Origin of the sequence: Streptomyces endocoffeicus, from assembly GCF_016741935.1 — a bacterium.
In the GTDB taxonomy this organism is placed as follows: Bacteria; Actinomycetota; Actinomycetes; order Streptomycetales; family Streptomycetaceae; genus Streptomyces; species Streptomyces endocoffeicus.
Window position 1 is genome coordinate 1 of the sequence record NZ_JAERRG010000001.1, and the last position, 56,726, is coordinate 56,726.

General features: G+C 68.2%; 57 protein-coding genes and 3 pseudogenes (1 of these 60 running past the window's edge). 30 read left to right on the plus strand and 30 right to left on the minus strand.

All coding sequences use genetic code 11. The annotated features are described in order from the left end of the window. Positions 1–473 (plus strand): amino acid permease (locus JK364_RS00005; protein ID WP_201846185.1); only part of this gene is annotated, 473 nt, incomplete at its 5' end. A 103-nt stretch (positions 474–576) separates the two neighbouring features. Here the strand turns inward: JK364_RS00005 and JK364_RS00010 are convergent. Then, positions 577–1,350 carry an IclR family transcriptional regulator gene (locus JK364_RS00010; protein ID WP_201846187.1) on the minus strand — a complete coding sequence of 258 codons (774 nt, stop codon included), beginning with the start codon at positions 1,348–1,350 and terminating at the stop codon, positions 577–579. 81 nt (positions 1,351–1,431) lie between these two features. On the opposite strand from JK364_RS00010, the gene JK364_RS00015 reads away from it, so the two are divergent. The 9 genes and pseudogenes from JK364_RS00015 to JK364_RS54920 all read left to right on the plus strand — a co-directional run bounded on the left by JK364_RS00015 (position 1,432) and on the right by JK364_RS54920 (position 9,707). Beyond that, positions 1,432–2,439, plus strand: coding sequence for an AraC family transcriptional regulator (locus JK364_RS00015; RefSeq protein WP_201846189.1), 1,008 nt, complete (start codon positions 1,432–1,434; stop codon positions 2,437–2,439). A gap of 83 nt (positions 2,440–2,522) precedes the next feature. Continuing rightward, entirely contained in the window at positions 2,523–3,569 is a 1,047-nt protein-coding gene (locus JK364_RS00020; RefSeq protein ID WP_201846192.1) for a carbon-nitrogen hydrolase family protein, read from the plus strand. Beyond that, entirely contained in the window at positions 3,566–4,687 is a 1,122-nt protein-coding gene (locus JK364_RS00025; protein WP_201846194.1) for a cupin domain-containing protein, read from the plus strand. The genes JK364_RS00020 and JK364_RS00025 overlap by 4 nt, the downstream gene beginning before the upstream one ends. A 28-nt stretch (positions 4,688–4,715) precedes the next feature. Further along, a complete protein-coding gene (locus JK364_RS00030; RefSeq protein ID WP_201846202.1) occupies positions 4,716–5,663 on the plus strand; it encodes a fumarylacetoacetate hydrolase family protein in 948 nt (315 codons plus the stop codon). After that, positions 5,660–6,260, plus strand: a pseudogene (locus JK364_RS58570) (maleate cis-trans isomerase family protein). The gene JK364_RS00030 and the pseudogene JK364_RS58570 overlap by 4 nt, the downstream one beginning before the upstream one ends. Before the next feature lie 115 nt (positions 6,261–6,375). After that, the gene (locus tag JK364_RS00040) at positions 6,376–7,308 is read left to right on the plus strand and encodes a tryptophan 2,3-dioxygenase (RefSeq protein WP_201846204.1); all 933 of its coding nucleotides are present in this window, start codon (positions 6,376–6,378) and stop codon (positions 7,306–7,308) included. A gap of 208 nt (positions 7,309–7,516) precedes the next feature. Continuing rightward, positions 7,517–8,353, plus strand: a complete 837-nt coding sequence (locus tag JK364_RS00045) for an alpha/beta hydrolase family protein (RefSeq protein WP_230991230.1) — start codon at positions 7,517–7,519, stop codon at positions 8,351–8,353. Positions 8,354–8,541: 188 nt separating this feature from the next. After that, a pseudogene (locus tag JK364_RS57965) lies at positions 8,542–8,886 on the plus strand (transposase domain-containing protein); the annotation flags it as partial. Between the two features lie 563 nt (positions 8,887–9,449). Next, the gene (locus tag JK364_RS54920; RefSeq protein ID WP_230991231.1) at positions 9,450–9,707 is read left to right on the plus strand and encodes a hypothetical protein; all 258 of its coding nucleotides are present in this window, start codon (positions 9,450–9,452) and stop codon (positions 9,705–9,707) included. A gap of 299 nt (positions 9,708–10,006) precedes the next feature. Here JK364_RS54920 and JK364_RS00055 read toward each other — a convergent pair whose 3' ends face one another. The 7 genes from JK364_RS00055 to JK364_RS00085 form a co-directional block, all read right to left on the minus strand. Further along, complete coding sequence (locus tag JK364_RS00055) at positions 10,007–10,987, minus strand: NAD(P)H-dependent flavin oxidoreductase (RefSeq protein ID WP_201846212.1); 981 nt, start codon at positions 10,985–10,987, stop codon at positions 10,007–10,009. After that, on the minus strand, positions 10,984–12,561 hold the full coding sequence (locus JK364_RS00060) for an AMP-binding protein (protein ID WP_201846214.1): 1,578 nt from the start codon (positions 12,559–12,561) through the stop codon (positions 10,984–10,986). Before JK364_RS00060 ends, JK364_RS00055 begins: the two co-directional genes overlap by 4 nt. Then, positions 12,552–13,325: an enoyl-CoA hydratase/isomerase family protein gene (locus JK364_RS00065; RefSeq protein ID WP_201846216.1), complete on the minus strand. Its 774-nt coding sequence runs from the start codon at positions 13,323–13,325 to the stop codon at positions 12,552–12,554. Before JK364_RS00065 ends, JK364_RS00060 begins: the two co-directional genes overlap by 10 nt. Before the next feature lie 2 nt (positions 13,326–13,327). After that, positions 13,328–14,515 (minus strand): CaiB/BaiF CoA transferase family protein, encoded by a 1,188-nt coding sequence (locus tag JK364_RS00070; RefSeq protein WP_201848760.1) that lies wholly within the window; start codon positions 14,513–14,515, stop codon positions 13,328–13,330. A 2-nt stretch (positions 14,516–14,517) separates the two neighbouring features. After that, positions 14,518–15,246, minus strand: a complete 729-nt coding sequence (locus JK364_RS00075) for an enoyl-CoA hydratase/isomerase family protein (protein ID WP_201846218.1) — start codon at positions 15,244–15,246, stop codon at positions 14,518–14,520. Next, positions 15,239–16,186, minus strand: a complete 948-nt coding sequence (locus tag JK364_RS00080; protein WP_201846220.1) for a hydroxymethylglutaryl-CoA lyase — start codon at positions 16,184–16,186, stop codon at positions 15,239–15,241. Before JK364_RS00080 ends, JK364_RS00075 begins: the two co-directional genes overlap by 8 nt. Before the next feature lie 156 nt (positions 16,187–16,342). Then, a complete protein-coding gene (locus JK364_RS00085) occupies positions 16,343–16,783 on the minus strand; it encodes a MarR family winged helix-turn-helix transcriptional regulator (protein WP_230991232.1) in 441 nt (146 codons plus the stop codon). 200 nt (positions 16,784–16,983) lie between these two features. On the opposite strand from JK364_RS00085, the gene JK364_RS00090 reads away from it, so the two are divergent. The 8 genes from JK364_RS00090 (at position 16,984) to JK364_RS00125 (ending at position 26,286) form a co-directional block, all read left to right on the plus strand. Further along, positions 16,984–18,441, plus strand: a complete 1,458-nt coding sequence (locus JK364_RS00090; protein WP_201846224.1) for an NAD-dependent succinate-semialdehyde dehydrogenase — start codon at positions 16,984–16,986, stop codon at positions 18,439–18,441. 32 nt (positions 18,442–18,473) lie between these two features. Continuing rightward, positions 18,474–19,748: an aminotransferase family protein gene (locus JK364_RS00095; RefSeq protein WP_201846226.1), complete on the plus strand. Its 1,275-nt coding sequence runs from the start codon at positions 18,474–18,476 to the stop codon at positions 19,746–19,748. A 70-nt stretch (positions 19,749–19,818) separates the two neighbouring features. Next, positions 19,819–20,838: an extracellular solute-binding protein gene (locus JK364_RS00100; RefSeq protein ID WP_443732256.1), complete on the plus strand. Its 1,020-nt coding sequence runs from the start codon at positions 19,819–19,821 to the stop codon at positions 20,836–20,838. A 7-nt stretch (positions 20,839–20,845) separates the two neighbouring features. Further along, positions 20,846–21,730: an ABC transporter permease gene (locus JK364_RS00105; protein WP_201846230.1), complete on the plus strand. Its 885-nt coding sequence runs from the start codon at positions 20,846–20,848 to the stop codon at positions 21,728–21,730. Positions 21,731–21,782: 52 nt separating this feature from the next. Then, on the plus strand, positions 21,783–22,535 hold the full coding sequence (locus tag JK364_RS00110; protein ID WP_201846232.1) for an ABC transporter permease: 753 nt from the start codon (positions 21,783–21,785) through the stop codon (positions 22,533–22,535). A 3-nt stretch (positions 22,536–22,538) separates the two neighbouring features. Continuing rightward, on the plus strand, positions 22,539–23,624 hold the full coding sequence (locus JK364_RS00115; RefSeq protein WP_201846234.1) for an ABC transporter ATP-binding protein: 1,086 nt from the start codon (positions 22,539–22,541) through the stop codon (positions 23,622–23,624). A gap of 30 nt (positions 23,625–23,654) precedes the next feature. Continuing rightward, positions 23,655–25,313, plus strand: a complete 1,659-nt coding sequence (locus JK364_RS00120) for an amidohydrolase (RefSeq protein WP_201846235.1) — start codon at positions 23,655–23,657, stop codon at positions 25,311–25,313. A 220-nt stretch (positions 25,314–25,533) separates the two neighbouring features. Continuing rightward, entirely contained in the window at positions 25,534–26,286 is a 753-nt protein-coding gene (locus JK364_RS00125) for an amidase family protein (RefSeq protein WP_201846236.1), read from the plus strand. An 86-nt stretch (positions 26,287–26,372) separates the two neighbouring features. Here JK364_RS00125 and JK364_RS00130 read toward each other — a convergent pair whose 3' ends face one another. Next, the gene (locus tag JK364_RS00130) at positions 26,373–27,251 is read right to left on the minus strand and encodes a LysR family transcriptional regulator (protein WP_201846237.1); all 879 of its coding nucleotides are present in this window, start codon (positions 27,249–27,251) and stop codon (positions 26,373–26,375) included. Between the two features lie 70 nt (positions 27,252–27,321). Between JK364_RS00130 and JK364_RS00135 the strand changes: the two genes are divergently transcribed. From JK364_RS00135 to JK364_RS00145, 3 genes are read left to right on the plus strand one after another with little or no spacing between them, the layout of a single operon-like run. Continuing rightward, entirely contained in the window at positions 27,322–28,503 is a 1,182-nt protein-coding gene (locus tag JK364_RS00135) for a thiolase family protein (RefSeq protein ID WP_201846238.1), read from the plus strand. Further along, positions 28,500–29,168 carry a 3-oxoacid CoA-transferase subunit A gene (locus JK364_RS00140; RefSeq protein ID WP_201846239.1) on the plus strand — a complete coding sequence of 223 codons (669 nt, stop codon included), beginning with the start codon at positions 28,500–28,502 and terminating at the stop codon, positions 29,166–29,168. Before JK364_RS00135 ends, JK364_RS00140 begins: the two co-directional genes overlap by 4 nt. Further along, entirely contained in the window at positions 29,165–29,833 is a 669-nt protein-coding gene (locus JK364_RS00145) for a 3-oxoacid CoA-transferase subunit B (RefSeq protein ID WP_201846240.1), read from the plus strand. The genes JK364_RS00140 and JK364_RS00145 overlap by 4 nt, the downstream gene beginning before the upstream one ends. Before the next feature lie 194 nt (positions 29,834–30,027). On the opposite strand, the pseudogene JK364_RS00150 reads toward JK364_RS00145, so the two are convergent. After that, positions 30,028–30,668: pseudogene (locus tag JK364_RS00150) on the minus strand (transposase family protein); the annotation flags it as partial. Here JK364_RS00150 and JK364_RS00155 point away from each other — a divergent pair. Next, entirely contained in the window at positions 30,618–30,920 is a 303-nt protein-coding gene (locus tag JK364_RS00155; protein WP_201846242.1) for a hypothetical protein, read from the plus strand. The pseudogene JK364_RS00150 and the gene JK364_RS00155 sit on opposite strands and share 51 nt — an antisense overlap. A 255-nt stretch (positions 30,921–31,175) precedes the next feature. Here the strand turns inward: JK364_RS00155 and JK364_RS00160 are convergent, their stop codons facing one another. From JK364_RS00160 to JK364_RS00200, 9 genes are all read right to left on the minus strand, one after another. Further along, complete coding sequence (locus tag JK364_RS00160; RefSeq protein WP_201846244.1) at positions 31,176–32,573, minus strand: FAD-binding protein; 1,398 nt, start codon at positions 32,571–32,573, stop codon at positions 31,176–31,178. 77 nt (positions 32,574–32,650) lie between these two features. Further along, on the minus strand, positions 32,651–33,451 hold the full coding sequence (locus tag JK364_RS00165) for a cyclase family protein (RefSeq protein ID WP_307841108.1): 801 nt from the start codon (positions 33,449–33,451) through the stop codon (positions 32,651–32,653). 47 nt (positions 33,452–33,498) lie between these two features. Beyond that, entirely contained in the window at positions 33,499–33,909 is a 411-nt protein-coding gene (locus tag JK364_RS00170; RefSeq protein ID WP_201846248.1) for a RidA family protein, read from the minus strand. A gap of 216 nt (positions 33,910–34,125) precedes the next feature. Next, the gene (locus JK364_RS00175; RefSeq protein ID WP_201846250.1) at positions 34,126–35,541 is read right to left on the minus strand and encodes an MFS transporter; all 1,416 of its coding nucleotides are present in this window, start codon (positions 35,539–35,541) and stop codon (positions 34,126–34,128) included. A 38-nt stretch (positions 35,542–35,579) separates the two neighbouring features. Next, the gene (locus JK364_RS00180; protein WP_201846252.1) at positions 35,580–36,293 is read right to left on the minus strand and encodes an alpha/beta fold hydrolase; all 714 of its coding nucleotides are present in this window, start codon (positions 36,291–36,293) and stop codon (positions 35,580–35,582) included. After that, a complete protein-coding gene (locus tag JK364_RS00185) occupies positions 36,290–37,156 on the minus strand; it encodes an alpha/beta fold hydrolase (RefSeq protein ID WP_201846254.1) in 867 nt (288 codons plus the stop codon). Before JK364_RS00185 ends, JK364_RS00180 begins: the two co-directional genes overlap by 4 nt. After that, positions 37,149–38,009, minus strand: coding sequence for an LLM class F420-dependent oxidoreductase (locus JK364_RS00190; protein ID WP_307841109.1), 861 nt, complete (start codon positions 38,007–38,009; stop codon positions 37,149–37,151). The genes JK364_RS00185 and JK364_RS00190 overlap by 8 nt, the downstream gene beginning before the upstream one ends. A gap of 212 nt (positions 38,010–38,221) precedes the next feature. Next, a complete protein-coding gene (locus JK364_RS00195; RefSeq protein WP_201846256.1) occupies positions 38,222–39,139 on the minus strand; it encodes a fumarylacetoacetate hydrolase family protein in 918 nt (305 codons plus the stop codon). A gap of 105 nt (positions 39,140–39,244) precedes the next feature. Next, entirely contained in the window at positions 39,245–39,718 is a 474-nt protein-coding gene (locus tag JK364_RS00200) for a cytochrome P450 (RefSeq protein WP_201846258.1), read from the minus strand. 142 nt (positions 39,719–39,860) lie between these two features. Between JK364_RS00200 and JK364_RS00205 the strand changes: the two genes are divergently transcribed. After that, positions 39,861–40,118 carry a hypothetical protein gene (locus JK364_RS00205; RefSeq protein WP_201846260.1) on the plus strand — a complete coding sequence of 86 codons (258 nt, stop codon included), beginning with the start codon at positions 39,861–39,863 and terminating at the stop codon, positions 40,116–40,118. 136 nt (positions 40,119–40,254) lie between these two features. Here the strand turns inward: JK364_RS00205 and JK364_RS00210 are convergent, their stop codons facing one another. Next, the gene (locus JK364_RS00210; protein ID WP_201846261.1) at positions 40,255–41,385 is read right to left on the minus strand and encodes a PucR family transcriptional regulator; all 1,131 of its coding nucleotides are present in this window, start codon (positions 41,383–41,385) and stop codon (positions 40,255–40,257) included. Between the two features lie 175 nt (positions 41,386–41,560). On the opposite strand from JK364_RS00210, the gene JK364_RS56830 reads away from it, so the two are divergent. Next, complete coding sequence (locus JK364_RS56830) at positions 41,561–41,692, plus strand: hypothetical protein (RefSeq protein ID WP_269146164.1); 132 nt, start codon at positions 41,561–41,563, stop codon at positions 41,690–41,692. A 559-nt stretch (positions 41,693–42,251) separates the two neighbouring features. On the opposite strand, the gene JK364_RS00215 is transcribed toward JK364_RS56830, so the two are convergent. The 6 genes from JK364_RS00215 to JK364_RS00235 all read right to left on the minus strand — a co-directional run bounded on the left by JK364_RS00215 (position 42,252) and on the right by JK364_RS00235 (position 47,211). Continuing rightward, a complete protein-coding gene (locus JK364_RS00215; protein WP_307841110.1) occupies positions 42,252–43,259 on the minus strand; it encodes a TolB-like translocation protein in 1,008 nt (335 codons plus the stop codon). A 4-nt stretch (positions 43,260–43,263) separates the two neighbouring features. After that, complete coding sequence (locus tag JK364_RS00220; protein ID WP_201849003.1) at positions 43,264–43,659, minus strand: hypothetical protein; 396 nt, start codon at positions 43,657–43,659, stop codon at positions 43,264–43,266. A gap of 335 nt (positions 43,660–43,994) precedes the next feature. After that, positions 43,995–44,969 (minus strand): NADP-dependent oxidoreductase, encoded by a 975-nt coding sequence (locus JK364_RS00225; protein WP_201846265.1) that lies wholly within the window; start codon positions 44,967–44,969, stop codon positions 43,995–43,997. Between the two features lie 566 nt (positions 44,970–45,535). Then, positions 45,536–45,820 (minus strand): hypothetical protein, encoded by a 285-nt coding sequence (locus tag JK364_RS54925; protein ID WP_230991235.1) that lies wholly within the window; start codon positions 45,818–45,820, stop codon positions 45,536–45,538. A gap of 2 nt (positions 45,821–45,822) precedes the next feature. Next, a complete protein-coding gene (locus JK364_RS57970) occupies positions 45,823–45,972 on the minus strand; it encodes a MoaF-related domain-containing protein (protein WP_372461917.1) in 150 nt (49 codons plus the stop codon). Between the two features lie 576 nt (positions 45,973–46,548). Further along, complete coding sequence (locus JK364_RS00235; RefSeq protein ID WP_201846268.1) at positions 46,549–47,211, minus strand: hydrolase; 663 nt, start codon at positions 47,209–47,211, stop codon at positions 46,549–46,551. A gap of 612 nt (positions 47,212–47,823) precedes the next feature. On the opposite strand from JK364_RS00235, the gene JK364_RS00240 reads away from it, so the two are divergent. The 3 genes from JK364_RS00240 (at position 47,824) to JK364_RS00250 (ending at position 51,080) form a co-directional block, all read left to right on the plus strand. Then, entirely contained in the window at positions 47,824–48,753 is a 930-nt protein-coding gene (locus JK364_RS00240) for a LysR substrate-binding domain-containing protein (protein ID WP_201846270.1), read from the plus strand. 296 nt (positions 48,754–49,049) lie between these two features. Continuing rightward, positions 49,050–50,192, plus strand: a complete 1,143-nt coding sequence (locus tag JK364_RS00245) for a PP2C family protein-serine/threonine phosphatase (RefSeq protein WP_230991236.1) — start codon at positions 49,050–49,052, stop codon at positions 50,190–50,192. A gap of 555 nt (positions 50,193–50,747) precedes the next feature. Beyond that, entirely contained in the window at positions 50,748–51,080 is a 333-nt protein-coding gene (locus JK364_RS00250) for an FCD domain-containing protein (protein WP_201846272.1), read from the plus strand. An 83-nt stretch (positions 51,081–51,163) separates the two neighbouring features. Here the strand turns inward: JK364_RS00250 and JK364_RS00255 are convergent, their stop codons facing one another. Then, positions 51,164–51,769, minus strand: a complete 606-nt coding sequence (locus tag JK364_RS00255; protein ID WP_201846274.1) for a TetR/AcrR family transcriptional regulator — start codon at positions 51,767–51,769, stop codon at positions 51,164–51,166. Between the two features lie 123 nt (positions 51,770–51,892). Here JK364_RS00255 and JK364_RS00260 point away from each other — a divergent pair, with 123 nt between their 5' ends. Then, a complete protein-coding gene (locus JK364_RS00260) occupies positions 51,893–52,351 on the plus strand; it encodes a cupin domain-containing protein (protein ID WP_201846276.1) in 459 nt (152 codons plus the stop codon). Between the two features lie 47 nt (positions 52,352–52,398). Next, a complete protein-coding gene (locus tag JK364_RS00265) occupies positions 52,399–53,208 on the plus strand; it encodes an alpha/beta fold hydrolase (protein ID WP_201846278.1) in 810 nt (269 codons plus the stop codon). 24 nt (positions 53,209–53,232) lie between these two features. Here the strand turns inward: JK364_RS00265 and JK364_RS00270 are convergent, their stop codons facing one another. Continuing rightward, entirely contained in the window at positions 53,233–53,385 is a 153-nt protein-coding gene (locus JK364_RS00270; RefSeq protein WP_201849005.1) for a hypothetical protein, read from the minus strand. Positions 53,386–53,797: 412 nt separating this feature from the next. Between JK364_RS00270 and JK364_RS00275 the strand changes: the two genes are divergently transcribed. Continuing rightward, positions 53,798–55,384, plus strand: a complete 1,587-nt coding sequence (locus tag JK364_RS00275; RefSeq protein WP_201846280.1) for a GMC family oxidoreductase — start codon at positions 53,798–53,800, stop codon at positions 55,382–55,384. A gap of 301 nt (positions 55,385–55,685) precedes the next feature. On the opposite strand, the gene JK364_RS00280 is transcribed toward JK364_RS00275, so the two are convergent. Together JK364_RS00280 and JK364_RS00285 are read right to left on the minus strand one after the other, a co-directional pair. Then, positions 55,686–56,303: an HAD-IA family hydrolase gene (locus tag JK364_RS00280; RefSeq protein WP_201846282.1), complete on the minus strand. Its 618-nt coding sequence runs from the start codon at positions 56,301–56,303 to the stop codon at positions 55,686–55,688. A 32-nt stretch (positions 56,304–56,335) separates the two neighbouring features. Next, a protein-coding gene (locus tag JK364_RS00285) for an LLM class flavin-dependent oxidoreductase (protein WP_201846284.1) crosses the window boundary here: on the minus strand, positions 56,336–56,726 show its end. The gene runs 602 nt beyond the window's last position; the window shows 391 of its 993 coding nt (coding positions 603–993); the start codon falls outside the window, past its right edge; its stop codon occupies positions 56,336–56,338.

Here is a 56,726-nt window from a genome sequence, read left to right on the forward strand (position 1 = left end):
ATGCCAACTTGTACGCCAGCGGCCGGATGCTGCACTCCCTCGGCAGCGACGGCTACGCCTCCCGTGCGCTGGCGGTGACGACCGGCCGCGGCGTGCCACGGAGGGCAGTCGTTGTCTCCGCGCTCGGTGTCCTGGCTGTCACCGCACTGGCCGCGGCGCGCGGAAACCGTCTGTTCTCACTTCTCCTCGCGCTCGGCACCTTCGGGGTGATCGCGGTCTGGATCATCATCCTGTGTACCCTGCTCGCCTTCCGCAGGGACGGTCAGAGGCCACCGTCCACACTGCGTCTGCCGGGGGGCAAGATCACTCCGCTGCTGGGCATCGCCGCACTCCTGTCGATCTGCGCGACCGGCATCCACGTGTCCGACATGCGCTTGGCCTGCTACGTCGGTTTCCCTGCCCTCCTGCTCCTCGCCGGCGCCCATCGTGTGCTGGCCCGCGTACGGTCGGCGTCCCGCTCCCATTCCGGTTAGGCCCTCTGCCCTCGTGGCCCGGACATCGTCCTCCGGGCCACCACAGCACGAAGGCGTCTGTGGGCCGGTGACCGGCCCGGGCTCACGGCGGGTGGCACGGCCATCACCGTGGCGAGCCGAGCTCTGCCTCCACCGCGCGAGCCGCTTCCATCAGTGCCTCGCCCGCTTCCTGCCTGCGCTCCGGCCCCAGCCGGTGAGCCGGTGCCGACACGGCCAGCGCGGCGATCGCCCTTCCCGCGAGGTCATGCACGGCAACGCCCACCGCGTGCAGACCCGTTTCACTGCCCTCCAGATTGACCGCGTACCCTCGGGCCCTCACCTGCGCCAGTTCCTGCTCCAGCGCTTCGAAATCACCCGGTGTCTGGCCGGTGAGCTTCACCAGACCGCGAGGGTAGAGTGAACGCAGCTCCCCAGGCGTCAGTTCCGCCAGATATGCCTTGCCGCCCGACACGGCGTACGCCGGCATTCTGGCGCCTGTGCGCAGGCCTCCTTTGAGTGCCCGTTCGGCCTCGATCCCGTCGACGAACACCACATCCGGCCCCTGGAAGACCTGGGCGCTGGTCGTCTCGCCCAGCTTCGCGCACAACTTCACCAGTTGGGGCCGCAAGAGGCTGGCCAGGTCCGGGCTGCGCGTCAGAGCGTGGGCAAGGTCGACCAGCGCCTTGCCCGGGTGATAGGCGCGCGTGCGCCCATCTTGCACGGCGAGTCCGCGTCCGCAGAGCGTTGTCAGCAAACGGTGAGCCGTGGAGCGCGCCACGCCCAGCCGACGGGCCACGTCTGCCACTCTCACCTCGGAGGTCTCCTGGAACATCAGGAGGATCTGCAGCGCATTGTCCACCGATGTCAGGCCGTGGGCCCCCGTGTCATTGTTCCGCATAGAGGAATTGTTTCACGAATATGTTCCCCCCATCGGTACAGGTTCCTACTCTTCTCGAAGAGAAGAAACCTGGGAGACATCATGCACACCATCGGACGTTCACTGGCCGCCGGAATCGACTGGCGCCGCCACACCGTGCTGCGCTCCAGAGACCAGGACGAGATCGTGACGGGGGTGGGCCAGGTGCTCCGCCCGCACAGCCTGCGCTCTGTGGACGCCTTCGAGACGTCTTGTCTGCTGCAGCAGGTGAGCATCGGCAAGGTCTCGGCGGTCCGTCTCCGCTATGGCCGCCGCGTCGTCGTCGACTCCGAGCCGCTGCGTATCTGTTATCTGGTCAGTCTGCCTCTGACGGGGAACGCGATCTACCAGCACGGACGCGAAACCACCACGGCGACCCCGAGGACCGCCACCGTGCTCAGCCCTGACCAGCCCTTCCGTATCACCATGGACGGTGACTACGACCAGCTGATCGTGCGCATCGACCGGCGCGTCATGGAACGCGTCCGGGATGCCCGGGCCGGAGGACCTGACGACGAGCCCCTGCAGTTCAGACTCGCCTTCAACACCGGCTCCGCCCAGTGGGCGGTGTGGGCCGCAGCGGCGCAGGCCCTGCTGAGCAGCGAGGACTTCCTTACTCAGGTACGACATTCGCCCCGGATGGGTGTCTACCTGGAGCACCTGCTGGCCGCGTCGCTGTTGGAGGCACAGCCCAGCACCGCCGCCGAGCCTCCCGCCGAGGCCGCTGCGCCGCTGTATGTGCGCAGGGCCGAGGAGTACATCCACACACATCTCGCGGAACCGATCACTGTCACCGACATCGCCGATCACGCGCGGGTCGGGACCCGCAGTCTCTATGCCGGCTTCAAGCAGCACCGTGAAGTGTCGCCGATGGCGCTGGTCCGCCGGATGCGGTTGGAGCGTGTGCGGCACGAACTGCTGGCGGCCGATGCCGGCTCGGTGACGGTGACCGAGATTGCGTTCCGCTGGGGTTTCGGACATCTGGGAGAGTTCTCGGCGGCGTACCGCCAGCGATTCGGTGAGATCCCATCCGCCACGCTGGCCCAAGCGGTCAACGACACGCCACAGTAGGGCGTGAAGCGGGCTGCACGCATCCGATGTCGAGCCGCGCTGAGACGATAGAGGAAGGTGGCTGCCGTTCCTAGATTGACGGCATGGCACCTGCCTCTCACCCTCCCAACGGACCGCTTATCGACGTCCGTAACCCGGCCCGCTTCACCGCCGCCGCGGTACAGGCGGCCCCGGCCTTCCTCGACACCGCCGCGACCGTCGACAAGGCGGTCGGGCTGATCGCCGAAGCCGCGCGCAATGGCGCCTCGCTCGTCGTCTTCCCTGAAGTGTTCGTGCCCGGTTACCCGTACTGGAACTGGACGATGACTCCGGTACAGGGATCAACCTGGTATGAGCGGCTCTACCAGTCCGCCGTCGACATCCCCGGCCCCGAGGTGGACACGCTGCGGGACGCCGCCCGCACCCACGGCGTCGTGCTCGTCATCGGCGTCAACGAGCGCGGGGGCCACAGCCTCGGCACGCTGTACAACTCGCTCGTCGTCATCGGCCCCGAGGGCGACCTTCTGGGTGTGCACCGCAAGCTCGTCCCCACCTGGGCCGAGAAACTCACCTGGACCGGCGGCGACGCCAGCACCCTGCGCGTCCACTCCACCCCCATCGGCCCCCTCGGGGCGCTGGCCTGCGGCGAGAACACCAATACCCTGGCCCGCTTCGCGCTGCTCGCCCAGGGAGAGCTGATCCACGCGGCCAATTACATCGCCCTTCCGGTGGCGCCCGCCGACTACGACATGGCCGAGGCCATCGCGGTGCGTACGGCAGCCCACAGCTTTGAGGGCAAGGTGTTCTCCGTCGTATCCTGTTCGGCGCTCTCGCCGGAGATCGTGGAGACCGTTGCGGGCGATGACGAGGAGACACGCAAGCTGTTCGCCCGCCCCCGCAGTGCACTGTCGGGGATCTTCGGACCCGACGGCCGGCCGGTAAGCGAGCCGCTCGTCGACGACGAGGGCATCGTCTACGGCGAGATCGACCTTGCGCGCTGCATCCAGCCCAAGCAGATGCATGACATCACCGGGCACTACAACCGGTTCGACATCTTCCGCCTCCACGTCGACAACCGCCCACAGCCGCCCGTCTCCTTCGCCGCGGAGTTCCCTTCCCGCCCCACACCGTCTCAGGGGGACGATGTATGACCACCTCGTACGACGACGCCCAGATCGGACGCGCACGCGTCACCGAGACCCCCGAACTCGCCGCCTACTACAAGGAGCTCGAGGAACTGGAGGCCGGTGCACTGTGGACCGTCGCCAACGACATCGAGCCGTGGTACCCGCAGCCGCGGTCCGTGCCGACCCACTGGTCCTACGCCAAGCTGCGGCCTCTCGTCCACAAGGCGCTGCCCCTGGTGGACGCCGACGATGCCGGACGCCGGGTTGTCATGCTCACCAACCCGGGCCGGCGAGACATCAGTGCCGCCGTAGGACTGCTGTACACCGGGCTGCAGATCATGGGGCCCGGTGAGGCCATGACCGCACACCGACACCAGGCGGCGGCACTCCGCTTCGTGCTCGAAGGGACGGGCGCCTGGACCATCGTCGACGGGCAGAAACTCGAGGTCGGACCTCGCGACTTCGCCATCACCCCCAATGGCACATGGCATGAGCACGGCAACGAGTCGCCCGACACCCCGTGCATCTGGCAGGATGGCCTGGATATCCCCCTGGTCAACGCGCTCGACGCGCCCTTCTACGAGGTCCATCCCAACCTGCACCAGGCGCCCGGCAGGACCGTCAACTCCTCGCTGCTCACCTACGGCGCCCATCTGCTTCCCTACGGGACCGAAGGCTGGACCAAGCCGTACTCCCCGCTCTTCGCATACCCCTGGGAGCCGACCTACGAGTCCCTCCTGAACCTTGCCAAAGCAAGCGAAGGCTCACCGTACGACGGCGTGATCATGGAGTACACCAATCCGCTCACCGGCGGCTCGGTGATGCCGACGATGAGCGCGCACATCCAGCTCCTGCGCCCGGACCAGCCCACTCGGGCCCACCGCCACACCGGCTCGGTCATCTACACCGTCGCCAAGGGGCATGGCTACTCAGTCATCGACGGATGCCGCTACGACTGGGCGGAAGGCGACATCTTCTGCGTGCCGTCCTGGTCATGGCACCAGCACGCCAACATGGCCGCCTCCGACGACGCCGTCCTGTTCTCCTTCAACGACTTTCCCGTGATGCGCGCTCTCGCCTTCCACCGCGAAGAGGCATACACGGACAACGACGGCCGGCAGCCGTCGGTCCAGCCCTCCTGATCCCGGTTTGCCTGACACTGGAGCACCGATGCGTTTTCTCACCTTCTCCGAACCCCACTCCGCACCCCGGCTCGGCGCCGAAATCGGCGACCAGATCATTGACCTCACCACGCTGTCGGCGGCGGAAGGCGTCAGCCTGCCCGGCAGCCTCCTTGACCTGATCCGCTCGGGCACATCGGGCACTGCCGCCGTCACAGCCCTGCTCGCGGCGCACACCCCCCAGACGCTTCAGCGCTACACCCGGGCCCACGCGGACGTGACCCTGCACGCGCCCTTCCGCCCCGGCAAGATCATCGGTGTCGGCCTCAACTACCGCAAGCACGTGGAGGAGTCCAGCCGCAGCCTCGACACAGACAGCGACCTTCCGCCGCGGCCGGTCCTGTTCAGCAAGCCCAGCACCGCCGTCACCGGGCCGGGCAGCCCTATCCTGCACGACAGCCGTCTCACGTCCCAGCTCGACTGGGAATGCGAACTCGCCGTCGTCATCGGCCGCACCGCCCGCAACATAGCCGAGGACGATGCCTGGGACTACATCTTCGGCTACAGCGTCGTCAACGACATCAGCGCCCGTGACCAGCGCCGATCCGGCCAGTGGTTCTTCTCGAAGGGCCAGGACAGCTACGCCCCCTTCGGCCCGGTCCTCGTCACCCGGGACGAAATCACCCAGCCCATGGAACTGGAGCTGTCCCTGCGGGTGAACGGCGCGCTCAAGCAGAACTCCAACACCCGATACATGCTCTTCCCCATCCCGCAGCTCATCGCCGACATCACTTCCGGCGTGACACTCGAGCCGGGCGACGTGATCGCGACCGGCTCCCCTGACGGCGTCGGGGCCGGCCTCACCCCGCCGCAGTTCCTCCGGCCCGGCGACCTGGTCGAGGCCACGATCCAATCCATCGGCACACTGGCCAACCCAGTCGCAGACGCCAACAGCCCCGCCGACAGCGCGACGCTGCTCGAAGGGGCCACCCAATGAGCCACACCTACCGCGTCGGGCAGATCGTTCCCAGCTCCAACGTCACCATGGAGACAGAAATCCCCGCGATCCTGCGGGCCCGCCAAACCATCGAACCGGAACGCTTCACCTTCCACTCCAGCCGGATGCGGATGACCCACGTCACCCCTGAACAGCTAAAGGCGATGGACACCGACTCCGACCGCTGCGCCGTGGAACTTTCCGACGCCCATGTGGACGTCCTCAGCTACGCCTGCCTCGTGGCGATCATGAGTATGGGCCTCGGCTACCACCGCGCCTCCGAACATCGACTACGAGGCCCTGGAAATCCCGGACAACCTCGACGTCGCCGCGCACGACCCGAAGCTGCTGCCCGGCATCGCCAGGCGCCTGGACTACACCCAGGCCGACGCCGTCGTCCTGTCCGCCTGCGTACAGATGCCCTCCCTCAGCGCCATAGAGGAGGCCGAACAACTCCTGGGTCGCCCCGTGGTCTCCTCCGCCGTCTGCACCGCACACCAGATACTGCGCTCCCTCGACCTGCGCGCCGTGGCCCCGGGCGCCGGCCACCTCCTGTCCGGCACATACGCAGACAGCGCGCTGCCCTCCAACGCCTGAGGGCGGCCACCAGCAAAGCTCCGATGGCTCTGGGCCGGATCGAACCGGTCGCCAGCCGTCACGCCCAAGCTGCAGTAACGCAGGTTGCCGACACACTCTGACCTGGAAGTACCTCATGCACCGCACCCACATCACGCCACAAATCCGTTCCGAAGCCCTCGAGCTGTCGCTGCTCCGCGACATCCCGACGGCAGACAAGTCCTCCCGCAAAGAGATGGTCGCGCACACATCGGGTGAGCCGATCACCAGCTTCGAGGGCACGAGCAACCCCTACGTCGACTACCACCGAAACGATGTGCTGCTGAGCCTTCAGCACATGCGCAGCGACGGCGCAGACGAGATGACCTTCATCGTCGAAACCCAGGTCACCGAACTCCTGCTGAAAGCCACGCACTTTGAGCTCGCGAACGTGGTCCATTCGGTGCGCAACGACGACGTACGCGCCGCGCTCGTCCGCCTGCCGCGCGTCACCCTGCTGATCGAGCAGATCCGCGACACCTGGCAGGTCCTGTCCACCATCACACCGCACGGATTCAGCGAGTTCCGTGACCACCTCGGGATCTCGTCCGGCCAGCAGTCGTACATGTATCGCCACGTCGAGCTCATCCTCGGCAACAAGAACGCGACACTTGCTCGCGCCCACGAGAACAACCCCGACGTCTGGCCGGCCCTCGAAGCGGCGCTGAACGGACCGAGCTTGTGGGACGAGGTGACCGAGCTGCTCAAGCGCCGAGGTCACCTCACCGACTCCGACGGCTACGACCAGGACTATGCCGCTCCCTACGAGGAGCGGCCGGAAGTCCGGCGCGCCTGGCGCGAGATCTACCAGCAGGCTGACATCGACGACGATCTGTACCTGCTCGGCGAGGCGCTCATCACCGTTGCCACGGCGTTCACCCAATACCGGTGGAACCACTTCATCGGAGTGCAGCGCATCCTCGGGCTGAAACCGGGATCAGGCGGCTCGGCAGGAGTTGGGTGGCTACGAGGCATCACAGAGCACCGATTCTTCCCAGAGCTGTGGACGATCCGGACCGGCCTCGGCTGAGGACAACCGAGAAATCGCGCCGGTGCGCTGGTCCGCCGAGCGCACAGCAGCGGTTGAATCCTCCGGCATCTGGTCACCACACCAGGTCGCACCCCCTGCCCGCGACCCGGATCCCTCCGTGAGACCCCCGGCGCCGTCTCCTGTCCTGCCGGCGACTTCTCGGGAGGCCCTACGTCATACGGCCCTTTCAGCACACAGCGGAGAACGAATGAAAACCTCCTCAGCCGGCCAGGACGGTGAGGGCGCAGCACTCGAATCCTGGCCGCCCGAGCGGCACGCCTACGGCACGGATCCCGCGCAGTACGGCGAGCTCTACCGGCCTGTGGGACGTCCGCGGGGCGTGGCCGTAGTCATCCACGGTGGATTCTGGAGGGCAAAGTACACGGCCCTACTCGGCCGGCCGCTGGCCCGCGATCTTGCCGAGCACGGCTGGGCTGCATGGAACCTCGAGTATCGACGAGTCGGCAACGGCGGAGGACATCTCACGACCCTGGACGACGTGTCGGCTGGGATTGACCACCTTGCCGTCCTTGAGAACCTGGATTTGTCCACGGTGGTCACCATCGGGCACTCCGCCGGCGGACACCTCGCGACGTTCGCCGCTGGACGGCAGCGCTACCAGCGCTGGTCGACCAGCAAGGTGTCAGTCACCGCGGTCATTGCGCAAGCCGCCGTAATGGACCTTGTTGCGGCCCGACGAGCCGCGCTTGGCAACGGCGCCGTAGACAACTATGTCGGGGGACCCGATGTGCCGATCAATGTTGAGACGGACCCGTACCAGCAAATCCCGCTGCCCGTTCCTGTGTGGTGCATCCACGGCTGGGGCGACCATGAGGTGCCGGTCGCCCAATCTCTTAGCTACGTGCAACAAGCTCGCGGCCAAGGGGCCCGGGCGAACCTTGTGGCCCTTGACGGCGACCACTTCACGGTGGTCGACCCAGATTCCGTAGCGTGGGCCGTCACCCGCCAGCTCCTGGACTCTCTGAGTACTGTTCCGAACGACCAATCGCACCTCGCTGGACCCGCAGGGGAACACATCAGATAGTCCGGCGCTGCGCTTACCAAAAAGCCCATCCGAGCTGGTGGGAGCAATGCCGGTGAGTTAGCTCACTTCTGGTGATGTGTCGGCGGGAGCCGGGACAGGGCAACGGAGTTCCCGGTGGACAGAAGATCGACCAAGATCCGACTGTCCACGAGGGAACTCCGTTGGGTGCTCAGCGTGCCATCGTCCGCATGCCGTCTGCCATCGCTGAGAGCGGGTCGGTCCCGTTGAACGGGCAGGTGGCACCACGGGAGAAGCGACTTGGCGAGCGCATTCGGCTCGGCGTGTTGACCGAGGAGATCCGTCCTGAGCTGGTGGACGAGGTCGTGGAGTTGACCGGCTGCGGCGAGCGTCGCCGACGGTTGCTGCCGGCCCGGGCGGTGGTCTACTTCGTCCTCGCGTTGTGCCTGTTCAGCAGTTCCGATAGTGCCGGGCCACCGGGATACCGGTCGGTTCTGCGCACGTTGACGCAGAAGCTGCCCACCAGCTCGGCGTTGACCCGCGCCGCAGCGGCTGGGCGACAAACCGCTGCAGGCGCTGTTCGAGCGGCGGTGCGGCACGCCGGCCACGGCCCTCACTCCGGGGGCGTTCGCCTTCGGGCTGCGGCTGGCCGCCTGGGACGGCACCGCGCTGGACGTCCCCGAGACACCGGCGAACGCGGCCGAGTTCGGCTTCACCGGCAGGGGAAGTGTCAACCAGAGCGGGCGAGCACAGGCTCGCGCGCCGGCTGCTGGCCTCCCTGCGACCGGACATGCTGCTGCCGGCCGACCGCAACTTCTGCGGATACGAGCTGTGGGGCCCGGCCCGCGCCACCGGCGCCCACCTGGCCTGGCGGATCCCATCAAGAAGCCGCCCAAGAACGCCTTCGAGGTCAGAAAAAAACGGGACCAGCCCCGCACTCCCAGCAACGTCAGCAACACGCTCAAAGTCACCAAACATCCCACCTGACCTGCACCGATGCTCTAACTCACCGGCATTGCAGGTCAACGGCACCCAGCCAGCACGGCGCGGTCGCGGTTGTGCTTCAGCGCGGCGAACGGGGCTTCCCTCCGCCGACGTCTGGACATGGGCGGCCTGTCGTGGGTCGACCACCACCCGGATGGAAATCCCACCCCCAGATGAACCGAGTCCGGATCTGGAAGGCTCTGGGCACCTGGACCATCCTCGGACGGAACAGCTGCCGGACCGGCTGCGCACGGTCGGGCCTGACTGGCATCCGCTGCTCCTGCGGCTGCATGAGCAGCTCCTGGCCATTGACCCGGGCTATGAGGTGGACGACTTGAAGGAAAATCTGGGCGCAATCCTCAACCGTCTGCGAGTTCTGCGGCGCACCTGGACATCGCAGAAGGCGAGGTGACGCGATGGAGGGCTGGAGCAAAGCAGTCTGCAACAACTGCCACCGAGCCTGGTCCCAACACACCGTGCTGATCATCAACGGCTCCGTGCGCCACCGGGAAAGCGGACAGACTGATGACCTGCGCTGTCGTTGCCGGTACCAGGTGATCGCTATCGGGCAGGCGAAGCGACCTGGGGCATCAGGCCGCATACGCGGCTCCCTGTGAGGTGCAGGGGCCGTGCCGGAGCCGTTCGACCCGCCTTCCACTCACCTTGCGGCTGACCCGCTGACCATGAAGGCCACGGGCCAGGCTGAAACGATCAGTCCATAACCACACGGACTTGGCCCTTGGCACGAGGCAGTGCGGCAAGGGTTGCGAGGTATTCGTTGGCGATTTTGTGGATGATCTCGCGAGCGGGCAGGATCTCGTCGATCAGGCCAACCGACTGGCCGGCTTCGACCTTGCCATCCGCGACATCTCCGTCGAAGGCGGCCATCTTCAGAGTGGACGTGGTGAACTGCGTCCGCCGCTGGTCGAGGTCGGCGCCGGTGTTCTCCAATGCGGCCATCCGCTCGGTGAAGTCATTGGCCAGCGCGCGGATCATCCCTAGCTCTCGCCCTACGGTTCGGGTGTCCTCGACACCAGCGCCCAGCACAAGGTCCTTGTACGCCGGGTGCAGATTCGCCTCGGTACTGGCCATGAACCGGGTGCCGAACTGCGCTGCCCCTGCGCCGAGCGCGAGGGCGGCCGCCAGGCCCTGGCCGTCGGCGAAGCCGCCGGAGGCGATGACCGGTATCGCGGGCACAGCCCGTACGACGGCGCGCAGCATAACCAGGGTGGAAACCATCGAGGCGGGCGGATGCCCGCCCGCTTCGCCACCGACCACGATCAGGCCGTCCACCCCGGCGGCAGCCGCCTTGGCGGCGTGCTCCTCGGCGGCCACCACGTGCAGGCAGATGGTTCCGGCGTCGCGGAAGCGCTCCAGGTAACGCTTGGGGCCGCCCTGAGAGGCAATGAGTATGGGTATGCGCTTGGCCAGCAGCAGGTCGATGACCCCGTCCGCTCCCTTGCGGTACAAGGGCAGGTTGACGGCGAACGGGGCGTCAGTCCCGGCTCGAACGGTGTCGATCGTGCGTTCCAGGTCTGGCAGCCGCATGGGGCCGGCCGCGATGACTCCGAGGCCGCCTGCACGTGCGACCGCGAGCGGTAGCTCCGGGGCGGAGGCGGCCCAGGACATCCCGGCCTGGACGATTGGCAGTTCGATGCCGAGCAGCCGGGTGACGGCGGTTTCGATCCTCATCGGGGACTCTCCGACCTCAGCAGTTCCGCGGCGTGGGCGGCGAGCTGTTTCTTTTGGACCTTTGAACTCGCGGTCATGCCGATCTTCTCGAAGTCCTGGACGACGACCAGGTAGCGGGGCGCCTTGAATCCGGCCATGTGGTCGCGGCTCCAGGCCAGCAGCTCGTCCGGGTCGGCCGAGCAGCCGTCGTTGAGGATGACGAAGGCGAAGGGGACCTCCCCGAGCCGGCCGTCCGGCACGCCGACGACCGCCGACTGCCGGATGTCCGGATGCCGGTGCAGGATGTCCTCGACCTCGGCGGGGGCCACGTTCTCGCCGCCGACTCGGATGAGCTCCTTGGCTCGGCCGACGAACTCCAGGCGGCCGTCCTCGCCGAGGCGGCCGAGGTCGCCGGTAGCCAGCCAGCCGTCGGTGGTCAGCGTCTGTGCGGTCTCCTCCGGCCGGTCGAAGTAACCGCGCATCACGTTCCAGCCGCGTACCAGGATCTCGCCATCTCGAATGCGAACCTCGGTGCCGGGCTGGGGGCGCATTCGCGCGCTGACCCGTATGTGCTCCGGTTCCCACCAGGCCGATTGGGCGACATTCGGCGATGCCTCGGACAGCCCGTAGCCGGTGACGCACTCGCGCGCGCCCAACTCGTCGATGACCCGGCGAACGATCGTCGGCGAGGCCGCCAGCCACGCGCCGCGCAGCGCCAGCCGGCGGGCGGCCCGGTCGGGATGGTTGAGCAGCATGAGGGCGATCGTGTCGTTGCCGGAGAAGTGGGTGCAGCGCTCCTCCTCCATCTGTCGCAGCGCCTTGCCGGGGTCGAACCGCTCCATCGTCACCAGCGTGGTGGCATGCTGGACGGCGGCCAGGATGGACAGCGTCGTGCCGGCCACGTGGAAGAAGGGCCGGATGCTGTGAAACCTGTCGCCGGACCTCAACCCCATGCGGGCGCCCGAGAAGAACGCGTTGGCGCACATGCTGCGATGGGTCAGCAGGACGCCCTTCGGGTAGGAGGTGGTGCCCGAGGTGTACTGGATCAAGAGCACGTCGTCCGGCGAACAGGACGGCTCGACCGGGCCCGCGGCGGCCGCTGTGAAGTCCTTCCAGGACCGCGTCGCGGCGGGCACGTCGTCACCGATCACCACGACGGACTCCAAATCCGGCAGGGCCGGGTCCGGCAGCGTGGTGTCGATGCCCGGGCAGACATCGCGCAGCATCTTCATGAAGTCGATCTTCAGGAAGCGGTCCGCGATGAACAGCAGCCTGACCCTGGACTGGCGCAATGCGTACGCCATTTCCTCGCTGCGGAAGCGGGTGTTGACCGGTACAGCGACTGCGCCGAGGGAACCGATCGCCAGGAAGAGCGAGACCCACTGGGTGCTGTTGCCCAGGCAGATGCCGATGTGGTCGCCAGGGCGGACGCCGACTGCTGCGAGGGCGGCGCGCACTGAGGCGACCTCGCGTGCCAGCTCCGCGTAGGTGACGCGTCCGTCGGCGGCGACGACGGCCTCGACATCCGGGGCGAGCGTCGCAGCGCGTCGCAGGGCGTCGCAGGTGGTCAGGGGGCACAGGCCACTCAGTTCCATATCCGCTCCTGCGTATTGGCCTGTCCGAACTTCTCGATACCGGTGCGCCAGTCGCCGTCGGCCAGGCATCGTTCGATCGCGGCCATCTCGATGCGCGTGCCGCGCGAGAGGTCCGTTCCCTCGCCGAGGTCGACAGCCTGCTTGGTCAGTGCGAGAGCCAGCGGCGAGGCCTTGGCGATAGTCGCGGCGATCTCCTCGCCGTGCGCGGCCAGGTCCTCGGCCGGCACGATACGGGCCACCAGGCCCTGTCCTTCAGCTTCCGGGACTGGCATCACCCGATTGGTGAACAGCAGCTCTTTGGCCCGCCGCTTGCCGATCACCCGCTGCAGGCGCTGGGTCGCGCCCACCGTGCCCCAGTGGGGTTCGGGGAATCGGAACGTAGTGGTGTCGGCGGCGACGATGAAGTCGCAGGACATCGCGATCTCGCCGCCCGAGCCGATCACGGGGCCGTGGACGAGGGCGACGACAGGCTTGCTGCAGCGCTCAACGGCTTCGTACGCGGCGAAGGAGGCGAGTCGGCGGTGGCGGACCCAGGTCTCGTCCCGGCCCTTGCGCTCTTTGAGGTCGGCCCCGGCGCAGAAGGCCGGCCCGTTCCCGGTGAGCAGTACCACGCGTACCTCTGCGTCAGCGTCCAGGTCCTCGAATGCCGCGCGCAGGGCAAGGCACATGGGAAGATTGAGCGCGTTGCGGACATCCGGGCGGTTGAGCACGACCCGTGCGATGCCGTGCGCCCGGTGAACCAGGACCGGTGGTTCCCCTGACATTGCTAGATCACCCCTGTGGTGCGCAGTTCCGCGATCTCCGCCTCACCCAGGCCGAGATTTTCTTTGAGGATGCTCTCGGTGTCCGCGCCGAGCAGCGGCGGTGTCGAGATCTCCGGACTCCCGGCGTTGCTGACCCGCAGCGGGGTCCGTAGCGCCGGGAAGACACCCTCGGTGGGGTGATCGAAACTGCCGACCACTCCCCGTGCGAGCATGTGCGGGTCGTCGAAGACCTCTCGGACAGTGTTCATCTTGCCGACCGGGACCTCGGCCGCGCGCAGTGCCTCGACCAGCGGGCCGTGTTCGCGGCCCGCGATGGCTTCGCGCAGGGCCTCCATCACACGGGCCCGTCCGGCCAGCCGTCCTGCGTTGCTGCGCAGCGCCTCGTCGGCGGACAGCTCCTCCAGGCCCAGGACCCGGCAGAGCGGGAGCCAGTGCTGGTCGCCGGCGCTGATGTGTAGCCAGCCGCCGTCGGCGCTTTGGAACGCGGCGGACGGCACCCGTCCGGGGTGCTCGGTGCCGCTGCGTACCGGGTCCTCGTCGAGGGCGAACAGTCGCGCGGCGGCAAGTGCCAGCAGGCTGGTCTGCACGTCCATCATCGCCAGGTCCAGGTGGCAGCCCCGTCCGTCCGTGCCACGCCCCGCCAGGCCAGTCAGTGCGGCGATAACGATCCACAGGCCGGATGTCAGGTCGCAGACGGGAACGCCGGCCTTGGCGGGCGGGCCGTCGGGGTGGCCGGTGAGCCACATGATGCCGGACAGTGCCTGGAAAATGGTGTCGTAGCCCTTGCGGGCGCTGTAGGGGCCGGTCTGCCCGAAACCCGTGTTGGAAACGTAGACCAGGCCCGGATTCTCCAGCGCGAGGTCCTCGTAACCGAGCCCCATCTTATCCATCGTGCCGGGCAGGAAGTTCTCCACGACGATGTCGGCCTTGCGGGCCAGGCCGCGGGCGATCTCTTGGCCACGCGGGTCCTTCAGGTTGAGGGTGACCGAGCGCTTGCCGCGGTTGAAGGCGAAGAAGTAGGCACTCTCGCCGTGCGGCAGTCGTGGCTCGAAGCAGCGGGACTCGTCCCCCATGGACGGCCGCTCGACCTTGATCACCTCAGCGCCGAGCTCTGCGAGGATCTGCGTGGCCATGGGCCCGGCGAGGACCCGAGAGAAGTCCAGGACGGTGACACCCGACAGTGGCTGCATGGTCACCCCCGGAATCCGCGCATGATCGTGTTGATGTCGCGGCCGGTCCGCATCGCTTCTTCGAAGGGTAGGTCAGCCACCCGGTAGAAGAGGTCCTTGGTGGCCGCCATGGCCCACGGGCTGACCGCCGCCCAAGCGGTGGCGATCTCCAGGCCGACGTCGAGTGCCACCTTCGGGTCGGCCACCCGGTTGGCCATCCCTGCTTCGGCGGCCTCGGCCGCATTCAGAAGCCGGCCAGTGCTGATCATCTCGAAGGCGAGCTTACGGCCGATATGCCGCTGCAGGCTGGTCATCACCACGGCCGGGACGATGGAATGCTTCAGTTCCGGGTAGCCGAACTTCAGATCGTCGGCGGCCACCATCATGTCGCAGCCAATGGCCAGCCCGGCCCCGCCACCGACGGCCGCGCCCTGCACGACTGAGACGATCGGCTTGCGCAGCTGCTGCAGCAGCATCTGGGTGCGAGTGGTCAGTTCGGCGCGCTGGACGACGGCCCTCTGGTTCTCCAGGGTCAGGTCGGGGAACTCTGACAAATCGGCCCCGGCACAGAAGGCGCGGCCTTCGCCGGCCAGCACCACGGCCCGTACTGAGCCGTCCTCATCGGCGGCCTGCAGGGCTTCGTACAGGGCTCTGGTGAGCGCCGTGTCGAGCGCGTTGAGTTTGGCCGGGCGGTTCAGCCGCAGGATGCGTACGGCACCTTGGTCCTCGCTGAGCAGTACGGGATCAGGCATTCTGGAACACCTCCTTGGGCTGCCGGAGACCGAATCCGGCGCGGGCGACCATGCTGTGCAGCGGGCGGTCGAGGGCCCGCTCGCACAGGCGGGACGCGATCATGACCTTGTCCAGATCGAGACCGGTGTCGAATCCCATCGCGTCCAGCAAGTTCACAAGATCCTCGGTCGCGACATTGCCAGTGAGCCCCTGCCCGTATTGAATCTGCTTCGGATGGCCGCCGACCCCCCCGAAGGAGCTGTCGAAGTGGCGGCAGCCGGCGTCCAGTGCGGCCACGCAGTTGGCCAGGGCCGATCCGCGCGTGTTGTGCATGTGGGCGACCAGCGGGACACCCGGGGTGGCCGCCGTCAGGCGGCGGAAGAGGGCCGCCGTGTTGACCGGGGTGGCCAGACCGGTGGTGTCGCCGAGAGTGATCAGGTCGACGCCCAGTTCGGCGAAGCGGGCCACGTCGTCGACGACGACTCCGGGGTCCACTGCGCCTTCGAAGGGGCACCCGAAGGCCATCGAGATGACCCCGACCAGCCGGAAGCGTCCGGCGGCGAGACGCACCATCTCGGCGACGCGGCGCCACTGCTTCGCGCGGGTGGTCCGCAGATTGCGCTCAGTGTGCGACTCGGTCGCCGAGACCAGCAGGCTGATCTCCTCCGGGCCGCGCCCTGCGCCCAGGTCGTCGATCGCCCGTTGAACGGCGCGCGGGTTGGGGCAGGTCGCCTTGAACGCCACGCCGTCGCGCCGGCGCAGACCGGCCAGCACCTCGCTGGCGTCACGGAACGCCGGAACGTGCTCAGGTCTGCTGTAGCTGGTCGCCTCGATGCGGCGGAATCCGGCCGCCGCGAAGGCGTCCAGCAGAGTCAGCTTGGTTTCAGTCGGCACGAAGACGTCTTCGTGCTGGAGCCCGTCGCGGGCGAAGCACTCGCAAATCGTGACCTGCTCGGCCATGCGTCTCACCTCCTGGTTCAATCACGTACAGAAGTACCGCCCGCTGTTGATAAAGTCAACACAGTCCCCCGGCGATGAACCCGCAATAAAATATGACATAAGGTGCGAAAAATGCGCCCCGCCCGCGGTGTGCGGGCGGGGCGTTTGCGCGGGAGGTCAGCGCTCCTCTGCACCCTCCAGGGCGCGGGCGATCACCGCCAGCTTGGTCAGTGCCGAGTCGAGCACCTCCTGCTCCTGCGGGGTGAGGCAGGCCAGGAAGGCGTCGTTGCGCTCGTTGGCCGCCTCGATCAGTCCCTGGTAGGCCGACGCTCCGCGCCGGGTCAGGGACAGTTGAGTGGTGCGGGCCACTCCGCTCTCCCGTTGCACAAGCCCGCGCTCGACCAGCTTGGCCACCATGCGGCTCATCTGCGCCTTGTCCAGCGCGGCACGGCGGGCCAGGCGGTTGAGCGTCAGCGGAGCCTCCGCTCCGAGCAGTGCGATCGTCCGCCACTCGCCCAGGCTCACGTCAAACTCGCGTTTGTAGCGGAGTGCCGCGCTGCGCGATATCGCGTTGGCCACGCTGTGCAGCCGGTACGAGAGGATCTCGGTGATGATCAAAGGTGTCCGCCTCCCCGGGCCGGCGGCTCCGCCTGAGGTTGCACGTCGTCCGTTCATCGCACCTACTCGTTGTGTCCCCATGCTGGATCGGGTCATCGTAACCGAGATAAACCCGGGTGTTGACTTTAACAACACAGAGCCGGAGACTCTCAGCCAATACGGGGGTCGTCAGCGTACGACATGCACCCTTGGAGTGTTTTGTGACTCAGAAGGCAGTACCAACCAGCTGCGAGACGCTACTGATCGACGGCACGTGGCGCTCGGCCGATACCAGCTTCAACGTCGTCGACCCCGCCACCTTGGAGGTCATCGGCCAGGCGGCCGACGCCGGGCCGAACGAGGCCCGGCAGGCGCTTGACGCGGCCGTCAGGGCCTTCCGAACCTGGCGGACCGTGGCCGCCGAGGAGCGCGCCGCACACCTCAGGGCAGCCGCCACGCAGATCCGCAACCGCGTGGACGAACTGGCCGACCTGCTCAGTCGAGAGAACGGCAAGCCGCTTGTCGAGGCCAAGGGCGAGACGCTGGCCAGCGCCCGCATGCTCGACTGGGCCGCCGAGGAGGGCCGCCGCACCTACGGCAGGGTCACCCCGCCGTCCGCGAACGGCCCCGGCTTCGTCCTGAAGTCCCCGGTCGGCCCGGCCCTCGCCATCACGCCGTGGAACTTCCCAGCCAGCATGCTTGTACGAAAGCTCGGCCTCGCGATAGCCGCTGGCGCGCCGATCATCGCCAAGCCCGCCGAGCAGACCCCGCTGATCGCCACCGCGCTGGTCCGGATCCTCCAGGAGACCGGCCTGCCCGCCGGTGTACTGCAGCAGATCACCAGCTCCCGTCCGGCCGAGGTGGTCGGCGCGCTGCTGGCCGACAGGCGGCTGCGCAAGATCAGTTTCACCGGCTCTACCGAGGTCGGCCTCGGCCTCGTCCGCTCCACCGGTGACCAGCTGCGCCGAATCTCCCTGGAGATGGGGGGCCACTCGCCGGCCATCGTCTTCGCCGACGCCGACCTGGAAGCCGCCGCGTCCGGTGTCGCCGCCGGAAAGTTCAGCAACGCGGGCCAGAGCTGCACCGCGATCAACCGCCTGTATGTCCACCGCGATGTCCACGACGAGTTCCTCGCGCTGCTGCTGGGGAAGGTCGCTGCCCTCAAGCTCGGGCACGGCACGACGCCCGGCACCACCACCGGTGCGCTCATCGACCAGCCGAGCCTGGACAAGGTCGACCGCCATGTCCAGGACGCGCTCTCCCGCGGCGCCAAGGCCGTTACCGGCGGCCGACGCTGGACCCCGGACGATGCCTCGCTCAAGGGCGCCTTCTACGAACCGACCATCCTCACCGGCGTCGACGACACCATGCAGATCAGTACCGAGGAGACCTTCGGCCCGGTCCTGCCGGTCTATGTCTTCGACACTGCCGACGAGGTTATCGAGCGTGCCAACAGTACCGACTACGGCCTGGCCGCGTACGCCTATGCCTCCGACTTCCGCCGCATCTGGCAGACCGTCGAAAACCTGGACTTCGGGATCATCGGCGTGAACGAGCCGGCCCCGGTCCGCCCCGAGCTGCCCTTCGGCGGCATGAAGAACAGCGGCCAGGAACGCGAAGGCGGCAGCGAGGGCATCGAGGCATATCTGGAGACCAAGTCGGTCGCCTTCAAGCTGTGACCGCTCCCACCACCACCCGAGGGGTCTTCCACATGACAACTGCACTTACCCTCTCCGAGACAGACACCCGCTCCCTCATCCACCCGCACACCACCATCGGCCGGCCCGCCGAGCCTCTGATCTTCGAGCGTGGTGAAGGCGCCTTGCTCTGGGACATCGACGGCAACGAGTACATCGACGGCACCTGCGGGCTGTGGCAGTGCCCGGTCGGCCACGGCCGTCGAGAACTCGCCAATGTCGCGGCCGATCAGATCGCCAAGCTGGAGTTCTACTCCTCCTTCGGCGACTACTCCAACACGCCGTCGATCCTGCTCGCCGAGCGGCTGCTGCAGCTCGCACCGACCGGAATCGAGCGGGTCTTCTTCACCAACGGCGGTTCCGAGGGCACTGAGAGTGCTATCAAGCTCGCTCGCCTCGCCCACTACAACTCCGGCGCACCGGAGCGGACCATCATCCTCGCCCGTACCGCCGGCTACCACGGCATGGGCGGCGGCTCGCTCGCCGCGACCGGCATCGACAAGCTCCGCGAGGGATACGGCCCGCTTCTGCCCGGCGTGGAATTCCTCGGCAAGCCGCACGGGCTCACCCACGGTGAGAACGCCACCGATATCCTCATCGCCGAACTCGAAGAGCGCATCGCCCAGATCGGCCCTCAGCGGATCGCCGCGTTCATCGGCGAGCCGGTGCTCGGCGTCGGCGGTATGGTCCCGCCGCCCGAAGGCTACTGGGCGCGCGTACAGGAGGTGCTGCGCAAGCACGGCATCCTGCTGATCGCCGATGAGATCGTCACCGCGTTCGGCCGGACCGGCCACTGGTTCGCCTGCGAGCGCTTCGGTATTGAGCCCGATCTGATCGTCACTGCCAAGGGCCTGTCCAGCGGCTACGTCCCGATGGGGGCCGTCCTTGTCAGCCGGCGCGTGCTGGAACTCGCCGACGGCGCGCTGTTCCTGCATGGCTTCACCTACAACGGACATCCAGTGGGCGCAGCGGTGGCTCTTGCCAACATCGAGATCTTGGAACGCGAGGGCCTCCTCGATCGTGCCAAGGGCGTCGGGCAGAGGCTGCTGGAAGCCTTGAAGCCGCTGGAGGAGCTCGACCACGTCATCGAGGTGCGAGGGGTGGGCATGATGCTCGGCATTGAGCTGGACCGGGACAGCTCGTCTGTTCAGGCCGGGGCACGTGCCGACGGTGTGGTCGTCCGGGCCTCCGGTCCCAGCATCGTCCTGTCCCCCCCACTCGTGATCACCGAGCAGCAGATCGACACGCTCGCGCAGGTCCTGATCAGCCACGTCAAGGCCGCGGCATGACTCCACGAACTCGGCGAATCCCAGCTCTCCGGAGGTAGCAGTGCGTCGGAACAGAATCAGGATGGCTGCAGTGGTCAGCCTCGTCCTCTCAGTCACCGCGGCTTGCGGTGTGGGTGGCGGTGGCGGGGGCAAGGACTCTCTCGTCTTCGTCTCCTATGGCAAGGGCGCCTATCAGGACGGCCAGCAGCAGGCTTGGCTGAAACCGTTCGAGGCACGGACCGGCACGAAGATCGTCATCGACGGCCCGTCCGACAACGCGAAGCTGAAGGCGATGGTGAAGTCGGGCAAGGTCACTTGGGACGTGATGGATACTGACGCGTTCACCGCGCGCGAGAACTGCGGCACGCTCTTCGAAAAGATCGACATGGGAGAGCTCGCCAACGACTTCCCGCCGGGCACGCTGTCCGAATGCGGTGTTCCAGACGCGATGTTCGGCCTGATTCTCATGTACAACGAGAAAACCTACGGCGCCCATCCGCCGACGCGTCTGGCCGACTTTTTCGACGCCAAGGCATTCCCCGGAAAGCGGCTGATCTACAGCGGTGATCCTGGGGTCGGGACCCTGGAGGCAGGGCTACTGGCTGACGGTGTCGCGCCCAAGGACCTGTACCCGCTGGACGTCCACCGGGCGCTCGGCGTCTACGACCGGATCAAGCCGGATCTCACCTTGGCCCAGACCTACGGTCAACAGCAGCAGTCCATGGTCGGCAACCAGGCCGACATGGCGCTCGTGGTCAGCGCGAGGGCGTATTCGGCTCTGGCCGCCGGCGGCACCTCGTGGAAGCCGGTCTGGGACCGCGTCCCGGTGACCTGGGATGTGTTGACCATCCCGAAGGGAAGTCCGCACAAGAAGCGGGCGCAGGAGCTCATCAAGTTCGCCTCACAGCCAAAGCAGTCCGCGAAGTTCGCCGCACTCGCCGGCGCCGGACCGGCCAACACCGCGGCCAGGCCCGCACTCAACAAGCTGCAGCGGCAGGTCGATGTCTTCGGCGAAGCGCACAAGAACACCCAGGTGGTCATCGACGGTCAGTGGTGGTCAGAGAACCGCGCCACCGTGGTAAACGCCTGGACCAAGTGGATGACGGGCTGAGCGGGTCATGACTGCAGCGTTTACTTCAGCGACTGCCGACAAGGCGGCCCGTCCTTCGCGCCGGCGCACCCTTGCCGGCTGGTTCCTGCTGCCGGCCACCGCGGTGCTTGTGGTCTTCTTCTTCTACCCACTGGCCGCCATCGTGTGGCAGAGCTTTACGCAACCGAGCTACGGGGTCGGGCACTACCTCGCACTGCTGAATGACGGAGTCTCGACGACCGTCCTGCTCCGCACGCTGCGCACCGCGCTAGTCGTCAGCACCTGCACGCTGTTCATTGCCTACCCCTTTGCCTACGCCATGACGAAGGTCGCGCCACGCGCACGGGGTGTGCTCATGCTGCTCGTGCTGTTGCCGTTCTGGACCAGTGTGATGGCCCGCAACTACGCGTGGTACCTGCTCGAGCAGCGCGACGGCGTGATCGAACGGCTCTTCTCCGCGATCGGCTTCGACGGTGTGGTGCTGTTGGGCACGGTGACCGGGGTGACCGTGGCGATGGTGCAGGTGATGCTGCCGTTTATGGTACTGCCGCTGTACAGCTCGATGAGTTCCATCGACCGGCGACTGCTGGATGCCGCGGTGAGCCTGGGCGCATCGCCGTACCGGGCCCTGCGCACGGTGTACCTGCCCCTTTCCCTGCCCGGTGTGGTGTCCGGGTGCTCGCTGGTCTTCATCATGACGCTCGGGTTCTTCGTCACTCCCGCGCTGCTCGGTTCCCCGCAGGAATCCCTGATCTCGCAGGTGATCCAGACGCGGGTCAGTAGCCTGCTGGACTTCCCCGGCGGCGGTGCGCTGGGGACCGTGCTGCTGGTGGTGACGCTGGTCCTGCTGTTCGCGGTGTCGAGGATCAGTCGCCCTACGGCGGGGCTGAGCAAGGTGGTGGACGGTGCCTAGCCAATCCTTGAGCGATAAACGTCTCGGCTGGGGTCTGCGGGTCTGGGTAGCCGTGGTCGCGGCTGTGCTCCTCGCACCAACGCTGGTGGTCATTCCGATGAGCTTCAGCGCAAGCGAAACCTTCCAGTTCCCGCCGCACAAGTGGTCATGGCGCTGGTATGAGGAGTTCTTCTCCTCACCGAAGTGGACGGACTCTCTGCTGACATCGGTTCAGGTCGGCCTGATGGTCGCGGTCATCGCCACCGTTCTGGGCGTCGCGGCAGCGTTCGGCCTCGATCGGACTCGCTGGCGCGCCCGGGGTGCGGTGCGCTCGGCGATGATGGCTCCGATGATCGTACCCGGAATCGTGGTCGCGATCGCGATCTACGGGGTGTTCCTGCGGTGGCAACTCAACGGAACACTGCTCGGCTTCGTGCTCGCGCACACGGTGCTCGCGGTGCCGTTCGTCGTCACCTCGATGCAGACCAGCCTCGCAGGATACGACCGGACCATGGAGACCGCCTCGGCGAGCCTCGGCGCCGGCTGGGTGACCACGTTCCTCAGGGTGACCCTGCCACAGGTCCTGCCAGGGATCGGCTCCGGGCTCGTGTTCGCGTTCGTCACCTCCCTGGACGAAGTGGTGATCGCGCTGTTCCTTCAGACGCCCGATATCCGCACCATGCCGGTGCAGATGTACGACTCGATCACCGCGGAGATCGACCCCACCATCGGGGCGGCCTCCAGCCTGATCATGGTGGCCACCACCGTCGTCCTGCTCGTACCCCTTCTCGTCCGCCGAGCACCTCGCCGGTCCCAACGGAGCTGAACCATGAACAAATCTGGTCACGGGATCACTATCAGCAGTGTCACCAAGGTGTTCGGGGGATTGCAGCGTCCGGCGGTCGACAACGTGTCCCTGACGATCGCACCGGGTGAGTTCATGACGTTCCTCGGCCCCTCTGGCTCGGGCAAGACCACCATGCTGTCGATGATCGCAGGAATCACCTCACTCACCACGGGTTCGATCTGCGTCGACGGCCAGGACATCTCGCCCTTGAAGCCGCACAAGCGCAACCTCGGTGTGGTGTTCCAGCAGTATGCCCTGTTCCCGCACATGAGCGTTGCCAAGAACATCGCCTATCCCCTACAGCAGCGCGGAATGGCGAAGAAGGACATCGCCGCGAAGGTCGACGAGGCACTGGAGCTGGTGCACCTGCGGGACTGTGCGGATCGGCTGCCCCGGCAACTCTCTGGTGGTCAGCAGCAGCGGGTGGCGCTGGCCCGCGCCGTGGTCTACCAGCCCAGGGCACTACTCATGGACGAACCACTGGGGGCACTCGATAAGAGGCTGCGGGACCAGCTCCAGCGTGAGATCGCCAGGATGCACCGTGAGCTCGGGATGACCTTCATCTTCGTCACCCACGATCAGCACGAGGCACTCACCCTGTCCGACCGCATCGCGGTGTTCAACGAGGGCCGCATCGAGCAGGTCGGCACACCTGCCGAGCTGTACGAACACCCGGCAACCCTATTCGTCGCTCAATTCCTGGGCGAGTCCAACACTTTCAGCGGCCCCGACCGAACGGGCTCCGTGGTCGTGGTGCGACCCGAGCGACTGGACCTGCATCCGCACGGCAGCTCAATTCCTCCCGGGCACAACTCGCTCGAGGCCACCGTCACCAACATCGTGTACGTCGGCAACCACCATCAGGTCGGGCTGCACTTCGCCGACAACACGCAAGGGACGGCGATGCGCCTGGCCGGCACCCCGGTACCCGCCATGCCCGGGGAGACCGTGACGGTCAGCTGGCATCCCGACCACCAAGCTGTTGTCCCGGACCCGGCAGCGGCGGCTGCCGAGACTGAGCCGTCGGGCCAGTCGGACACCCCCCGCCTCACGCAACCCGCCATCTAGCTCCCGAAACTGGACAGAAAGGAATCATCCATGGCCGCAGCTGCGGATCTGGTAGTTCTCGGCGGCCAGGTGCTCACCGTCGACGAAAACTTCACCATCGCCTCGGCAGTCGCCGTCGCGAACGGCCGCATCGCCGCCGTCGGCGACGACGAGACCATCCGCCCGTGGATCGGTCCGAAGACCGACGTGATCGAGCTACGCGGACGTACAGTGCTCCCCGGCATCAACGACGCGCACCTGCACCTGGCCCTGTTCGGGACCTCTCGCCCGCCCTTCTCGCTCGACCTCACCGTCGTCGACTCCCTCGCCACATTGCAGCAGGCATTCGCCGACGCCGCGAACGAGCCGCCCGACAACCGGTGGCTCACCGGGCACGGTTGGCGGGAAGCCACCATCACCGAGTACGCCAAGGGGGTCGCCCCCCACCGCGCCCACCTGGACAAGGCCACCGGAGACCACCCAGCGCTGCTCGAGCATGCCTCCGGTCACGCTGTGCTCGTCAACAGTGCCGCCCTGAGACTCGCCGGCATCACCGCCGAGACACCCGACCCTACCGGCGGGCAGATCGTGCGCGATCACGCCGGCGAGCCGACCGGCATGCTGCTTGAGTCCGCCGGACTGCTGGCCACCCGCCACGCTCCACCCCTGACGCAGCAGCAGCGCCTCGCCGCCATCACCTCGGCGATGCACACCCTCAATTCCCTGGGAATCACCAGTGTCACGGATCCGATCGTGTGGCCTGAACTGCTGCGCGACTACACCGCCCTGCACCGGCAGGACCGGATGACGATACGCGTCAACACCTTGCTGCACTGGGACTGGCCCTCGCCGACGACCTCCTATGAGCGGCTCAAGCTCGCACTCGAATACGCAGGCATTTCCACAGGATTGGGCGACGACTGGCTACGCATCGGCGGCTGCAAACTATTCGCCGACGGAGTACCCACCCACTGCACAGCATGGCTGTATGAACCGTATCCGGGTGGCGGCACGGGGCATCTGGTGACCGAGGGCGACGACGAGGCCGCCCGCTACACCGAACTGCTCAACATCATCGAGCTGGTGCACCAGCACCGCCTCCAGGCCCAGATCCACGTCACGGGCGACCGGGCAGCGGACGCGGCCATCGACGGAATCGTCCGGGCAATCAAGTCCGATCCTTGGCCGGACGCACGGCACGCTCTCATTCATGGCACGCTGCTGGCGGAGCGGTCTTTCCCCAGACTTGCCGCCCATGGGATCGGAGTGATTACCAGCTCTCTGATGAAGTCGCACAGTGGCGCATCAATCGCGCCTGCGATCGGCGAGCGGCGTTGGGCGAACGCCTTTCCCGCTGGCGCGCTGCTGGCCGCCGGGGTCCATGTGGCTGACAGTTCCGACGCCCCGGTCACCTTTCCGGACTGGCGGCGCGGTCTCGCCACCTTCGTCGGCGCTGCACCGCATCCCTTCGCCGAGGTGCCGTCGGCGCTGCGGCTGACGCGCGAGCAAGCGATTCGGCTGTGGACCACTGGTGGCGCCTATATGGAACACGCCGAGCATCGCAAAGGCTCCATCAGCCCGGGCATGCTCGCCGACCTCGTCGTTCTGGACGAGGACTTCCTGACCGTTGAGGACAGCGCGCTGCACGAGCTGACTCCCGTACTCACCATCGCAGGCGGCCGCAGGGTCTTCGATGCCATGGTCGTGTGACGGCGCTACCTGGGCCATTCGATCGCCCATTGTCTTGAGTCATCGAGCTGAAGCGTGAGTGTTCCGACTGCGGGGTCTGACTCATCCGTCGGGAACCGTCGCCGACAGGGCATCGGACGTCCGCTGGACTCCCAGCCTTCCCGCTATCTCAGGGGCGCCGTGCCGCTCGTCGGTGGCGGCGCCAAGGGACCCTTTCGCAGGGGCGTGCGGCCACAAGCCGATGCTGGTCGCGGGGTCCCTCGCGCTCGCTGTGCCGCTGGCAGTGCCGTCCTTGCAGGCCGCGTCCAAGGTGATCGTGCTGGTGCACGACGTCACGGCCGACTTCGAGCCGGAGCCGATCGTGTCATCGGTCGGCTACCTGACGCTGGAGCCGAACTCGCCGATCGTCGTCCCACGCCGAGTGCACCTGGTTGCAGACAGCCGAGCATCCTCGCCGGCGATCGTCCAGAACGCCCGCATGCTGCTACTGGAGCGAAACGCGCCTGTGGCGCAGGAACACGACCTGACCGGCATCCGCCGGACTGCGAGCGGTAGCTCAGCAGCGACGAGCCGTGTCAACGGCGACCGCGGCACGGGCGTCAACGCGTTCGCGGAGATCCTCGTCGAGGACGCGCGGGCTCAGGCAGAAGACGCGGCCGCGGCGTACCCACGGGCAGTCCGGGACGAGACGCCCACGGCCCCGCTGCTCGGGGTCCCGGTCGCCACCAAGGAGAAGCACGCCCTCGCCGGCCGCCGGATCGAGCAAGGGCTCGCCGGCCACGCCGGGCGCATCGCTGCCGCCGGCCACCCCGTGGTCGAGCGGATCCGGCGCGCCGGCGGCATCATTCACGCCTGTACCACGTCCGCCGGAGTTCAGCCGCGCCATGGTGACACACAGCCCCATGTGGGGGCGCCGGCGCCACGTTGCCGTGCCAGGCGGCGCGGGGGCCATTGCCCGCCTTCGAGCCGCCCGCGGTATCGATGCCTCCAGTGACCTCGCGCTCGCTTCTCGGCCTTCGGGTTTGAAAGCGGCTGCCGATGGGCTGGGCGCCTTTGTGTCGGCCGTCGAGGTTCTCGTTGTCAGACGGTTGAGGCGATGATGTGTGCCACTGCTTGGGATGCCGGCTGCAGCTCACCGTGACGTTGCCCCAGTACCAGGTCCAGCTGTGGCGGATCAATCAGTTCCGCATACCGGACGCCTGCGAGGTTCAGGGCCATCACCGGATGTGGCACCACGGAGACGCCAATGCCTGCCGCCACGAAGTTGACGAGGGTTGCTGTCTCGGCCACTTCGACGATGTCCACGGGAGTGAATCCCGCGGCCCTGCAAGCCTCGATGACCGTGGCGTGGACGGCCGAGCGCCGACCGGACGGGTGCAGGACGAAGACGTCGTCGCGCAGGTCGGCGATGTTGATGCTTCCGACGTCCGCGAGCCGGTGGTCTGTCGGCAGGACTACCACCAGCCGCTCCGTGCGGAGTCTCGACACCGCGAGTCCGCTCTCCGGACCCGGATCGCGCATGACGGCGAGGTCCAGCTCCGATGCGAGGAGCGCGGCGGAGAGGGCCGGGCTCAGCTGCTCACCGCGCAGTTCGAGTGTGATGCCTGGCAGATGGGCGCGAACGCGGCGCGACAGGGTCGGCAACAGATCGTAGGTCGCCGTCCCGACGAATCCGACGGACACCTTCCCGATGCCGCCCGCCTGAACGTGGCGCACCTCGTCCGCGGCCCGGTCGACCTCCGCGAGGATGACCTTGGCGCGCTCCAGCAGCCGCACACCAGCGGGAGTGAGTTCGACACTGCGGGTCGTACGACGGAAGAGGGGCGCTCCCAGCTCACGTTCGAGCCGCTTGACCTGCTGCGACACCGCTGGCTGCGCGAGATGGAGTTGCTCGGCGGCCCGGCCGAACCCGCCGGAGGTCGCGACGGCGACGAACGATCGAAGCTCACGTAGTTCCATGCATCTAGATAATAAATGAGATTCAATTTACTATTGGACACAATGAGTGACGGTATCTAGCGTCAGTGATGTGACTTACAGCTACATCTTTGCCGCTGACAGAACCCCGTTCGGTCGTTTGGGAGGCGCGCTCTCGGGCGTGCGGCCAGACAACCTGGCCGCGGCCGTGCTCACCTCCGTCCTCGCGAAGGTCCCCGCCCTCGACCCGGCCGCCGTCGACGACGTGGTGTGGGGCTGCGCCAACCAGGCGGGAGAGGACAACCGCAACGTGGGCCGCATGGCCGCGCTTCTCGCCGGGCTCCCGACCTCGGTGGCCGCAGTGACCGTGAACCGCTTGTGCGGTTCGTCGCTCGACGCGGTGATCGCCGCGTCACGGACCTTGGAGACCGGCGACGCGGAGGTTGTCGTCGCCGGCGGTGTGGAGTCGATGAGCCGAGCGCCGTGGGTGCTGCCCAAGCCCGAGCGGGCCTTCCCGGCCGGCAACACGACCGCATACTCCACGACCCTCGGGTGGAGACTCGTCAACGACAGGATGCCGACGGCCTGGACGGTGTCGCTCGGCGAGGCGAACGAGGCGCTCGGCGACAGGCTCGCGATCAGCCGTGAACGGCAGGACGCCTTCGCCGCCAGGTCCCATCGCCTCGCGCACCAGGCATGGGAGGACTGCTTCTACGCCAACCTGGTCACCCCGGTCCCCGGAACGACGCTCGACCGGGACGAGTGCATCCGCGCGGACTCCACCCCCGACAGCCTCGCGAAGCTCCGCTCCGCTTTCCGCACAGGCGGAACCATCACTGCGGGGAACGCGTCGCCGCTCAACGACGGTGCCTCCGCCGTCGTCATCGGGACCGAGAAGGCTGCCGGCGTCATCGGCACGACACCCATCGCCCGGATCGCCAGCCGTGGCGTGCACGCGCTCGACCCCCAGGACTTCGGGATTGCTCCCGTCGAGGCCGCCAACAAGGCCCTCAAGCGCGCGGGCATCGGATGGGGCGACATCGGTGCCATCGAGCTCAACGAGGCTTTCGCGGTGCAGGCGATCGCCTGCGTCGACGCATGGGGCGTCGACCCGGGGCTGGTGAATGCACGCGGCGGCGCGATCGCCCTCGGGCACCCCCTGGGTGCCTCTGGCGGACGCGTCCTCGCCACCCTCGCCGAGCGGCTGCGGGCGACGAACCAGCGGTGGGGTGTGGCGGCGATCTGTATCGGCGTAGGCCAGGGACTGGCCGTGGTCCTGGAGAACGTGTCATGACGACCATCTGCACAAGCACCCAGGAGGCACTCTCCGGCATCGCCGACGGCGCGACCGTGCTCGTCGGCGGATTCGGGATGGCCGGAATGCCCGTCCATCTCCTCGACGCCCTCATCGACGCCGGCCCGCGCGATTTGACCATCGTGTCGAACAACGCCGGAAACGGTGACACGGGGCTGGCGGCGCTGCTTTCGAAGGGCAGGGTCCGCAAGGTCGTCTGTTCCTTCCCCCGGCAGAGCGACTCGTGGGTCTTCGACGACCTCTACCACCGTGGCTTGGTGGAACTCGAAGTCGTCCCCCAGGGAACCCTCGCCGAACGGATACGTGCCGCGGGAGCCGGCATCGGCGCGTTCTACTGCCCCACCGGCGCCGGCACGATACTCGCAGAGGGAAAAGAGACCCGCGAACTCGGCGGCAGGACCCATGTCCTGGAGTACCCGCTCGCCGGCGACATCGCCCTGATCGGCGCGCATATCGCCGACCGGATGGGCAACCTCGTCTACCGCAAAACCGCCCGCAACTTTGGGCCTGTCATGGCGACGGCCGCGACAACGACCATCGTCCAGGTGGAGCGCATCGTCGCCACCGGCGAACTCGACCCCGAAACGATCATCACCCCGTCGATCTTCGTCGACCGGGTCGTCGCCGTCGGAGACCACCAGTGACCACCACCACGCCCACACCGAGCACTGATCGCCCGCGCACCAAGGCCCAGATCGCAGCAGCTGTCGCCGAGGACATCCCTGCCGGCTCGTACGTCAACCTCGGCATCGGGCAGCCGACGCTCGTCGCCGACCACATTCGCGCCGACGCCGGTGTCATCCTCCACACCGAGAACGGCATGCTGAACATGGGCAGGGCCGCGGCCGGGGACGAGGTAGACCCCGATCTCATCAACGCCGGCAAGGTTCCCGTGACCGAACCCGCCGGCGCCTCCTACTTCCACCACGCCGACTCCTTCGCCATGATGCGCGGCGGTCACCTCGACATTTGCGTCCTCGGCGCGTTCCAGGTCGCGGCCAACGGCGACCTGGCCAACTGGCACACCGGCGCACCCGACGCCATTCCCGCGGTGGGCGGCGCCATGGATCTGGCGATCGGCGCCAAGAGGCTGTTCGTGATGATGACGCTCCTCACGAAGCAGGGCACACCCAAGCTCGTACCGGCCTGCACCTACCCCCTGACCGGGCTTGCGTGCGTCGACCGGATCTACACGGACCTAGCGACCTTCGCGGTCTCCCCGGACGGCGTGGAGGTCCTGTCGGTGCACGGCACGACGTTCGCCGATCTGCGAGCGCTCCTCGACGTTCCCCTCGTCGACGCCCGCTGACAGTACCCCGGCCCGCACCCGCCTTCGCGCCCTGGCTTCCGCACTGCGGACGCCAGGGCCGGCCACGTCTGTGCCGTCCGCCCGGGAACGGGGCATGTCCGAATCGGAACCGCTCCAGGTGATCACTGATCTCCATGAACCGAGCGAAGAGCGGCCGTGCCGGTCGAGGAAGTCGGCCACGACATCATCAACGCCAGGTGGCCTTCGAGCCGTTCGGTGATGAACGCCTCGAACTCCTCCCCGGCGAAGCCCTTGTCGGCGAGGGTTACCTGCCCGGCGCGGACGAGGCGATGGTCGCGTTCCAGCAGTGCGGTCATCACCTCCCGCTCGCCGAGCTTGGGGTTCGCCAGGCACCAGGAGACCACATGTCCTCGGCGGTGGTGAGCAGATAGAGCCGGAACCCCCAGAAGTAGCGGGAGTGGCTGCGGCAGTAGCCGTATCCGGCGTGACCGGCCAGGCCGGAGCGTTTGACGGTCTCGCGGGAGGCCGCGCGGGGCAGTGGGGTGGAGTCGATCAGCCGCGGGTCGTCGTGCCAGGTCGGCACCTGCTGGGCCAGGGCCTCGCGCACGTGGCTGATCAGCGGGCCGGAGGCGTTGAGCCGCTTGTTGTAGGCGGACTGCTGGGGCAGGTAGCGGATGAGGACACGCCGGCGGACGAGGACATGCGCTGGGCTTCCGCACTGCTGAACCGTCACCCCCGCCCGGGTCGTGGGTCCGGGGAGCGGACAGGAGAGGAAGACGAGGACGATGAGCGCGACCGGGACGCCTGTCAGGAGGCGTGGCGGGTGCGGGAGCGGGTCTTCGAGGAGTGGCGGGGTGCGGGAGCGGGTCTGCACCGTGCTCGCCGGCTGCTGAGCCCGTTCGGGTTCCTTGCACCGTGGGCGGCCAACGCGATGGAGCAGCAGGGCGCCCACGTCGCCAGGTTGCAGCGGCAGGCGAGGAAATTGGTCTGCACGGATGACGTCCTCGAGTACGCGCGAGGCCTCGTGTCTTCGTGGGCCGAGGCCGCCAAAGCAGCCGGACACGCCGAGGGACCCGAGGAAGAGCTGCTCGCGCGCCTGCCCGAGCAGCGCGAGTGGGCTTTGTGACGAATCGTCAAAGAACGCGCGACCGATGAAGCTGTGAGAAGGCCAGCGGCACACTGCCATCGGTAGCTGTTGAGAGGGCGGTGTTCCCCGTCCGTCCGCTGTGCCTCTCAGTCGGTCAGGCCGGCGCCCGGGGCCCGGGGCCGGACCGCTCGGTGTGTGACGGTCCGGCCCCCGCGGGTGGACGGCCAGCCGCTGCGAACGAGTCGGAGCACGCGGCCTCGGTGGTGCGTGCCGGCCGTCCTTCGGTCCAGCCGCTCAGGGCCGGGCAGCCTGGGCGGCCTCGCGTCCCGCGATACGGCCGAACACCACGCAGCGCAGAACGGACAAGGCGCCCGGGTACTCCTGGTACCAGACGCCGGTGGCCACCCCGGCGGCGTACAGGTGGGGAATGGGCGTGCCGCCGGGGGTCAGCACCCGGGCGCGGACGTCCGTGCGGACACCACCGAAGGAGAAGGTGACCGCGGTCTTCACCGGGTACGCCCGGAACGGGCCTTCGGATAGGGTCCGCGCCCAGTTGGTCTTGTCGATGGCCAGCCCCGTCGTGCGCTTCCCGTCGCATCGCGAGACGTCGAACGTGCCGTCTTGCACGGCGCTGTTGAACGCCGAGACGGTCGCTTCGAGTTTCTCCGGGTCGAGTCCCAGCCCACGTGCGAGGCCGGGGATCGTGTCGGCCTCCACGGGGGCGAGGTCCGTCTGGTTGAGGTGCTCAAAGCCGGGGATGGAGAAGGTCTGCGCGTCCCCGATGAAATAGGCCGCGCTGTTCTGGTTCCGCCACACTTCGAACGCCAGCGACTCGTTGAGTCCTTCGAAGGTGCGGCTTCCCTCGTCGACGAATCGTTCGGCGGCCTTGTTGACGATGATCCCGTAGGGCACCCCGAAGATTCCGGCGTCAGGCTTGCTGGACCGGCTGTCGACCAGCTGCACATGGAGCATGTCGAACTGCCCCGCCGTGTCACCGCCGATCTCCGTGATCATCCGGAGGCCGTCACCGACGTTGTTGCGGACTGCGGGCACCACGGGGACGATCTCCCCGGCGCGCGGGCCGACGTAACGGGTCAGCATCTCGTAGTTGCCCTCGAACCCCCCGCAGGCGACGACCACGCTGCCGGCGGAGAGGACGCGCAGGAGCCCGTCAGCGCCCCGGACGAGGACACCGTCGACCCGGCCGGCGCCGTTCAGACGCAGCCGTACGGCCTCCGTCTCGTAGTGGAACGAAACGGCCGGATACCGCTCGATCGCCTCTGTCAGCGCCTCGACTATCGCCTGCCCACCGCCGACGGTGGCCCTGTACGTCGACTCCATGGCGAAACCGGTGGGCGTGTGGTCGAGGGTCACCCCGTGCTTGCCCAGCCAGTCGACCGCCTCTCCGGCGGCTGCCTCGAGGGTACGGAAGTACGCCTCGTCGACCTCCGGGTGCGAGTCGATGACGCGCTGGATGACATCCGGGTCGACGACCCCTTCGGGGTTGACCATCAGGTTCGCCCACGAACCCTTGGTCGCTCCTCCGCGCTCCTGTTCGGAGGAACGCTCCACGACGGCGACCGACGGGGACTCTCCCCTCTCGGCTGCGGCCTCGATGAATCCGAGCGCTGAGGAAAGGCCCGCCGCGCCGGTTCCGATCACCAACAGGTCAAAATGCGAACGTTCTTCCACGGCGTGCCTCCTCAGCACCTCGGACGATGTCGTGGTCTTTCGCTGTAGTCGTGTCGTGGTGGGCGCGGCGGGCAACGTCAGCTCCGGTCGACGAAGGCGAACACGCGGGCCGGCCCCGCCGTACCGCCGACGATCGGCAGGGGGGCGACCACGATCGTCGCTCCCCTGGGCGGCAGGCGATCGACGTTGCGCAGCGATGTCAGGCCGTACTTGTCGGCTCCGAGCAGGTAGTAGTGGCCGGGTCCGAACTCGCCGGGATCGGGGTCACCTGCCCCGGACTCCCCCGGTTCGGAGGGGCCCGCGCCCATGCTGTCGATCCCCACGGCCTCGACCCCGTAGCCGCTCACCGCGGGATGGGCCGCCAGCCACTTGGCCCCGTCGATCGAGAGCCCCGGCCAGCCCTTGGGGTCGAGGAACCGCTCCGGATCGGAGCCGTACGCGCTCCATCCCGAGCGGAAGATGACCCACGAGCCTGGCTCCAGCGGCCCGTGCTCGTGCTCCCACTCCTCGAAGTGCTCGGCCCCGAGCAGGAAGGTCTGGTTCTCCGCGACTTCCGCGGTCTTGTCGATCAACGCGACCGGGCCGATCAGCCGGGTCGGAGAGATCTGGTCGACGGCGAGGCCTTCGCGTCCGCTGATCCAGTGGCGCGGCGCGTCGACGTGGGTTCCGGTGTGCTCGCCCAAGGTCATGTCGCTCCAGGACCAGCCGGGGCCGCGCTCGTCGAAGTCGCTCACCGGGCGCGTCGTGAAACCGGCGCTCGGAGCGAAGGGCGGCGGCACCGGCACCACCGGTGTTCCGGAGTGGAGCGGGGTGGTCAGGTCGATCACTTCGACGGCGCCGGAGGCGATTCCCGCGGTGAAACCGGAGGTAGAGATCACAGCATTCCTTTCCATGGTCGACTCCATGGTCGACGGCAGTCGAGTGATTATTCCGACGGCAGGTAGGCGTGCGCCTCGACTTCGATGAGCATTCCCGGAGCGAGGAACTCCGCGACATATCCGTGTCCGATGAAACCGCGGTCCGGGAAGCGTTCGTGGAATATGTCGTTGAGCGGCCCGAAGTTGCCGCGGTCGTTCAGGATCACCCGGATCTCGTAGACGTCGGCGAGCGATCCCCCGGCGTGCTCCAGGACCTTCTCGATGTTGTCGAAGGTGGTGTTGGCCTGCTCCAGGAAGCTGTCGGGGAGGACGCGGTCGGCCAGTGGACCGCTGAGGTTGGTCAGCGCCGAGGTTCCTGAGACGAACACCCAGTCGCCGATGCGGACCGCCCGGTCGAAGTGGCCGGCCGGATCCGCCAGGGTCGGCGGGTTCAGCGGGATCACCGTGTGCTTCTTCATTGTTCCTCGACTCATTCTTCTCTCTTTCCGGTCATTGGAGCCGATGGTTGCGGCGTGCTGAATTCCGTAAACGGAAGCCGATGGCTTCGACGTGTTGAGATGATCTCCCGGCGGCCGGGTGTGTTCCACGGTGAAGCGACAGGATCAAAGGCCTGGTTTTTGTGGAAGCGACAACACCTCGGCTGCTCCCCAACCGGTCTCCGCCGTCGTCCGCCATCAGGCGACGTCATCGGCTGGCGCGGTTTCCCGGTGGAGCCGGCCCGTGCGCAGGGCCAGCGTCGCGGCGATGCCGCCGCAGAGCGGCAGTGTCAGGCACAGGAAGATCGTCGGCGTGGACCATCCCGCGCCGATCATGAGGCCGCCGAGGGATCCGCTGGCGAGCTGGCCGAGCTGTCCGACCCCGTTCGCCCAGGACGTGCCGGTCGCCCGTGCCGAGGCCGGATACGTCAGCGTCGCCAGCGCCGGCAGGATCGCGTTGGAACCGCCCAGGAACAACCCGAGCAACAGGACGATGCCGAAGAATCCGCCGGTGCCCATCTGCAGGACCCCGACCGCCACCAGTCCCGCGCCGCCGACCGCCCAGAGCAGCGTGAGCAGGGAGTCGGCGTCGGACCGCCACAGCGCGACGGACACCAGCAACTGGCCGACCAGACCGCAGATACCGAAGAGACCGACGGCCACTCCGGACTGCACGGTGGTGAAGCCGCTGTGGTCCAGCAGCAGCGGCAGGTAGTTCGCGATCAGGAAGACCACGCCGAACCCGATGAACGAGCAGAGCCAGAGCAGCAGTGTGGTCGGCAGAAACGCGCGGCACACCAGGGCCGAGCCCGCCGCCTGCCGACGCTGCGCCACCGTCGGCGTCGCGAGGTCCTGTGCGTCCAGGTCGCGGTCCGGGGCGAGTCTGGTCAGGCTCCGTTGGACAGCTGCCGTCGGGCAGCCTCTGGCGAGCAGCGAACCCACCGGCTCCGGTACGAGAGCGGCCAGCACCGGCGCGAGCAGCACCGGCGGGATGCCGCAGATCATCAGCAGGGCGCGCCAGCCCAGCGTGGGAAGCACGGCGGAGGCGAGGAAGCTGCCGAGGACGTACCCGACCGCGCCGCCGCACCAGGTCAGCGAGACCATCGACGCCCGCCGGGCGGTCGGCGTCGACTCGGTCACCATCGTTACCACCGCGGGCACCATGGCCCCGATCCCCGCGCCGGAGAGGAGACGCAGGGCGACGAACGCGGGGATCGACGGCACGAGGCCCATGCCCGCAGTGGCCGTTCCGAAGACCAGGAGGCCGACGATGGCGATGCCCTTGCGGCCGAATCGGTCGGCCAGCGGGCCCGCCACGACCCCGCCGAGCGCCATGCTGAGTCCGCCGAGTGTGACGGTGAGGGTCACGATGCCCATCGTCGTCTCGTGCTCTCGCACGAGCTCCGGGTAGACGAAGCCGGCACTCGCGAGGTCCAGGCCTTGAACGATCATCGCGGTGAAGCAGACCGCGACGATGAGCCACTGCCGTTTCCCCATGCCGATGAGGTCCAGGATTTCCTGTGGGTTCACCTGGGTGGTGGAGGGGGTGGCTCTGGCGGGGCTCTCGGAGGGAAACTGTTGGAACGTCGGCGGGTCGTTGGCGTTGTTCGGCACAGTGATCTCACCTTGATGCGCGAGTGGTGGATTGGCGGTCACAGCCAGCCGGTGAGGATGGACAGGAAGCCGTCCGGATCGTCGAGTTGTAGGTCGTGGCCTGCCTCCGGCAGCGTGGCCAGTTCGAAGCCGCGGTCGGCCAGAAGCCCGGCCGCGGCCGGGCGGACCACGGAGCCGACATCGGCGAGCAGCAGCAGGCTCGGCGTCTCCGCCCGTTCCGGCAAGTAGTTGGTGTGGCGTCGGGAGAGATCGGCGACAGCGTCCAGTACCGCTGGATCGCACAGCGCGACGCCGTCTGCGAAGGCCTCGGCGTCGGCGGGCGTCCACTTCGGGTGGACGACGAGCAGATCGTTCGCCCGGATGCTGCTCAGCGCGGACCGGATGCGGGCGAAGTACTCCGGTGGCTTGATGTCGTGCTCGAATCCTGGCTCCGCGTACACCGCGCGGCGCGGGCGCAGGCGTTCCACGGCCAACGACAGCACGGTGGCTCCCAGGGAGTGTCCGATCGCGATGTCCACGGTGCCGCCGGCGGACTCTGGCAGGGACTCGACCAGGTCGTCCGCCCACGCTTCGGGAGAGTACGAGCCTCGGGGGCTCAGGCCATGGCCACGCAGGTCGGGGGCGAGCACGGTGTAGCCCAGTGCGGCGACCCTGGGTGCCAAGCTGTTCCAGATGCGGCTGTCGACGGTGCCGCCGTGGATAAGCAGGGCGGTGCGGGGACCGTCGCCCTGGATTCGGGTGTGGAGTTTCATGATGTCTCCATGGAGCTGCCGGTTGCCCGCACATGGGTTGTGATCGGCCCGGCCAGTCGGTCAGCCGCGGTCTCCAGCATCCAGTGGCCGATGCCCGGCAGGGTGAGCGTGCGGAACTCGCCCGCCACATGGTCGCCGCAGCGTGCGGCGGTGTCCCGGGTGAGCGCGGGGCCGTCGGTCCATATGTAGAGCGTCGGCACCAGGGTCTTATCCACCTCGGCCATCCGCTCCAGCGGGATCAGGTGCCATGCGAGGGCCGCGGCCAACACGTCCTCTTCTCCCACCCGCGACGCGGTCCGCTCCACCTCCTCCGGGGGCATGCCGGATCCGTGCAGGAACTCGCGCAAGCCGCATCCGTCGTCGGCGAGGAGCGCTCTCGCCGCCAGTACCGGCGGATTCATCTCCTCCAGGGCCGTCCACTGGGCGCGCTGTTCCGCATCCGCCGCCACGGCCAGGGCGAACGCCCGCGGATGCGGGAAGCGCAACGCGGTCAGCGAACGCACCCGATCGGGCGCGGAGGCCGCCAGCTCCCAGGACTGCATGGCGCCGTTGCCGAATCCGCAGAGGTGGAAACGGCCGAGCCCGAGGCCGTCGGCCACGCCGAGCGCGTCGGCCACCACGGCCTCCAGGGTGTAGGTGTCCAGCGGCGGGCGTGCCCCGGCCGAGTAGCCGCGCTGGTCGAACGCGATGGTCCGGATGCCCGCCTCGGCCAGGCGCCGACCCAGTCCGTCCCAACTGGCGGCGCACTGCGGGAAACCGTGCAGTGCGAGGAGCGGTTCACCGTCGCTGGGGCCCCATTCCCGGACGTCGAACACCAGGTCGTCGACCTGAACGCGGTTCTGTCGCTGTCGGTGATCAGCCATCATCTTTCCTCTGCTGTCCGTCCCCGTGCGGGTCCCCGTGCTGTCCGCCCCCGAGCCCGTCCACGACGGACGCGAGCTCGTCGAGCCGGTGCAGCACCTCCGGATCCGGCCGGGCGCGCGTCACGAACACGCATCGCTCCACGCCCATCTCGGCGTACGAGTCCAGTCGGGACCTGTCCGCGGGCGCGCCGAGTACGGTGACCGAGATCCGGCCGCGGCCGGAGTCGGCGGCCCGTCGGGTCAGCTCGGCGATCGCGGTGGCGAGGGGGGCGTCGTCCTGCCCGATCGTGTTGGGCAGCCAGCCGTCTCCGTACTCCAGCACCCGGTCGAGGACCGTCGGGCCCATGCCTCCCACCAGTACCGGCGGATGCGGCCGCTGCAGGGGTTTCGGCCACTGGTAGGACGGCTCGATGCGTACGTGGTCCCCGTGGAAGTCGGCGATCTCGCTGCCCCACAGCCGCTTCATCGCGAGCACCCGCTCGCGCAGCAGGGCCATCCGGGTGACCGGATCGGTCCCGTGCTGGGCCATCTCCTCACGGTTCCAGCCGGCGCCCACGCCGAACAGGAACCGGCCGCCGCTCAGCCGGTCGAGTGTGGCCACCTGCTTGGCGGTGTGGATGGGGTCACGCTGGACGAGCGCGCAGATGCCGGTGCCCAGGAGCAGGGTCCGGGTCGCCTGCGCCGCCACCGCGAGCGCGATGAAGGGATCGTAGGAGCGGTAGTAGTCCCGGGGCAGGTCGCCGCCGCCCGGATACGGAGACGCGCGGTTCGCGGGTATGTGCGAGTGCTCCGGAAAGAACAAGGAGTCGAATCCGCGCTCTTCGACCGCCTGGGCGAGAAGCTCGGGGCGCATACTCTCGTCCGTGACGAAGCTCGCGATGCCGAATCTCAGAGGGCCGTTCTCCTGTCGCTGCGAAATATCCGGGTCCTGGATCCCGGTCCGGGGGCCGTCACCGCGCCGCAGCCGGGTGGTACATGTCTGCCGGCTGCGGTGGCGGGGGGCCGGTGCCGGCAGCGGCATCCATGGGTCTGCCTTCGGGGATCTGGTGCGTGGCCATGTGCTCCTCAGCGGACGGTGAGCGGATCGGGGACCTCGTCGCACACCACCAGGTCCATATGACCGAGACCCGTGATCGCGGCCTGGATCCGGTCCCCGTCGCGGAGATAGCCGGGAGGGTCGAGCTGGAACCCGCATCCGGCGGGTGAGCCTGTGAGGATGAGGTCGCCGGGGAAGAGGTCCATCGTGGCGCTGACCGATGCGATCAGTCCGGGAACGTCGACGAGCATGCTGCTGGTCCACGCGTCCTGCCGGCGTTCTCCGTTCACCGACAGCGTCAGACGCAGAGGCCGGTCCGGATCGATCTCGTCCGAGGTCAGCAGCCAGGGACCGGTCGGGCAGAACGTCGGGAAGCCCTTGCCACGGGCGATCTGCAGCAGCAGAGGGTTGCTCGCCCCGGCGCCCAGGACGATGTCCCGGGCGGTGACATCATTGGCGATCATGTAGCCGGCCACGTGCGCCTGTGCGTCCTGCCGCCGGATCCGGCGGCAGGCCCGGCCGATCACCACGCCGAGTTCCAGCTCGTAGTCGAGCTGCGTGGTCTCCGGTGGCTTGACCAACGGGTCGTTCGGTCCGCTCAGCGCGCTCGGCGGCTTGAGGAACACGACCGGATCGCCGGCCGGTTCCGCTCCGCTGAGCACTCCGGTGGCGTGCTGAGGGTAGTTGAAACCAATCGCGACGATCTTGCCGGGGCGCGGCACGGGCGGTCCGAGGCGCAGCCCGTTGAGCGGGACGGCGCCGTCACCGGCCACCACGGCCTGCCGCACCAGTGCGTCCACCGCGGGCCAGAGTCCGAGGAGGTCCCCCATCTCCGCGATGTGCAGGCCGGCACGGCCGAGAACCGGGCGCAGCGGCAGCAGCAGGTGGTCATCGATCAGCACTCCCGGTTCCTCGCCGTTCGGCGGGCCGTAGGTCACCAGGCGCATCAGCTGCTCTCCTTCACGTTGCCAACAGTGATCGCGGCGGTCGGGCAGTCGTGCGCCGCGCGCAGTTCCCGGGCCCGCAGCAGTGACTGCGGTCGGCCCTCGCCCTCATGCGGCCCGCCCCAGCCGCAGCGGGAGTGCCTCGATGGAGGCGAACGTCAGGTCGTGGGAGCGGACCGGCTCGTCGGCCGCCACCTCGGCGTCGGGGAAACGGGCGAGGAAGCGGGTCAGGAAGATCTCGCCCTCCCATCGCGAGAGCGGTGCCCCGGGACAGTAGTGCGCACCGGCGGCGGAGGCCATGTGCCGGTGGTCGGTACGACTGATGTCGAGGCGGTCGGCAGCAGGGAACCGGCGTTCGTCCGGGTTGGCCGCCGCCAGGCCGAGCACCACGTGCGTGCCTGTGTCGAGGCGTTCGCCGGCGACCTGTACCGGGGCGGCCAGGTCGCGCCAGACGAAGTGGACCGGTGCGTCGAAACGCGGCGTCTCGGTCCAGGCGTTGGCGGCGAGGCCGGGTTCCGCGCGCAGGGCGGCCGACTGCTCGGGGTTGTGCAACAGGGAGCGGACCGCCGAGGTGAGGCTCACTCGCGTTGTGTGGTAGCCGGCCGCGCAGCGAGTCCAGGATGTCGCCGAAATAGTCGAAGTAGAAGCGCGCGTCGTCGTCAGCGGCGGCCAGGGCGTCGGGGGTGAGGTCGCCCTGGCTGAGCACGTGATTGAGGGCGGGCTGGTGGCTGAGCAGCGTCTCGGCGTCCGACTCGGGCGCATGGATCAGCCGGCAGGCACCGATGTGCGCGGGCACCGTGCCCGGCTCATGCTGCACCCGCGCCCGCTCGTCGCGCAGTACCGCATCGACGTCGGTGTACCGGATGACGACACAGCATCGGCGGCCGTTGAGCGCGGTCCACAGCACTGCAGCGTCGTCGCGCAGTCTCCTGTAAGTCGAGTAGCGATCGCGGAGAAACCCCGGGTCGAAGATCACGTCTGACGGCATCGGCTGTGCTCCTCGCTTTCGGTACGCCGAGCGTAGGAAGCGAGCCGCTGCCGGACATTGGGCGAACGCCGGGATGCCGGACCGGAATCATGTGGATTCCACAAAGCGTCGGCCCGCCCAGAACCGCCGGCTACCCGGGATCAGTCAGATCCGCCAGGACGGAACGCAGCAGACCGGGGAGCGTCCGAGGGTCGAGCCCGGTCAGATCCTGCCACCGGGTGAGCCGGTAACCAACCGTGTTCGGATGCACCCCCAGTTCGGTGGCAGCACCGGAGAGCGTGAAACCGCACCGGGAGAACGCCCGTACGGCGTCGACCAAAATCGGGTTCTCCCGTGCCACCTGCCTGGCCCGCGTGAACAGCGGCTCCAGTCGCTGCTCACCGCCCGTCAGGCTCGCCTGCAGCCATACGTCCTCGAAGTGGATGACGCCGCTTCCGTCCCCCGGTGCCAGGCGCAGGGCCCTCTCCGCGTCCCCGATGCTCATTTCGGCACCCACCAGGCCCTCCCGGAGCAGCCCGACGCCGAGCAGCGCCCCGCTGCCACCCAGCTGTGACACCCGCGACACCACCTTCGCCGTGGGCACATTCTGCGCGAGGACGATCAGCACTGCTCCGTGCAAACCGCACTGAACCGTCCCGCCGAGCTGTCGGGCAGCCCGGTGCAGCGGATCCAGCTGGCCCTGTGACCAGGCCCGCGCGGGGGCGCACAACGCCTGGAACCGACCGGACAGATCGAAGCCGAGCTCCCGTGCGATCTCCCGTACCTGCTCATCCGTGGCACCGCCGCCGCGCAGCAGTTCGAACAGGCGCTGGCGAAGCCCGGCCTCGTAGCTGTGCCGGGCCCCGGCCTCCTCGATATACGCGTCCACGACGACGCTGCTCATCGCCTGGATCCACAGCCAGATCGGCCCCACCAGTTCGATCAGCGCGCCTTCGTCCCCGTCGTGCGCCTGGCGCAGCTGCTCCCACAGCTCGCGGGCCACCACGTGGAAGGCGGCCAGTACGTCATAGACCGGCAGCCCATAATAGGAGCGCCGACGCGAGGCCAGCTGAATCTCCCGCAACTGGTCGGCGGCCGGCTCCTCGCCCGCTGCCAGGCTCGACAGCAGAGTCTGCGCGGTCGCCCGGACCGTCCGGTAATGCTCCTCGCGCGGCAGTTGGGCGTAGGACAGGATCTCCGTGCGAATGCGCTCCGTCAGCATCTCGCTGATCTCATCGATCCGGTCAGTGAGGACACCACACAGCCGACCGAGTTTGCCCAAGCGGTCAACACTTGGTAGGTCGTCGGTCACGAGCGTCATCAAAACACGCCATCGAATCTTTTCCAACATTCTGGGGGGACCACAACCGCACTCGGGGCCGCAGCGGCATTGCACCTGGTACGGGGCCTTGATGCGGCGGTCGGCTCGTATGCGTCCGAGTAAAAGAGCCAAGATCATGAGGAAACACCCAGCCAGATCCGTGGCCTTCGGGCGGTGTGCCCTCCCTGGCACCTGGACCATGAAGACCACGGTCCAGGAGTCGGAGATCGACGTGAGCGAGTCGAGGCGGATACGGGTGGAGCGGTAGCGGGTCGATCACTCAAAGCCCAGCCCCGCGCATCCGACGCACACCCAACGCGCACACCCCGCAGACCGCGCCCCACACTCCGTTGTCCAGGAACAACGGCAAGATGGCCTGGCTACCGCGACGTCGAAGAGAGCATCTGGATCATCAGGCACGCCCGTAGCGCCACCGAAATCCCCCGCCTGATCGTGGCCGGCGTCCTCCCGACCGCACGTCCGACCCCGCACTCCCTGCGCCTACGGCCCTCGGCCGGACAAGCGGGTCGGTGCCACCGAAGCCTTCATCAACAGCGGACACCGCAGCGGAAAGAGCGAGGCCAACGACTCGCGCGATCGAATCGACGGTGTCGACTACAACCAGGTCGCCCCACCGAGCGACTGGAGCCGTCGCCGCAGACTCCTGACCTGCCATGGTCAGGCCCGTGGTCGACCGGGCCGACGACTTGGTCGGGCTCACGGCCGGCCCGGCGGGGTTCATGGTCGGGGGCTGTCGCGGGTGCCGCACTGCTCCCGCGCGGGCGCGGGAGCAGTGCGGCACCCGGAGAGCGCGACAACCGGGCCGATCAGTAGAAGCGGCGGACGAAGACGTCCGACTTGCCGTTGGTGTCGCCGGGCACGATGTCGTCGGCCGTGGAATGGAAGACCACGTCGCGCCCATCGGCGCTGACCGCGTCGGTCCCGGCCGAGGCGGGCTGGTTCGAGACGATCTCGTCGGTGCCCGTCTCCAGGTCGCGCAGTGTGAGCGACGGTCCGTTCGTGTCGTGTGGGGCGTACAGCAGATAGCGGCCGGTGGGATCGATGGCCACGCCCCGCACGTTCGGCACCAGTTGGTCGGTGCCCGAGCTCTCGTCGTGGATGTAGGTGTCGGAGCCCGAGAGGTAGACGACCTTGCTGCCGTCCTTGCTGAGCTGGACGAGTGTCGCCGCCTTGGACGGGCCCTCGATCGGGCCGGAGGAGGTGTCGTCGGTCCGGTCCCACACGAAGACGTCCTCCGCCTGGCCGTCCTGGTAGGCGACGAAACGGCCGTCGCCGCTGATGGACGGCCGGGCCGAGGCGGTGTGGCCGAACTCGGCGACGGTCTCCGTGGTACCGGCGCGCCAGTCCCGTACCTCGATGCGCTGCCGGGAGGGCGGTCGATTGAAGGTGGCGACCTGGGCGATGTAGCGGCCGCCCGCGCTCAGCGACGGCTGGCTGCAGCTGAGGCCCGGGCAGTTGATGCCGATCGTGCTTCCCGAGCTCACCTGAGACAGAAAGGACTTCGTGTCTCTCTGCAACAGCCCCCAAAAGGCGACGTATTGCCCGTCATCGCTGATCACCGGGCCCTGATTCGTTGGGGTGATGCTGCTCATCAGCGTGGTCTGGCCCGCCCCCTGGTCGCGGACGAACACCCTTTCCCATGTCACCGGGTTGGCGGGCGTGAGGTTCTTCGCCAACGACGAGAAGGCGATACGTCGGCCGTCGGTCGTGATCGTGGCGCCGACGGAGTCGCCGTCGCCCTGGGTGCCGTCGGTCGCGACGCTGATCCGCTCGACCCCGGCTCCGCTGTCGCTCGCGACGCCCGGCACGGTCATGGGCTCAGCCGAAGCGGCTCCGGGCAGCACCGTCGTAACCGCGCAGACCACGACCGCCGCGCTTAAGGCGGCCCGCACACATCTGGTGGCGCTCCAGTTTGCGTTTCCCCTCATTTTCCCCCCAGTCAGGACACGGTCTCTCCTCCAGTTCCCCACTGGAGGTCCGCAAGCATGGAACCGCGATGGCGCTGTGGGGACAATGCGCCACATGGCGTATTGAGAGGCGCGGTTTCGGCCATGTGAGAGCCGCCTCGACGAGGCACCGGGTGCCCGAGCGCCAGAACATGGCGCCGGTGCGCTTCACGCCGTCCAAGTCCCGGCCGGTCAGAATCCGGCCGATGCCGAACATGAGATATTCGGCGGACTCCTCCGCCTGCTTGTCGAACTTTGTCCGTGCCATCGGCCGTGCCCTTTTCGGTGTGCCTCCAGGCACCACACACCCGGAAGCGCACACCGACGGTAAAAGCGCCGGCCCGCGGACAGAGGGTGCGGGATGACCAGGCCGGTGCCCGGGGCAGCCGCCGTCAGCGATGGTGACGGTGTGGTGCCGGGCAGGGGTGGCCGACCACCACGACCAGTCGGCCCGGTGAACGGGGCTATCCAGGAAGGACGCGGTGATCACACCAGCCGCACGGTGATCACCCATCGAGGTGAGGGCCGACAGGCGCGTTGTCCATCGAGCTGTTGACCCGGTCAGTACACGTTCGAAGTCCCAGCAACTGAGTCGCTGGGTTTCTACGCCGGCATGGTGTCCGAGGAAGCCGGGCCGGCGACGCGGAGTACGAGCTTGGTTCCGCCGGTGAGGCCCCTTGAGGACCGGTCGAAGGCGCCGGGGCCCTCATCAAGGGGAAGTACCTCCGTGGGCAGGTCGAGTACGCCGTCGCGAAGCCGGCCGGCGAGGACAGCGAGAGTCTCCGCGTCCGGACGGACGTAGAGATCGGTCGTAGTGAGTTCAGCGCTCGCGGCCGGGGCGTCCGAGGTAATGGAGCACAGCCGGCCACCCGGGCGGACGAGTTCCCCGGCGGTGGCGGCCGTTCCGGGGGCTGCGGCGAGCGCCGCGTCGAAGACGCGACCGACCTCGCGCGGCCAGGCGGGGCGGCGGTAGTCGATGACGTCTGTCGCGCCCAGTCGGCGCAGCCGGTCAAAGGATCGGGGAGACGCCGTCGCCGTCACATGGACTCCGGCCGCGACCGCGAGTTGCAGGACGAGGGCTCCGGTCACTCCCGCCCCGTTCGTCACCAGCAGGTGCATGCCGCTGGACAGATCCAACCAGTCCAAAGCCTGACAGGCGGTCAGGCCATTGACGGGGAGGGCCGCCGCACGCGCCGGGTCCAGACCTTCGGGCAGAGGCGCCGCGTCCGCGGCTCGCAGCAGCACCTGCTCGGCCCACAAGCCGCTGTGACCGGGCAGCGGAGCACCGTGGGCCAGCACCAGGTCACCCACGGCAGGGGCCGTGACATCCGGTCCCACGGCAACGACACGACCTGCGCCCTCCACCCCGAGGGCCGCCGGAAGGCGCAGGCCCACGTCCCATTCACCGGAGGCAGGCAGCAGGTCCCAGGGGCCGACCCCGGCGGCCAGGACGTCGAGCAAGATCTGGCCCGGCCCGGGTGACTGGGGCCTGGGCAGCCGTAGCGACTGGACCTGACCGGACACTTCGGCGACCCCGCAGGCCCGCATCCGTGCATCAGCTGACTCCGACTGCGGCATGACGCCTCCGGGGAGAATGGACTCCACCCGAGTGTGCACTGCCGGCTGACGCGGCGTCGGTCGCCACGCGCATCAGCGGTGAAGCGTCTCACCCCAAACGGCTGAGCCGGCATCCTCCATCAGTTACAGGACAGCACATAGCGCACCGGGTCCGGATAGAACGCGGACGGCGCACTGGTCGTTGCCCCGTTCACTCTGTCGAAGGGCAGCGAACTTCGACACACTGCGAGGCCGAGGAGTCACTGCTCCCGGAGACCCGCGAGACCGCCCTGCGGGCCAGGATCAACGCATTCGTCGAGCAGCACCTCGCCGACCCAGCCATCGCCCCACGCCGGAGGCCCGGGGGGCGGGGCTGAAGGCGTCCACAGCTACGCGGCGGGCTCGGCGTCTTTGTCCCGGACAACTGCTCTGGCCAGCCCGGACATGTTCAGGTTGTCCCGGACGCCCGGGGGTCCTTGCTGGCAGGGATCCGCCTGGGAACAGTGGGTGTCATCGACGACCCGGCACATCATCCCGTTCTGGTCTGTCCGCGTGTCGAGCCGAAACCGGTCCGGGTCGCACCCGGGTCACAGAAACCTGGCGCCTACGGACGGCGTGCACGGATCGTCAAAGCCCGCATCGAAGAGAGGAATGCCTATGTGCCGCATCAAGGGGCGGTCCACGAAGACGGGCCGGGTCGGCTTCCGCAGGAACATCGCGGAGCCGGCCCAGCCCGTCTTCACGTACGGCTCGGCCCAGTACCGGTCCAGCGCGGTGAGGTCCTTCTCGACGAACAGTTCTCGCATCGCGGTGACCACGATCTCGATGCTGCGCTGGGCCTGATCGTTTTCACTGATGGTGTTTTCGGTCATGGTCACGCCTCCGTGATGGTTCCGACGAAGTGGTAGAGGATGCCGTCGACGGTGACGTTGGAGTACAGCGTCGCGTTGGCGAAGTCCTCCACATGGGTCACGGTGGCGCCGCTGGCCTCAGTCCAGGAGTTCAGGTAGACGCCGTCGCGGATCTACCAGGCCGATCGAGTCATCGAGGTAGGAGCACAGCAGCAGGAACCTATCCGCTGTCGACCAGCGAGTTCGCGCCGATCATCGACTCCGTGGCCAGCAAGGCCCCGGTAGCCGCCGAGCACAAGGTCGACCTGTCGACGTCCATCAACCGCCGGTAGATGCCGGGGACCAGCGTGCCGTCGGTTCGATCGTCGTAGACGACAAGCTGGACGGGACGCCCGAGCAGTCCACCGCGGCTGTTGATGTCGTCGGTCCAGATCTTCTGCGCCGAGGAGGGCCGAACGCCCGTTGAGGCCGAGCGGGCCGGTCAGAGACATGCTCACTCCGATCGTGATCGCCTCGTGCCGGTCGTTGGCTGCCGGGTACCGCAACGCGCGCTCCGAGTGAGCTGCGTCGTTTCCCGTGCCGCTTTCGTCTGGCGCGTCTGTGCCTGTGGCGGACATGACCATCCTTGCGATGTTTCTGCGCTTTTCTTCGTGGTGTGCGGTCGCCGACCGCTCGTTGAAACACTGGGAGGCGGGGCGAGCGCTCATGGCCGTGAGCGCTCGCCCCCTCCGGCTCAGCAGCGGCCAGCGCTACACGCCAGCACCATCGGCGGTGGGTGTGGCCAGCAGCTGCAGCTCCCAGGCGAGCGCGATCCCGGTACCGCCACCGTGGTCGAAGAGAACCTGCGCGAGCGCGTCGGTCGTTGACTCGCGAGCCCAGTCGCGCTGCCATTCGCTGATCACGGCCATCCAGGTGATGGGCACCACGCCGGCCTGCTCCATGCGACGCACCGCCATGTCGTGCGTCTCGGCGCTGGCCCCGCCGCAGGCGTCCGTGACGACGAAGACGTCGTACCCCTCACCCAGTGCATGGATGGCGGGCATGGCGACGCAGACCTCCGTCCACAGCCCGGCAATGATCAGCTTCTTGCGCCCCGTTCGCTCCACGACGTCGACGACGCGACGGTCTTCCCAGGTGTTGATGAACGTGCGGTTGATCGGCTTCTGGTCCGGAAAGACGTCCTGGAGGCCCTTGATGAGGTAGCCGCCACGTTCTTCTATCACCGTGGTCAGCACCGTGGGGACGTCGAACGCCTTCGCGGCCTTGGCCAGGCCGACGACGTTGTTGACGATCATGGTTGATTCGTGGCTGTTGAGATTGGCGAACTGGAAGGGCTGGTGGTCGATGAGCACCAGGACGCTCTCCTCGGGGGTGAGCAGTGCTTCGAGTCCGGCTTTTGCAGTGCGTGTCATGATAATTCCTTCTGCGTGATGGTTGAGCGTTCGATGGTGAGAGTCAGAGCTGTTCGGGGGATGCCATCCCGTAGACGAACCGGCCGAGCCCGGACTGCGCGATTGCGAAGGTCGGGCCGGTCAGGCCTTCCTGAGTGGCGGCCATGCTCAGGTAGCCCAGGCGGACCGCGCCGTACCCGGCGTCGAGACTGGGCTGCCTGACAAGGCGTTGGGCTTCGTCGTCACCGGACCACAGGTTGCTCGGCTGTACACGGGCGTCGGCGATCTGCCGGAAGAGAGAGGCGAAGTTGGTGTTGAAACGCCTTCGCCGTCGGCCCGCCCGTCACCGACCTCCACGCCCCAGCCGCGTCACCTGGTGCCCGGCACGTTCCCACAGGTCGGCCGGCCCGCCGCCGATGTTGCCTCGTCCGATCACGGTGATGTTCATGCTTCTCTCCCTCCCGGGCTGATGTGCCACACAGACCGGTCACGTCAACCGAGACCGGATCCGACCAGGCTCGGCCAGACTCGACGGGGCAGGTGGGAACGTCCCCCGTGGCATGAAACGACGCTACGGCGGCCATCCGGCGGGCGTCCAAGACTTGTCCGGACGCCGGGCAATAGGATTCGTCTATGGATGTCAGCCCCCGCGTCCTCCGCTACTTCATGGCCGTAGCCGAGGAACTCCACTTCGGCCGCGCAGCCACGCGTCTCTACATCTCCCAGCCGTCCCTGAGTCATCAGATCCGCAAGCTGGAGGAGACCCTCGAAACCCCGCTCTTTGTGCGTTCGAGCCGTCGGGTGCAGCTCACCGCGGCGGGCCGGACGCTGGTTCGCGAGGCACCGATAGCGCTAGCTGCGCTGGAGCAAGCCGTGCAGCTCACCCGGCGGGCCGGGGCAGGGATCGCGACGACGATTCGGTTGGGCTATACGCCGGTCACGAGCTTCGACACGCTCACGGTGCTTCTGGATGCTCTCCAGGAAGACCACCCCGACTTCACGGTCGATCCTCGAGAGTTCTTCAGCGCCGAGATTCCCGAACGGCTCTGTGCGGGCGACCTGGACATCGGTCTCGCCCTCTCACCGCAGCCGCTCGACGGGGTAGGTGGCGAGATTCTCCGTGAAGAGCCCGTTTCCGCGCTCCTCAGCACTCGCCACCGCCTCGCTGCCGCACCGACGATCCCGGTGACGGTCCTCCGCGACGAGACGCTGCAGCTGTTCCCTCGCCGTCTCGCACCGGCGTACTACGACGGCATCGTCGCCGCGTGCCACGAAGCAGGCTTCTCACCTAAGATTTGCGCGTTCGAGGAACCGCCGGTAAACGCCATGCTCGCCCGGCTCTCCAGCGGACGCAATGTCGGCTTGGCCCCTACATCGTTCGCTGAGCACGCCGCGAAGGGCAATACCAGCATCATTCGTCGCGATGTCGTCGATCCGTCGATCGTGGCAGAACTCTCGGTGCTATGGCCCACGAAGGATCCGTCGCCCGCCATTGCGAGCGTCCTCGCCACCGCCCGGCGATGCGCTGAACACCATGGATGGCTACGCAGCCCCATCACATAGCGCCCGAAGTTACGGCCCGCAGCCTCGATCAGTCAGGACGGCTTTGACCAGGTCAGTGATGCGCGTGGTGCTGCAGCGGAGTTCGCGACTGACCGACCGCCCGACGGGTCACCCTGTCGGCTCATCCAGGCTCGTCCAGGTAACTGCTTGAGTAGGTCGACCGCCTCCACCCGCCACCGATCGGGGGTGATGCGACGTGGGACCGCACTCCGTCCGTGCCGCAGGGAATGGCGGTATGGGCGGGAGAACACTCTCTCACCGCCGTAAGCCGGAGGACACGGAGCAGGAGAGCGCGGATGGCGGACGAGGTGAGGGCCGGTGGCCGAGGAGCCGGTGGGCGCCGGGGCGTGGTAGGCGGGTCGGTAGGGGTGCGTGGCGGCTGGGCCGGGCTGCTGGTCATGGTCCCGGCGCTGCTGCTGATCGGCGGTGTGGTGTTGGACGTCTTCGGGCCGGTGCCGTACGCCGGGTTGCCCCTGCTGTCCGCCGGTCCGCTCGCGGCCTGCATGGTGCTGACGTTCCGGGGCGCGGTGATCACCGCGGTCGCCGCGTGTGTGCTGGTGGTGTGTGTGGATGTGCTGGTGAACCGCCCGCTGACGGCGCTCGTGGTGAACCTGCTGGACGTGGCGGTGATCAGCGCGATCGCGCTGTGGCTGAAGTGGGTGGTCCGGCGTCAGGGGCAGCGCTTCGCAGCGGTGCGCGCCGTGGCCGAGGTGGCGCAGCGGGCGGTCCTGCCACCGCCGCCCGCGCGGGTGGGGCCGGTGTCGGTGGCCACCCGCTACGAGTGTGCGCACGCGGAAGCGCTGATCGGCGGGGACTTCTACGCGGTGCGCAGTTCGCCGTTCGGGGTGCGGGCGCTGATCGGAGACGTACGGGGCAAGGGGCTGCCCGCCGTGTCCACCATGGCCGTGGCGACCAGCGCCTTCCGTGAGGCGGCGGAGCAGGCGGCGACGTTGTGGGAGCTCGCGGAGTACATGGAGCGGGCCCTGGCCCGGTTCGCGGCGGACGTCGGCGACCAGCCGGACGCACTGGAGCAGTTCGCCACCGCCGTACTGGTCGAGGTCAGCGAAGAGGAGGGGCGGGCGCGGTTGCACCACCGCGGTCATCCACCGCCGTATCTGATCCGCGGAGGCCGGGTGACGTCGCTGGAGCCATCGACTCCGGGACTTCCCCTGGGCCTGGGGATGCCGGAGGGCGTCGGCGGGTCCGGCTGTGACACCTTCCCCTTCCGCCAGGGGGACTACCTGCTGCTGGTGACCGACGGCGTCACCGAGGCGCGCGACCGGCACGGGGCCTTCTACGAACCCCGTACGAGGCTGGCCGACCGGCGTTTCCGCACGGCGTCGGAGGTGGTGGACACACTCGTTGCCGATGTCACCGACTGGACCGGGGGTCGGCGACATGACGACATGGCGATCCTGGCCCTCACGCCGGTTCGCTGAGAGGGAAACACAGGGGCGACGCCGGCACAGGTGCTCGTCGCGGGTGGCGAATGGCCGCGGTTCATTACGCCTTCCTAGGCGGCCCCAGCCCTCTACGGCGGCCTGGGTGGCCTGCCCGTCCCTTCGGTCTCCGTCGATACGGATCGGGCCCGGGCACACCCGTCGAGCCCACGGGTGAGGCGAGCCCGCACGTCGGCAGCGACCTGCCAAGGGTCGCAGCAGGCCGGCGAGTCCGGCGACAGGCGGTCGATGTTCCGGTCCCCACCGGCCTCGGTAGTCCCCACCTCTGTAGCCGCGCCCTGATGACGCGATATCAGGGGCAGCGGTAGAGCGCGCGGGGGCACCCGCGGCGACGGCGACGCCGGCCGCCACCACCTGGCGCCCGGGGTCATCTCCCCCGGCTCCCGGCACGCCGGACACGCCGGCGCGCTCGGAGCCGATGCGCATCAGCGACGCCGCGTCGAGCACCGCGCCGTCGTATGCCGAGCGCCGGCTGCCGGCCGTCGCCCGGCACTGACCGTCCTGGGTGACCTCATCGCCGGCACGGGAACGGCGATGGAAGACGCAGTGTTCGGGGTGCTCGATACCGCCCGGCTCGAGGGCGCGGAGCCCACGAGGCCGGCGGTTGCCGGCGTGGCGGCCGCCGCAGCGGACCGCTTGCTGAGCGTCGCCCTCTCCCTTCGGGACGCCGCGACGGTCTACCACCGCTGGTCGACCCCCATCGGCCATGACTACGACCGTGACATCGCCGGTGAGCACCAGGCCCTGGTGGACGCGGTCATCGCACGGGACGCTGACGCCGCGTCCCGCCTTCTGGCCCAGCACATCGACCGGACATCCGCTTCCTTGCGCGCCGTGACCCATAGCGAGATCGAACACGCCGGATGACGGAACGCGGACCGACCGCCGTCCTGCCGCAGGAAACCGGTGGCGTTCACGACCGGAGTGGCATCCGAGCCGGTCCGCCGCCGCTACGCGGTGGCGCGCACCGCGGCTTCGGTGAGGGTCGACGCCGTCCGTACCGCGCTGGAGACGGCCTCGTCGGGGTCGAGCCCGCACAGATCGGTGAGGGTGAAGAGGGCCTCGGCGCTCACGACCACCGCGAGGTCCCGCTTGAGCTGGGTGAAGGCGTCCGGGTCCGTCGCACCGAGCGTGTCCTCCAGCGGGAGGAGCGCGTGGTCGATGAGTCCGAAGCGGATGCCGGGGCGCGTGGTCACCGTCTGGGGCCGGGTGATGGTGGCGGCGATCATCGCCCGCACCGAGCCCTGGCGGGCGAGGATGCCGCGCAGCAGGAACTCGCAGGCGAAGGCGGTGCGTTCGACGGGATCGGCGGAGGCCGCGACCGGTGCGAGCGCTTCGGCGGGGGGCGGCCAGATGCCGGCCAGGGCCTCGCTGATCAGGGAGGGCAGGTCCGGGAAGTACCGGTAGGCGGTGGCCTCGGAGACCAGGGCCGCGCGGGCGATCGCGGGCATGGTCACTTCGGTGCCCGTGCCGATGAGTTCACGGGCGGCCGTCACGATCGCCGTCCGCGTGCGCCGCTTCTGGTTGGTGCGGCCGACACCCGTCTGCGCCGTCATCACGCGACTCCTCCCGTCGATCCCTCCACACAGTAGCAGTCTCCTCTCTTCATGAGAGTCCACTTGCATAACGAAACTCGACTCCCTAATCTCATGAGAGTCAGCTCTCACGAAGGAGGAGCAATGAGCACCGTCTCCGTGGTCGGCCCGAACGACGGCGAGACCATCCAGCTCGGCCCGACGCAGATGCGCATCCTCGAGGACGGCAGCACCACCGGGCACCGCCTCGGCATCGGAGAGATCACCATCGCCCCGCACACCCAGGGCCCGCCGCAGCACCGGCACGCCCAACACGACGAGGGCTTCTACGTCGTCTCCGGCACCGTCCACTTCACCATCGGGGAGACCACCCACGCGGCGCCCGCCGGCACCCTCGCGATGATCCCTCCCGGCGCCCCACACACCTTCGCCAACCTCGGCGACGAGCCGGCGATGATGCTCAACACCTTCACGCCGGACCTGTATGTGCAGTACTTCCGTGACCTGCGGAACATGATCGCGAGCGGCCGGGAACTGACCCCGGAGTCGACGGTAGCGATCATGGGCCGCTACGCCACCGTCCCCGCAGTCGACTACGCGTGACGGCGCCCCGACTTCCCCTGAAACCGACCCGCTCGAGGAGCACGGAAATGACCCGCAGCACCCACACCCTCACGCTCGACCAGGGCACCCTCGATGTCACCGTCGACCTCCACGGCGAGCGGGGACGCCCCTTCCTGCTCCTGCACGGAGGCGGCGGCCCGCAGACCGTCACCCCGTTCGCCGGCCTCCTCGCCGAACAGCGGTCGGCCAGGGTGTTCACCCCCATCCACCCCGGCTTCGACGTCACCTTTCGCCCCGAATGGCTGACCGACATCACGACCCTGGCCCAGGTATACGCCCACCTGCTCGACGCGCTCGACCTGCGGGACGTCGCCGTCGTCGGGAACTCGATCGGCGGCTGGATCGCCGCCGAACTGGCGGCCCTGGGCAGCGACCGGATCAGCAGCGTCACCCTCGTCAACGCCGTCGGCATCCCCGGCCCCGGCCACCCGATAGCCGACACCTTCTCCCTGACCCCCGCCGAACTGTCCCGCCTTTCCTTCCACGACCCCTCGAAGTTCCGCTTCGACCCCAGCGCACTGACCGAGACGCAGCGCGCGATCACGGCCGCCAACCGCGCTACCCTGCAGGTCTATTCGGGCCCGCACAACATGGCCGACCCCACCCTGCCCGAGCGTCTCGCCAAGATCACCCATCCGACCCTGGTCGCGTGGGGCGCGAGCGACCAGGTCGTGGACGTCGGCTACGGACGCGCATACGCACAGGCCATCCCGGACGCTAAGTTCCGTCTGCTGGAGGGCACCGGCCATATGCCGCAGAGCGAAACGCCCGAACAACTCCTGCCGATCCTCTGGGACTTCGCCGACACCCGTGTCATCCACCGGCCACGGCTCTGACCCCCAAAGGGCGAGCCCGCTGCCTCAGCCCGGTCGCATCAGACCCACGTTGATCCTGGCCGTCCGCTGCGTGAGCGTGCCCGCGTCGTTGGCGGCGCCTTCGGCCAGGGCCATGGCCAGCACGATCACGCCGATCAGGACCAGCCGGGGATCTTGCCAGACCTTCCCTGTCCGCACGGCCGACCCCTCGGGCACCGGGGTGGGCGAACGCCGCAACCGAACACGGACATGCTGAGGACGACGAGAAGCATGCCGATACCGACCATTGCTCTGGTGCCGAACTTGCTCACGAGGGGACCGGAGGACAGGACTCCCGCCATGGAGCCGGCTGAAAGCCTCCTCGGCGCCCCGCTGAGGACACAGCCGTCAGCTCATCTCCCCCGCCACCACCAGGTGCGCATTGTGTGTATTACTTCTGGCCAGGACCGCTCACATTGCGTATGTGCTGCGATCGCGTGACTGCTTAGTGTCTCCAGAAGCCGCCACGGTGAGGGCAGCTTATTTCAGCTCCTCAGAATCACCGGATGCGGGTCTGGTGAACGTATATCGAGCACACCGGGCTATGAGGCCTGATCCCTATGGAGGCGATATGACGGGGACCGCGGAAACGTACGACTACATTGTTGTGGGGGCCGGCTCGGCGGGCTGTGCGCTTGCTGCCAGGCTCTCCGAAGATCCGGACGTAACAGTGGCTCTGATCGAAGCCGGGCCACCCGCCACCGGGCGTCTGTTTGAGATTCCCGCGCTGTTCTCGCAGCAGCTCAAGACGGTGTACGACTGGGACTTTGCCACGGAGCCCGAGGCGCAGCTGGGCGGACGCAGGATCTACCTGCCGCGTGGGCGGGCGATCGGCGGGACCAGCTCGATGAACACCATGCTCTACGTCCGCGGCCACCGCTACGACTACGACACATGGGAGCGGATGGGGAACCCCGGCTGGGGCTACGACGACGTCCTGCCGTTCTTCAAGAAGTCCGAGGACAACCAGCGCGGAGCCAACGACTTCCACGGCACCGGGGGCCCGCTGACCGTCAGCGACCCGGTCTCCGTCCATCCGCTGCTGACGGCCTGGGTGGAGGCGGCCCAGGACGCCGGCCACAAGTCCAACCCCGACTTCAACGGAACCGAGCAGGACGGTGTCGGCTACCACCAGGTCACCCAGCGCAACGCGCTGCGATGCAGCAGTGCGGTGGCGTTCCTCGAGCCGGCGGCAGACCGCCCGAACCTCACCATCCTCCCTTCGACGACCGCCCTCCGCCTCAGCTTCGACGGCACCCGCGCCCAGGGGCTGGAGGTCGACCACCTGGGCACCGTTCGACTGATCCGGATCAACCGTGAGGTCGTGCTGTCCCTGGGCGCCTACAACTCCCCCCACCTGCTGCTGCAGTCCGGCGTCGGCCCCGCGGACGAGCTCACCCAAGGGGGCATCACACCTCTGCATGACCTGCCGGACGTGGGACGGAACATGCAGGACCACGCCGGGTGCTTCATCAGCTTCTTCAGCCACACTGAGCCCCTTCTCGGCCCGGACACCTCACGCGAGGAGCGGCGGCTGCGTGAGCGGGGTGACGGACCTATGGCCTGGAACGAGGTCGGCGGTTTCTTCAGTACCGGCGACGACCTGCCGGCTCCCGACATTCAGGTCCACGCCGCGCTGGGCATCGTCCGTGACGAAGGGCTCGCCGCTCCTCTTGAGCCGGGTATGTCCTTCGGGCCGTACGTCGCGCGTCCGAGCAGCCGCGGTTCCGTGCGGCTGCGGCACTCACACCCCTACGCCAAGCCGCGCATCGTGCACAACTATCTCGGTGACGAGGACGACCGCAGGCGGCTGCGGGAAGGCCTGCGCATCTGCATGCGCATCGCCCGCGAGTCGCGGCTCACCGAGGTCCTGGAGTCCGGCCTCCGCGGGGCCGCGGACGCGGGACTGGCTCCCGTATCGGACCGTGACCAGGACATCGACGACTTCATCCACACCCAGTCGTTCTCGTTCTACCACCCGTCAGGTACGTGCATGATGGGCAAGGTCGTCGATTCCGAACTCCGCGTGCACGGGCTGGACAACGTCCGTGTGGCAGACACATCGATCATGCCGTCCCTGGTGACCGGAAACACCAATGCGCCGGCCATCATGATCGGGGAGCGGGCGGCCTCGTTCATGCGATCCGCGGGGCAGTGACGAATCCACCCGGCGAAGCCCGCCGGCAGGGAGCACATCGGTGGGCAGCGGGCGTCGCACCACAGCCTCTGAGCCTTGGCGCCGATGACGCCGACCTCTGCCGAGCACGTGGTCAGGAGGGGCGTATCTGGCGCCCGTCCAGACTGACAGGAGCCTCAGCGGGTCAGCAGGGGTGTTAGCGCCACATCGCACAACGCACCGCGGGGCCGTGCCCGGTTCGGGCACGGCCCCGTGTGCCGTCCGGGGGCTGGGGTCGTCAGCCGCAGTTCTCCGCGATGCGCGGCGCCACGCCTCCGGCGTTTTATCCGCTCGGGAGCCAGGTGTCGATGGCCTCGGTCAGTTCGTCGAGTCCGGTGAAGACGTGTCCGTTCATACCGGTGGCCCGTGCCGCCCGTACGTTCCCTTCGCGGTCATCGACGAAGAGGAAGTCGGCGGGCGCGGCCCGCATGGAGACGACGCAGTGGTGGAACGTCGCTGGGTCTGGTTTCGCCGCATTGATCTTTCCGGAAAAGGCGACGTGGTCAAGGTTCCTCAGCCAGGGTTGTGTGGCCAGGAAGGCGTCCGCGTGGTCTGAGGGGATGTTGGACAGCAGGGCGACTTCGGCGACGTCCCTCAGGGACTGCACGTAGGCGACCATGCGGTTGTCGACGCGTGACCAGCTGTCGATGTCGGCGAGCCGCAGCTCCTCGATCGTGTCGGCGTCGACGGGGAGTGACAGCCACCGCAGCACGGCCGTCCAGTACTCGGCCGCGGACTGCCGCGCGGCGTCGTAGGGCGGGCGGCAGTCCCAATAGGCCTCGGCGAAGGCGTCCGCGGGTGCGTCGCACCGGGCGGCCATCTCCGCCAGGGCGCCCGGGCGTTGGTGGAGGGCGATGACCCCGAAGAGGTCGAACAGCACGATCCGTCGGTCGGTGGACATGGCGGTTCCTCCGGGGGTAAGGGGTTTTCGGCTCAGGGGCGGGGGGCCAGGACGCGGGCGAGTGAGTCGAGGGACGCCAGGGCGTCGGGGCCGGTGGGAGTGAGGACGACGCTGGTCGCGCCCGCTGTGTGGCGGGCCGTGATCGCTTCGCGTGCCTGGTCGGGGGTGCCGGCGATGCTCAGTTGGCGGACCCAGGCGGCGGGCATGGTCTGGGCGAATTGCCGGGCGTCGGCGCAGGCGGCGCGGTGTTCGCGCAGTCGCGCGGCGAACGGCAGGGGGTCGATATGGGCAGCCCAGGCCGGCTCGCCGACGGCGGTCAGTCCGTCGCGGACGCGGGCGAGAGCGGCGTCCTCGTCGTCATCGACGGCGGCGGCGTCGTAGGTGACGACTTCAGGGGCGCTCGCATCGGAGACGCTGCCCAGG

Coding starts and splice junctions, on each gene's coding strand:
- JK364_RS00010 (WP_201846187.1), bottom strand. CDS start 1,350: ATGCGGAACAATGACACGGGGGCCCACGGCCTGACATCGGTGGACAAT.
- JK364_RS00015 (WP_201846189.1), top strand. CDS start 1,432: ATGCACACCATCGGACGTTCACTGGCCGCCGGAATCGACTGGCGCCGC.
- JK364_RS00020 (WP_201846192.1), top strand. CDS start 2,523: ATGGCACCTGCCTCTCACCCTCCCAACGGACCGCTTATCGACGTCCGT.
- JK364_RS00025 (WP_201846194.1), top strand. CDS start 3,566: ATGACCACCTCGTACGACGACGCCCAGATCGGACGCGCACGCGTCACC.
- JK364_RS00030 (WP_201846202.1), top strand. CDS start 4,716: ATGCGTTTTCTCACCTTCTCCGAACCCCACTCCGCACCCCGGCTCGGC.
- JK364_RS00040 (WP_201846204.1), top strand. CDS start 6,376: ATGCACCGCACCCACATCACGCCACAAATCCGTTCCGAAGCCCTCGAG.
- JK364_RS00045 (WP_230991230.1), top strand. CDS start 7,517: ATGAAAACCTCCTCAGCCGGCCAGGACGGTGAGGGCGCAGCACTCGAA.
- JK364_RS54920 (WP_230991231.1), top strand. CDS start 9,450: ATGGAAATCCCACCCCCAGATGAACCGAGTCCGGATCTGGAAGGCTCT.
- JK364_RS00055 (WP_201846212.1), bottom strand. CDS start 10,987: ATGAGGATCGAAACCGCCGTCACCCGGCTGCTCGGCATCGAACTGCCA.
- JK364_RS00060 (WP_201846214.1), bottom strand. CDS start 12,561: ATGGAACTGAGTGGCCTGTGCCCCCTGACCACCTGCGACGCCCTGCGA.
- JK364_RS00065 (WP_201846216.1), bottom strand. CDS start 13,325: ATGTCAGGGGAACCACCGGTCCTGGTTCACCGGGCGCACGGCATCGCA.
- JK364_RS00070 (WP_201848760.1), bottom strand. CDS start 14,515: ATGCAGCCACTGTCGGGTGTCACCGTCCTGGACTTCTCTCGGGTCCTC.
- JK364_RS00075 (WP_201846218.1), bottom strand. CDS start 15,246: ATGCCTGATCCCGTACTGCTCAGCGAGGACCAAGGTGCCGTACGCATC.
- JK364_RS00080 (WP_201846220.1), bottom strand. CDS start 16,186: ATGGCCGAGCAGGTCACGATTTGCGAGTGCTTCGCCCGCGACGGGCTC.
- JK364_RS00095 (WP_201846226.1), top strand. CDS start 18,474: ATGACAACTGCACTTACCCTCTCCGAGACAGACACCCGCTCCCTCATC.
- JK364_RS00105 (WP_201846230.1), top strand. CDS start 20,846: ATGACTGCAGCGTTTACTTCAGCGACTGCCGACAAGGCGGCCCGTCCT.
- JK364_RS00115 (WP_201846234.1), top strand. CDS start 22,539: ATGAACAAATCTGGTCACGGGATCACTATCAGCAGTGTCACCAAGGTG.
- JK364_RS00120 (WP_201846235.1), top strand. CDS start 23,655: ATGGCCGCAGCTGCGGATCTGGTAGTTCTCGGCGGCCAGGTGCTCACC.
- JK364_RS00125 (WP_201846236.1), top strand. CDS start 25,534: ATGCTGGTCGCGGGGTCCCTCGCGCTCGCTGTGCCGCTGGCAGTGCCG.
- JK364_RS00130 (WP_201846237.1), bottom strand. CDS start 27,251: ATGGAACTACGTGAGCTTCGATCGTTCGTCGCCGTCGCGACCTCCGGC.
- JK364_RS00140 (WP_201846239.1), top strand. CDS start 28,500: ATGACGACCATCTGCACAAGCACCCAGGAGGCACTCTCCGGCATCGCC.
- JK364_RS00170 (WP_201846248.1), bottom strand. CDS start 33,909: ATGAAGAAGCACACGGTGATCCCGCTGAACCCGCCGACCCTGGCGGAT.
- JK364_RS00180 (WP_201846252.1), bottom strand. CDS start 36,293: ATGAAACTCCACACCCGAATCCAGGGCGACGGTCCCCGCACCGCCCTG.
- JK364_RS00185 (WP_201846254.1), bottom strand. CDS start 37,156: ATGGCTGATCACCGACAGCGACAGAACCGCGTTCAGGTCGACGACCTG.
- JK364_RS00190 (WP_307841109.1), bottom strand. CDS start 38,009: ATGCGCCCCGAGCTTCTCGCCCAGGCGGTCGAAGAGCGCGGATTCGAC.
- JK364_RS00195 (WP_201846256.1), bottom strand. CDS start 39,139: ATGCGCCTGGTGACCTACGGCCCGCCGAACGGCGAGGAACCGGGAGTG.
- JK364_RS56830 (WP_269146164.1), top strand. CDS start 41,561: ATGAGGAAACACCCAGCCAGATCCGTGGCCTTCGGGCGGTGTGCCCTC.
- JK364_RS00215 (WP_307841110.1), bottom strand. CDS start 43,259: ATGACCGTGCCGGGCGTCGCGAGCGACAGCGGAGCCGGGGTCGAGCGG.
- JK364_RS00220 (WP_201849003.1), bottom strand. CDS start 43,659: ATGGCACGGACAAAGTTCGACAAGCAGGCGGAGGAGTCCGCCGAATAT.
- JK364_RS00225 (WP_201846265.1), bottom strand. CDS start 44,969: ATGCCGCAGTCGGAGTCAGCTGATGCACGGATGCGGGCCTGCGGGGTC.
- JK364_RS54925 (WP_230991235.1), bottom strand. CDS start 45,820: ATGACCGAAAACACCATCAGTGAAAACGATCAGGCCCAGCGCAGCATC.
- JK364_RS00235 (WP_201846268.1), bottom strand. CDS start 47,211: ATGACACGCACTGCAAAAGCCGGACTCGAAGCACTGCTCACCCCCGAG.
- JK364_RS00240 (WP_201846270.1), top strand. CDS start 47,824: ATGGATGTCAGCCCCCGCGTCCTCCGCTACTTCATGGCCGTAGCCGAG.
- JK364_RS00245 (WP_230991236.1), top strand. CDS start 49,050: ATGGCGGACGAGGTGAGGGCCGGTGGCCGAGGAGCCGGTGGGCGCCGG.
- JK364_RS00250 (WP_201846272.1), top strand. CDS start 50,748: ATGGAAGACGCAGTGTTCGGGGTGCTCGATACCGCCCGGCTCGAGGGC.
- JK364_RS00255 (WP_201846274.1), bottom strand. CDS start 51,769: ATGACGGCGCAGACGGGTGTCGGCCGCACCAACCAGAAGCGGCGCACG.
- JK364_RS00260 (WP_201846276.1), top strand. CDS start 51,893: ATGAGCACCGTCTCCGTGGTCGGCCCGAACGACGGCGAGACCATCCAG.
- JK364_RS00265 (WP_201846278.1), top strand. CDS start 52,399: ATGACCCGCAGCACCCACACCCTCACGCTCGACCAGGGCACCCTCGAT.
- JK364_RS00275 (WP_201846280.1), top strand. CDS start 53,798: ATGACGGGGACCGCGGAAACGTACGACTACATTGTTGTGGGGGCCGGC.
- JK364_RS00280 (WP_201846282.1), bottom strand. CDS start 56,303: ATGTCCACCGACCGACGGATCGTGCTGTTCGACCTCTTCGGGGTCATC.